We start from the raw sequence: 56,033 nt of genomic DNA on the forward strand, positions 1-56,033 counted from the left end.
GGAATACACTGACGAATACCGCGATGGGGCCAGAGAAGGCGATCGCATTGTAGGGGCGGATACCCACCAGACGGGCAATTTCAAACTGACGCAGCATGAAGCCGATCAGACCAAAAGCACCATGGAGGGCAACAAAGCTCCAGAGTCCACCGAGTTGGCACCAACGGGCAAAGTTCCAGTTGGCTTCGGGGCCCCAGAGGAAAAGGAGGGAGTGACCGAGGCTGTCAGCAGGGCTGGATACAGCAACAGTCAGGAAGTTACACCCTTCGAGATAAGAGGATGCTAATCCGTGGGTGTACCAAGAAGTAACGAAGGTGGTACCAGTCAACCAGCCACCGAGGGCCATGAAGGCGCAAGGGAACAGGAGGATACCGGACCAACCGACGAAGACAAATCGATCTCGCTTCAACCAGTCATCGAGGACATCAAACCAGCCTCGTTCCTGGGGCGCGCGTCCGACTGCAATAGTCATAAGGACGAAGTCTCCAAAATAGTAAGCAACAAAAAATTACATATAATTTCGGGTGTTTACTTGATGAAACACCTTACTTTCGTCTAGGTTCTAGGCAAAAAATGATAGTGAATCTAGACAAATGTGAGAAAAGTTTACCTTTCTTAATAACCTATTTTAGGGGATAAAGGCTGATTTTGCCAAATATTTTTGCCGCCCTCACTCCCCTAAGACCCTTGAAATTGCCTTGATCTCGCCCCTAAATGACACCGCTGTTCACGGCGTTGGAGCGGGGCTTTGGGGCGGCATAGATTCTTCAATATCCAAGAAGTAATGAGTCTTGCCAAAAAAATAAAAAGATGCCCCCTTTTCAAAGGACATCTACAACAACTTAACTTTCCAGGATGGTCGTTATTTTTGTTACTTAGCCGGAGCGAGACGAATATTTTTGGCCAATCCCAAGGCTTGTAGGAAACGAATTGTCATCCAAGTCATATCAATTTCCCACCAGTTGAGGCCATGGCGCGCGGAATATTGATAGGCATGGTGATTGTTGTGCCAACCTTCGCCGTAGGTGACAAGGGCAACCCACCAGCAGTTTTTCGAGTGGTCGTTGGACTCATGGCTTTTATAGCCAAATTTATGGGTGGCACTATTCACAAACCAGGTACAATGGAAAACCACGGCAAGGCGGAGAAACACGCCCCAAATCACGAAAGACCAGCCGTTACCGACCCAGGCTTCTCCCCAGGCATAAAGGGCTAAACCTAAGGCCACCTGGATGAGAACCATGTATTTTTGGCAAAAATTGTAGAAAGGATCGTCTTTAATGTCTTTGATGTAGCGATCAATGTCGCCACGGGCGGGAATTTCAAACAGCATCCAGCCGATGTGACTCCACCAGAAGCCTTTGTTCGAGTCATGGGGATCGGGTGTGTTGTCAGAATGTTTGTGGTGGATGCGGTGTAGCCCAATCCAGTCAATCGGCCCCCCCTGACAGGCGAGGGTGCCACAGAAAATCAAGAAATACTCAAGCCACTTTGGTACTTCAAAGCTACGGTGGGACACGAGGCGATGGAACCCTAGGGTAATTCCAATGCCACCGGTAATCCAGTGAAACAATAAAAAGACGCCCACGGCTTGCCAACTAAAGTTACCGGGTAAAAAGGCAAGGAGGGCGACTAGATGGATCAAGCTGAAATAGATAATCGTTGTCCAATCTAGGGGGAGTTTTTGGGAAGTGGCAACAGTCATGAAATATCCTTTCTGGAAATTGTACTGTGGGACATGGTATGCGGAGGCTCCGTATTTTTTCCACTGTCCTACATGATAAACACAAGCACGGCTCAGCAAAGGGAAGATAAGAACACTTTAGAAAGACGGTGCCTATCGTCGGAGAAGTCTTTCAAAGCGAAGCACAAAAATCTTGAAAATTCGGAACTTTGGGCTGAAATAGCGCTTGGGTGTTTTCTAAACTTTACTTTTAGATGTAACCGGGTATTTTCTTCGTTAAATCAGATTTAAATTTAACATTTATTTACGAATTTAATCAAGATTTGCTGAATTTTAGCGCGGAATTATCGGAGCGTCCATTCCCTAGGTTAGAAGTTTGGGGGCTTGGTATGATTGGCTCGCTCTTAAATTTTTCGCTGTTCGTTTTTTTATGAATTCTGCTGAGATTGTTCGCCGGGCGATCGCCACCCTGACCCCCACCTTCCAAACCATTGACCAACAAACCCAAACCAATCTCCGCAGAGTTTTGGGAGCCTTTCAAAAATATCGGGTGGGCGTCCACCATTTCAGCAGTGTCAGCGGCTATGGCCACGGGGATCTGGGGCGGGATACCCTCGATCAGGTTTACGCGGAGGTGATGGGCGCAGAAGCGGCTCTGGTGCGGGTGCAGTTGGTTTCAGGCACCCATGCGATCGCCGCTGCCTTGTACGGTGTCTTGCGTCCGGGCGATGAAATGCTCGCCGTGGCAGGGGCTCCCTATGACACCCTTGAGGAAGTGATTGGTTTGCGGGAAGAAGGTCAAGGTTCCCTGGCAGAATTTGGCATTGGTTATCGGCAGTTAGAACTCACTCTCACGGGAGAAATCGATTGGGAAACCCTCAAAACGGCAGTAAAGCCAAAAACACGGCTGGTATTGATTCAACGTTCCTGTGGTTATTCCTGGCGCAAAAGTCTTTCTACGGCCGAGATTCAGTGCATTGTTGAAATTGTCAAAGCCCAAAATCCGGACACCGTTTGCTTTGTGGACAATTGCTATGGAGAGTTTATCGAAACCCAGGAACCCACCGCTGTGGGTGCGGATCTCATGGCGGGATCACTCATCAAAAATCCGGGGGGCACCATTGTCACGGGCGGCGGTTATTTAGCGGGTAAAGCAGATCTGGTTGAAAAAGCGGCCTGTCGGCTTACGGCACCGGGCATTGGGAGTCACGGGGGGGCAACCTATGATCAAAATCGGCTGTTATATCAGGGATTATTTCTTGCACCCCAGATGGTAGCTGAAGCTGTGAAATGCACTCATTTGGTGGCCACGGTGTTTGCTGATCTGGGCTATGAGGTGCAGCCCAATCCCCTAGAAAAACGCCAGGATGTAATTCAGGCGATTCGGTTGGGTTCTCCGGAGAAATTGTTGGCCTTTTGTCGGGCTTGGCAAAAATTTTCACCCATCGGTTCTTACCTCGATCCGGTGCCAGCACCAATGCCCGGTTATGCCAGTGATTTAGTGATGGCTGGGGGGACATTTATTGATGGCAGTACCTCGGAGTTATCGGCGGATGGGCCACTGCGGGAGCCCTATGTTGTCTTTTGTCAGGGGGGCACCCATTACACCCATGCGGCGATCGCCCTCGAAGCGGTACTAGATGCCTTCAGGGATCTCTAGGGGGTACGGTTGGCGACGGACTGCACCAGACCAATGGCGATGAAATTGGTGAGGAGAGAGGATCGACCATAGCTCAGCCAGGGGAGGGGAATCCCGGTAATGGGCGCAATGCCAATGGTCATACCGACATTAATCAAGACCTGGAACAACACCATCGACAGCACCCCGACAGCGATCAGGGAACCGAAATTATCCTCGGTTTTGCAGGCAATGCGGATCAGGCGTAGGCACAACAGCCAAAATAAAAACATCACGGCGATCGCCCCCATAAAGCCTAATTCTTCGCCAACCACCGAAAAAATAAAGTCCGTGTGTTGTTCCGGGACGTAGTTAAGCTGGGTTTGGGAGCCATGGTAAAGACCCGTGCCCCATAGTTGACCAGAGCCAATGGCAATGCGCGATTGGATGAGGTGATAGCCGCCCCCAAGGGCATCCTGCTCTGGATTGAGGAAAAGGGTGAGACGGTCTTTTTGGTAGGGTTGGAGCATATTCCAGAGGATGCCAGCCCCGACCCCGGCGATCGCATTGCCCGCCATTGCCCCAACGGTGCCGAGCCAGCGCCAAGGGAGGGTTAACCAAGCCGTCAGCCCCATTAAGCCAAACCAAATCAGCCAGACGGGAAAAGCAACCCCAAACAAAATAGCTGACACAATGGGCGAGATAATCAGGAGAATCCAGCCAAAATTGGCATTGGCCCAGTAGAGCATCCCCAGGGTGATCGCCCCGAAAACCAGCGAGGTGCCAAGATCCTGGAGCAAAATTAGACTGCCGGGGATCGCCGCAATCATAAACACCTTTAGTAACATGGGCAACCGTGCCGCCGTATCTTGGTGGAGGGTCGCCGCCAGGGAGAGAATTAAACTCACCTTGGCAAATTCCGAGGGTTGCACATGGAAGCCCGCCACATTAATCCAGCTCTGGGCACCGTTGGCACTCACCCCAATGAACAACACCGCAATTAGAGACAAAATACTCAGGCCATAGACTAACCAATGGCCGACAATCATCGTTTGGTAGCGAGAACGGGCGATCGCCAAACAAACCCCTAGACCCACACCACCAGTGACCCAATGTTGCCACCAGTCCGTCGAACCAATATTGAGCTGGGCACTGCGGATCGCCAGACCAGCCAAGATCGTGAGGCCAACGGTGACCGTCATGAGCCACCAATCGATCCCCCACCAGAGGGCTAAAGCATTCACCAGAGGTTCCGCAATATAAGTCTTGAACGGATGACGACGTTGGGAGCGACGAAACATAGAATCATGTCCGAAAAAATCACTCCTATCTTGCCATAGACAGATGGCAGTCAACAGTAATTTGCTAGTTGCGCTTGTTGGCCATCCCAATCGCCTCGGAAATGTGATTGAGATTGTGGGTCTCTAATTTTTCCAACAGACCCCGGAGGATATTGGGGATAATCCAAGGGCCTTTGTAAATCCAGCCCGTATAAAGCTGCAACAAACTCGCGCCAGCCGTAATTTTTTCCCAGGCATGGTCAGCGGTAAAAATCCCCCCAACACCGATAATCGGCAAGCTGCCTTGGGTTTGTCCGTAGATAAAACGAATTACTTCGGTGGAACGTTGACGCACGGGCGCGCCACTGATCCCCCCCGCTTCCTCGGTGACGGGATTGCCAGTTTTTTCGAGGATTTGGGTCTTGAGGCCGTCCCGTCTGGTGGTGGTGTTGGTGGCAATAATCCCAGCAAGTTGATAGTCCTGGGCAATTTTTACGATATTGGCGATCGCCTCCCAGTCGAGATCCGGAGAAATTTTGATAAAAATCGGCTGTTGTTTGTGATTGGCTTGCTGAAGTGCTTCAAGGATCGGTTGAATTTGTTCTCCTCCCTGTAAAGAACGCAAGCCTGGGGTATTGGGAGAACTCACATTCACCACAAAGTAATCGGCCACCGCTTGCAATGCCTCAAAGCTCCCCAGATAATCCTGGGCCGCGGCCTCAAGGGGCGTCACCTTTGACTTACAGAGGTTAATGCCGATGGGAATGGTGCGGGGTTCGATTTGCCAACTTTCCCCTAGGGTTTTCGCCATCACGGCGGCCCCTAGATTATTGGCCCCCAAACGATTAAGGGCCGCTTGGTCAGCAGGTAAACGAAACAGCCTTGGTAGAGGATTTCCCGGTTGGGCATGGAGCGTCACTGCACCCATTTCCGCAAACCCGAAACCAAAGCGCGACCACATCCCTGCCGCCATTGCATCTTTATCACAGCCCGCCGAAAGTCCCACCGGATTCGGAAAATCGAGGCCCCAGAGGGTCTGACTTAAGCGCGGATCTTGGACGCAAAATTCCGCGACCATCTGCTCCTTTGCCAGGCGACTCCAAAGCAAATCCGGCGATCGCTCCAACCAATGGAGGGCGTTAATGAGTTGACGGTGTCCCTGTTCTGGATTGTCCTTAAATGCCGCCAGGACGAGGGGATAACCGGGTTTTGCAAAGTTCAGGAATGCCATGGGCTTGGGAAGAAAAGAAATGTTGGCTTGAGGAATCGCTTGTCGGGGAACGAGGCCCCAGGAAAATCCTTGAGATGTTGATTAATTAATTTTCTATCGATGATGGTCATGGGGAGGTTGCCGCCGCTGGAACTGCCGGGTCGCCCGGAGCGATCGCCAACGATATATTAGCCAGAGAGAGAGGAAATAGACCGCCACCGCCAAACCCACACCAACCACCGTACAGCCGATAAATAGGGTGCTGATAAAATTCATCCCCGCCAGACTCAAATCAGACCAGGATTCTAGCTGGGCTTCATCAAAGGTGATCGGCTGTTGGAGCAGCACTTCTCCCACCTGAAAGTTGAAGTAAAAAATGGGCACATAGGTCAAGGGATTACTCACCCAGGTACCCGCCGCTGCCGTCAGTTTATTGCCATTAAAAACCGTGGCCAAGAGGAGACCGATGATCGTCTGGAGACCGAAAAGCGGAAAACTCCCGGCAAATGCCCCGCAAGCCCAACCCCTGGCGATCGCCTCTGGTGTGCCTTCTTGCCGTAACACTTTGAGGTACCAATACCGGATCCAACGACGCCAACGGGACAATACATACTTGAACTGTTTGTGAGGCAGCGGTTTCACAGTAACCATACGGATCTCAGCTAAAAAAAATGGGGAATCACTCCCCGAATTGGATGGGTTGAAGTGGAGAAAGAACTTAGGCGCTCTTACCAAATTGGCGATCGTAGACCATTTCTTCCTTATCTGATTCTAGCTTGACGTCAGAACGGGGGTAAGCAACGCAGAGCAGTGCATAGCCTTCGTCTTGTAGCTCAGGAGAAAGCCCGATCCCCTCTTCACGACTGACACTGCCTTCGGTAATCAGTGCCGCACAGGTCGTACAAACCCCAGCACCACAGGAGGTGGGGAGATCAATGTTGTTGGCATGGGCAACATCGAGGATTGTTTGATCTTCTGGAACGTCGATGGTGTAGGTGTTGCCGCGATGTTTAATCTCTACTTTATAGGAGGTGGTCATAGGGGGGATTTTAACAATTATTTTAAGGTTTCTTTCGCTACATATTTTAAAGGATCGCCGCGCTTATTAAGAAATGTCGCTAAATCTAAACCTTAATTGCGTGGTCGCTGAGGCCGCAAAGTTCGGGTGTTAATTTGAAGGGCGAAATTCCCATTGGAAAATCCTTTTAAAACGCTTTAATTCGTCCATTTCAAGATTAATTCCTATGTATAACGGCAATACTAAAAAAGACTATATCCAAGCTGGCCTTGTAGCTGGTTTAGGGGCTGGGGTGGCCACTTCCTTTGCGGTGGGCCAGGGGCAACATCCGGCGATCGCCTTGGGGATTACCCTGATGGCGGCGGTGTTTGCGATGGTTTGTCACCGTTATGATCTGATTTAGATTGAAATCGCAGTTTAGTGTTTAAAAATCCGCAATGAAGGCGATCGCCATGACCGCAGCGGGGCGCCCCGATGTTCTTCAGCTTATTGAGGTGCCGCAGCCGCAGATCACAACCCCCCAGCAAGTCCTTGTGAAACTCCAGGCGGCGGGGGTGAATCCCATTGATACAAAAGTCCGTAGTCGAGGCACGTTTTATGATGATCCCCTCCCGGCAATTCTCGGTTGTGACGGGGCCGGGATAATTGAAGCGGTGGGCCGTGATGTCGAAAATTGTGCCGTGGGTGATGCCGTCTATTTCTGCGACGGCGGGTTGGGGAAAGCAGCCACCGGAAATTACGCCGAATATGCGGTAGTCGATGCCCGATTCATTGCGAAAAAACCAGAAAATTTATCCTTTGCGGCGGCAGCAGCAGCACCCCTCGTCTTGATCACGGCCTGGGAAGCTTTAGGCGATCGCGCCCGGTTGCAGTCTGGCCAAACAGTACTGATCCATGCCGGGGCGGGTGGTGTGGGCCATGTGGCAATTCAACTGGCAAAACTGTGGGGCGCAACGGTCTTCACCACAGTGAGTACCCCCGACAAAGCGCGGTTGGCCCGGCAATATGGCGCCGATGAAGCAATTTTGTACCGCGACGTGGATGTGGCCGAAACGATACACAAGTTAACCGATGGGGCTGGGGTTGATGTGGCCTTTGATACTGTTGGCGGTCAAGTCTTTTGGGAGACAGTGCCAGCGGTGAAAACCTACGGCGATTTGGTGACAATTCTCGAACCAGATTTTCAGCTTGGCAATCTCAAACAGGCCCGGCTAAAAAATTTACGGATTAGCCTAGAACTGATGCTAACGCCCATGCTTACCGGGGATGTGGCCGGACAAATGCACCAGGCCGATATTCTGCGGCAATGTACCCAATGGTTTGAGGCCGGGGAACTCAATATTCACCTAGGCCAAGCGTTTCCTCTGGCTGAAGCAGCAAAAGCCCACCAAATCATCGAACAGGGTTCCAGCACAGGAAAAATTGCCCTTACCATTTAGGCAAACTGTTGGGCATGGAATTGGGCATAGCGACCCTGGTGGGCGAGTAATTCCTCGTGGGTGCCGGATTCAACAATTTCTCCTTGATCTAAAACGATAATGCGATCGCTACTGCGGACAGTGGCGAGACGGTGGGCAATTACAAACACGGTGCGGTCTTGCATAATCCGTTCTAGGGCTTCCTGCACCAGGGCTTCCGACTCCGCATCGAGGGCAGAGGTGGCCTCATCCAAAATTAAAATGCGGGGATTGAGTAAAACAGCCCTGGCGATCGCCACCCGTTGCCGTTGACCACCAGAGAGATTAACACCCCGTTCCCCCACATAGGTGTGGTAACCCTGGGAGAATTCCGAGATAAATTGGTGGGCATTGGCAATTTTTGCCGCCGCCTCTACCTGTTCCAAGCTAAATTCCGTTTGACCGAAAGCAATATTTTGGGCGATCGTTCCGGAAAAAAGTACCGTTTCCTGGGGAACAATGCCGATTTGCTGGCGCAAACTTTTGAGGGTGACGGTGCTGGTATCAATGCCATCAATAAAAATTTTTCCGGCCACCGGATTATAAAAACGAGGTAATAAATTGACCAACGTCGTTTTGCCCGCCCCCGACGATCCCACTAAGGCGATCATTTCTCCCGGTTGCACTGTCAAATTGATATTTTTTAAGACGGGTTTATCTGCTTCGTAGGCAAAGGAAACATTCTGATAGTCTACTTTTCCCGTCACAGCGGGCAATGTCTGGGCATCGGCTGCTTCTAAAACCGTTGGCTGCACGGCCATCAGTTCAAATACCCGATCAACGGAGGCTTCCCCTTCCTTAAACTCGTTGAAATTGCTGGTGGTAATTTGGATCGGGTCAATCAGCAAGGCCACTGCGGCCACATAGCTGACGAACTCTGCCGCCGTTAAATTTTCCTGGGCAATTTGCCAGCCCCCCAAGAAAAACAGAAAAATTACCGCCATCGCTTCCAGGAAACCCACCACCACAAATTGCAGGGCTTTAATCTGGGCAGTGCGGAACTTAGCGCGACGGTTTTGTTCGGCTTCCTCGGTGAACCGTTGCAATTCATAATCTTCAGCGGCAAAGGCTTGCACGAGACGAATCCCATTAAAAACTTCAGTTAATAGAGAAGAAAGGTTAGAGGTGCGGGTTTGACTGCGGCGGGAAAAATCCAGAAGTTTTTCCCCAAAGGAACCAATCAAAATCGCCATCAATGGCCCAATGATCAAAGCCGCCAGGGTGAGTTGCCAGTTGACATAGAACATATAGCCCAGCACCACGATTAGCTGCAAAATGCTGGGCACAAATTGATGGAAAATTTTGTTAATTACTTCCCCAACTCGGTCTACATCTTCCGTGAGACGGTAGGAGAGATCGCCAGTTTTTGCTCCCTCAAAGTAATTCAAACTGAGACGATGGAGGTGGCCATAGACCTGGGTGCGGAGTTGGAGGGCAATTTTTAGGGCGGCCTTGGCCATTAGGGTATCTTGGCCGTATTGCACCGCCCCCCGGATGAGAAAGATGATCGCTGCCTGGCCTGCTAAGTTGACGATGCCCTGGATATTCCCTGCACCAATGTCGTTGGCCATGTCACCCGCCAGGATCGCCAAAATCGGCCAAAAGACGGTGAAGCCGACGGTACAAATGAGGGCTTGGCCAATGGTGAGCCGCTCGGCCTTGAGATAGGGCAATAACTGGAAATAGCTAGAACGGGGACGGCGTTTCAAGGGAATAGGTCTTTAAAAGGGTGAGCAGACCCATGGTAAGCGAATTCGGCGGCAATTCTTTAAGGAAAAATACATCCTGGGGACTATCGGTGCGATGATGATAGGCTATACCTTTATCTATTTTTTCCGGCTTCGATGAGTGTAGATTGGATTACGAGAGCAGATCGTCTCAGTGCTTTACCGCCCTATGTGTTTGCCCGGTTAGATGAACTGAAAGCACGGGCACGGGAACAGGGTATTGATTTAATTGATTTGGGGATGGGTAATCCAGATGGGTTCGCCCCACAAGAAGCCATTGATGCGGCGATCGCCGCCTTTGAGACGGCCCAATTTCACGGGTATCCGCCCTTTGAGGGGACTGCTAGCTTTCGTAAGGCGATCGCCACTTGGTACAAACGCCGCTATGCCGTTGAACTAAATCCCGATAGTGAAGCTCTGCCTCTGTTGGGATCGAAAGAAGGTCTTGCTCACCTGGCCCTCGCCTACGTGAATCCGGGAGATACGGTATTGGTGCCGAGTCCCGCTTACCCGGCTCATTTTCGCGGCCCATTAATTGCCGGGGCCAAGATCCACGAAATTATCCTCAAGCCGGAACAGGATTGGGTGATTGATCTCAGCAGCATCCCGGAAGAAGTGGCGAAAAAAGCCAAAATTCTCTACTTCAACTACCCCAGCAACCCCACTACTGCCACAGCCCCCCGGTCTTTCTTTGAGGAAGTGGTGGCGTGGGCGCACAAGTATCAGATAATGCTCGTCCATGACCTGTGCTACGCCGAGCTTTCCTTTGACGGTTACAAGCCCACCAGTTTGCTCGAAATTTCTGGAGGGAACGAGATCGGCGTCGAATTCCATACTCTCTCCAAAACCTACAATATGGCGGGTTGGCGCGTCGGGTTTGTGGTGGGCAACGCAGACATCATCCAAGGTCTACGCACCCTAAAAACCAACTTGGACTACGGCATTTTCTCCGCGATTCAAAAGGCCGCTGAAGCAGCATTGGGACTACCAGACAGTTATATCCAAGGGGTGCAGGAACGCTATCGGGAACGGCGTGATGCGCTGATCGAAGCCCTGGGGGAAATTGGCTGGAATATTAAACCTTCCAAAGCGACGATGTATCTCTGGGTTCCCTGTCCGCCGAGTATGAATTCCACGGACTTTGCGCTCTATGTGTTGCGAACTACCGGAGTCGTTGTGACCCCAGGCAGTGCCTTTGGGGCTGGTGGGGAAGGCTATGTGCGGATGAGTTTAATCGCCCCGGTTGATCGACTCCGTTATGCGATCAGTCTCTGGGAAAAAGCGGGCATCCACTTCGATATGCCTGCACCAGCAAATAATTAAATTCACAATATTTTTGAGATTTATCCTCGGTTTTTTGAAAAAGTCGGGGATTTTTTGTGAATTTTGCAACTATAGAATGCCCAGTTACTTTTCTAATAAAAATAAATGAATTTTCATAGCTAATTGCAGTTTGATTTATATATCAAATTGTACTATACAATGTATTTCATTGATTGATTGTGGCCAACTCTGAAGGGCTATAATTTATTGAAAACATGAAAAACAAAAAGTAAGCTATTTATTTAAATCATTGGATTTTAGTTCAATTTAAAATTATCCCAAAGATTTATAATGGTCTGCATGAATTAAGTTCCTATAATTTAGTCTATTATAAAAAGTAATCAAAAATGTGTGAATTTTTCAAAAATCCCACCAGTTACATACTATTGGTCAATATTATTACATTAATTTGGGGGGTGCAATCATGGAGAAAAAGTCTTCGAGAAAAATGGACAAACAATCTTCGAGATACTGGAGCAGAGTTGATCGGTGCAGCGGAAAAAGTTTATGCAGAAGCATTAATCAGTGGTGTAGTATCAAGACCAGAAATAATATCAACGTTTATTGTTAAAGAACAGAAGTTTCTTTTTTTATTCGCAGACAATAAAAAGGAAAAAGATTCTTTTAAGCATAAAATTGAAGCGCTTAGAGAAGCGGCAGAATCAGCTAATGCAAACAATTATAGGACAAAGCTTGATGAGTTTTCAGAAGCTGTTAATGCAAAAATTCTTAAAGAATGGAAACAATTAAATTGCATCATTTAATAAGGCGAGGATAATTGTGTTGGACTTGATGGTCAACGAAAATCCTCTTGATAGTCAAGTAAACATATGGCTACCAGCGAGTGGATTAAAATTGTAAAATCAGTAACTTGTTAGAATTATGATTCTCGACATAGATTTACCACCTGAACTAGAGCAATATCTCTTGCAAGAAGCTGAGCAGCAAGGTCTATCGATTGAAGCAATGACCCTAAAGGTTCTGGCAAGCTCACTTCAAGTTAGACAAAAACAGGCCAATGTTATTGATATACTCCAGTCCTGGATTGATGATGAGAATATTGAAGAACAACAAGATGCAGGTGAGTATTTGGTTCAAGTGTTGGATGAAGATCGACTTTCTGACCGCAAGTTATTCCCCCTTAAGATGAAAGGTGTCACATGGTGAGGCGAATAATTTTATTGACTGTTCAAAATTTAATCGAATAAAAGGCGATCGCCCTTTTCCCTCGATCGCCTTTCCACAAAAAGCCAGCCATAGCGAAAACCGGAGGCAATGGGAGATAATCAGTAAAGAAATGTAAAAACCTCTCAGCAAAGGACAAACGCAACCATGCGCGTAATTTTAATGACGGGAAAAGGAGGCGTCGGCAAAACCTCTGTCGCAGCAGCTACAGGACTCCGCTGTGCCGAGTTAGGCTATCGTACCCTAGTGCTCAGTACCGATCCCGCCCACTCCCTCGCCGATAGTTTTGATGTAGAGCTTGGCCACGACCCCATCGAAGTGAAGCCAAACCTCTGGGGCGCAGAACTCGATGCCCTGCGGGAGCTGGAAGGCAACTGGGGCGCAGTGAAACGCTACATTACCGAAGTCCTCCAAGCGCGCGGTCTCGATGGTGTCCAGGCAGAGGAACTCGCCATTCTGCCGGGCATGGATGAAATTTTTGGCCTGGTGCGCATGAAACGCCACTACGACGAAGGTACCTATGATGTCCTGATTATCGACTCGGCCCCTACAGGCACAGCTTTACGTTTATTGAGTCTGCCGGAAGTGGGCGGCTGGTATATGCGTCGCTTCTATAAACCCCTCCAGGGGATGTCCGTGGCGTTGCGACCCCTCGTTGAACCCATTTGGAAACCCCTCACGGGTTTTTCTCTCCCGAATAAAGAGGTAATGGATGCGCCCTATGAATTTTATGAGCAGATCGAAGCCCTCGAAAAAGTGCTGACGGATAACACCGTTACTTCCGTGCGCCTCGTGACGAATCCAGAGCGAATGGTGATTAAAGAATCTCTCCGCGCCCATGCTTACCTGAGTTTGTACAACGTTTCGACAGATATGGTGGTGGCCAACCGGATTATCCCCGACAGTGTGAATGATCCGTTTTTTGCCAACTGGAAAGACAATCAACAGACCTATAAGCAAGAAATTCACGACAATTTCCACCCTCTGCCCGTAAAGGAAGTGCCCCTTTATCAGGAAGAATTGTGTGGTTTGGCGGCCCTCGAACGACTCAAGGAAACCCTCTATGGCGAGGAAGATCCGACCCAGGTCTATTACAAAGAAGATACGGTGCGGATGATCCAAGGGGATGGCGGTTACAGCCTCGAACTTTACCTTCCCGGCATTCCCAAGGAGCAAATCCAGCTCAATAAAACGGGCGATGAACTGAATATCCGCATCGGCAACCACCGCCGGAATTTAGTCTTACCCCAAGCCCTCGCAGCGTTAAAACCCTCTGGGGCAAAGATAGAGGAAGATTTCCTGAAGATTAAGTTTGCGTCCTAGATTGCCCAGGATTTTTTAAATAAAAATCACTCAACTCTCTGTTCTGTCTCTGGAATGGAGAGTTTTTTATTGGGCCGAAAAATGTTTAGACTGCCCGACAATCGAACGAACCCGGTAGATGGGCCGCCCCTGGGATTCGTGGTAGGTGCGGATCAACAGTTCCCCCAAGAGGCCAAAACCAAAGAGTTGCACCCCGGCTAATAAAAGGATCGCTACCAGGAGCAACAAAGGGCGATCGCCAATCGCTTGGCCCAAAAAGAGCTTGAGGAACGATAAATAGCCCCCCAAAATAAAGCCGACGAGCATAAAAATAATGCCGAGGTAGCCAAAAACGTGCATCGGGCGGGTGAGGAATTTTTTCATAAACCACACCGTCAGCAAATCCAGCAGCACCCGAAACGTCCGGTCTAGGCCGTATTTACTGCTGCCAAACTGGCGGGCATGGTGCCGCACGGGAATTTCAGAAATAGTCGCCCCTTCAATAAACGCTAGGGCGGGGATGAAGCGGTGCAATTCCCCATAGAGATTCAGATCTGCCAAAATTTCCGTCCGGTAAGCCTTGAGGGAACAGCCATAATCATGGAGATTGACCCCCGTTACCCGACGGATCAGGGCATTGGCAATTTTTGAAGGGAGAAGCCGCGTCCACTGGTTATCCTGTCGTTCCTTGCGCCAACCGCTGACGAGATCATAACCTTCGTTCATTTTTTGGAGCAGGTTGGGGATATCCGCCGGATCATTTTGTAAATCTGCATCTAGGGAAATAATGATCTCCCCTTGGGCGTGTTGGAATCCCGCTGCCATTGCTGGAGTTTGGCCGTAGTTACGCCGCAAAATAATTGCCCGTAGATCTTCCCGTTCGGTGGCTAATTTTTTTAAGAGTGCCGTGGAGCCATCCTTCGAGCCATCGTCCACACAGATAATTTCGTAGGCATAGTTGTGGGCTTGCATCACCGAGGCGATCGCCTGGATCAGGTGCGGCAGACTTTCCACTTCGTTGTAGATGGGCACCACAATCGATAGGGTTTGGGTAGTGGCAGGCGCTTCGGTGATCGGGGCTGGGCTAGACATCAATGGTGGTTAAATTTGACAGGCTAAGGACGGTGGGGCGTAACTTTCCATGACACGACCAAAGCCACAGAGGGTCTGGTGGTAGGCGCGACTAATCATGTCCCACGGCTCCCAGAGGCGATCGATGCCAATGCCATTGCGGCCCATCTCGATGCCGGAGCTATGGATATAATAGCCTTCTCCGAGGTACAGGGCGACGTGATCAATGCGTTGCTCTTTGGCAAAGAAAATCAAATCGCCGAGTTCCAGTTCTTCTTGGGAGATAGGCTCCACGAAATCCCCCTGTTGATAGGAGTTGCGCGGTAACCAAATCCCCTCGGAAGCATAGGCCGCCTGGATAAACCCAGAACAATCATAATTCGGCGCAGTAGTGCCCCCCCATAGATAGGTATTACTCACTCGCTTTGCGGCGTGGGCAAAGATCAAAATATTTTCCATGCGCGCTTCGATTTCTGGTCGGTCAACCGGGACAAATTCGTAGGGTTCTTCGGCGACTTCGAGGTGTTGTAAATCTGCTTTTTTGAGCCAGGTACAATAGCCATCTTCGACGGTCATCACCCGCACAGCCTGGTCTGTTTCTTTATTGAGCATTTGCACCCGACGACCAGCGGCAGCTTGGGTACCGAGGGACTGACATTCGACGTCGTCATATAGATCGAGGGTTTGCAGGCAAAAGTATTCACCACTGGGAGAAGGGGACAGTTGCATAGATTTCAAAGGGGTTAGGGGGGATGGATGCGGGAGGAGAGAAATCAACGGTGCAGCCGTCTTTGCCGCCTATTCTATCCTGACCTCGGCCTGGTGCAGCGATAATTGGAGGCGATCGCCATAGGTGAGATCCAGAATCAGGGGAGCAAGGACTTCGAGGGTGGCAGGGGCTTGGAAATGGCCCAGTTTCGTTTCAGGGTGCGGGTAATAAATTAGGCCATCATACCGCTGCTGGCGGTGCTCAATGTAACAGGGACTAAAAGAAAAGGTCTCTGGGGGAAAATCCGGGTGCCATTGCAGATTTGTGAACGTATAACGGGGTTGAATCAGAGTAAAGGTTTTGGGCGCAATGGAAATATTGAGAGTACCCGGAAAATAACCGGATAAATCTAGGCCCAGGTTACGAAAATGAGGTGTTTGCAGGGCAATGGTACCCGCTTCGTAGGGACTGTTTTTCGCTTGCCCCGAAGCCACTTGATGACCCCGTGTAAGCAAGCCCGTCACCGTTTGCCAGGTCATGGTTTTAATCCCGCTGGTGGGAAAATTGGTAAGCCCCCACAAACGCTAGGGCGATCGCCACCCCCGCCAAAATAGGAATCGCGTGCCAGGGAAATTCCGAAAGGGGTAAATAGGCCGCCGCCCGCAGTCCGGTGGTGGTGTAGGTCAGCGGGATGCAATAGACAATCGCCCGGAACAGACGGGGTAAAGTTTCCGGGTCGAAAAAGGTCGCCCCCAAAAAGGACATCGGCACGATCAAGAAATTATTAAAAATCCCCACACTTTCCAGGGATTTGACCCGTAGACCGACAATCACCCCTAACCCCGCAAACACAGCGCAGTTCAACAGCAGCAACAGAATGAACAGAGGATTGATAAAGCTAAAAACTTTGCCCGTAAAAAGGATTGCCACAATCAGCACCGACCCTGCCGTCATCAGTCCCCGCAGGATGCCAGCCATCATTTTCCCTAGGTGTAAGGCGAGGGGATGGACGGGCAACAAAAGCAGTTCTTCAAAGGTTTTGCTGTAGAGGCGATCACCACAGATCGAGAAGGTTGTCCCCCCGAAACTAATGGTCATCGAAGACAGGGCAACCATCCCCGGCAAGATAAATTCTAGGTAGGTATCCCCGGCGGGGGGAGTAATCGCTTGATCTAGGGCGCTACCGAGTCCCAGACCAAAGGCCAAAATGTAGATGAGTGGCGAAACCAAACCCGTTGCTGCCACCTGTTTGAGGCGCACCCGCAACTTTAACCAGTCCCCCCAAAAAACACCGAGGGTATCACCCCAAAGATGGGCTAGTTCAGAGCGTTGACGAGGCGGTGGGGTCGTGGTGGTGCGGACTTGATCGGAGACGGCTTCTAGGTTAGTCACGGTGCTTTTTAGGACAACTTTACATCGCTTCACATTATCGAATTTTAGGCGAACTTGCTAGGGTTCATCATTTAGGTAGCTAATGATTCGGGGCTAGATTCGTAAACCAAATCAAACTGCCATGGGCCTTGAAGGATTTGGCATAAACGAGGTACTATTGTAAGCTGTGTCGATTTATAGAAACTTATATGCCTAAATTAAAGACTCGCCGTGCAGCTGCGAAACGATTTAAGCTGACTGGCAGCGGCAAGAAAATCGCCCGTCGCAAAGCGTTTAAGAATCACCTTTTGAACCATAAGAGTTCAGAACAGAAGCGTCGTCGTCTGTCTGGGATGGCCCTCGTGGACAAGAGCGATGAGAAAAATGTTCGTCTAATGCTTCCCTACGCCTAGAGACAACGAACGGTAGAAACTGTCTGGTTTCTGAAAAATCGAGAGTTTTATTACTTAAATTATATATAGGTAAAGTTTATGCCAAGAGTAAAGCGCGGTAACGTCGCCCGTAAGCGTCGTAAAAAAATCCTTAAGTTAGCGAAAGGTTTCCGGGGTTCCCACTCCAAGCTCTTCCGCACTGCAAACCAGCAGGTCATGAAGGCACTCCGGAATGCCTACCGCGATCGCCGCAAGAAAAAGCGTGATTTTCGTCGTCTGTGGATCGTGCGGGTTAATGCCGCAGCTCGGTTGAATGGTCTGAGCTACAGCAAGCTTACCCACCAACTCAAAAAAGCGAACATTGAGATCAACCGGAAGATGCTGGCTGAACTGGCTGTTGTTGACCCCCAAGCTTTTGCCCAGGTGGTTGAAGTGGCAAAAAGTGCCTAGACAGTAACACCATTTCGTCGGTTGTGGCATTATTAAAAGTGAAGAATTGAATTAGCCCCCAGAGTAGCCATTCTGGGGTTTTTTTGTTAGGGGGAACTCATGGCGCGCGGTGGAGTATTTGGATATGGGTTGGCGATCGCCGCTAGCTTCTTTTTCGGGGCAACATCTTTAACCCAAGCCACCCCCCTCGAAACCATCCAAGCACGGGGGATTCTCCGGGTCGCGGTCAAGGAAAATGTGCGGCCCTTGGGATTTCGGGATGAAGCGGGAAATTTACAGGGCTTGGAAATCGATATTGCGCACCAACTGGCGGCGGAATTATTAGGCGATCGCCAAGCGGTAGAATTGATTCCCCTCACCAACCAGGAACGCCTCGATGCGGTGCTGACCGGGGAAGTGGATCTCGTCATTGCCCAACTCGGTCTTAATGCTTCCCGTCAACGGCTCGTGAATTTTAGTCCCTACTATTACCTCGATGGGATTGGCTTCGTGACACGGGATCGTGAGATCCAATCCCTAAATCAAATCAGTGATCAACGGGTCGTTGTCCTCGAAGGTTCCGAGGCGATCGCCGCCGTGCGCGCCTATTTCCCTGGAGTCACTCTCGTTGGTGTTAACTCCTACCAAGAGGCGTTAAATTACCTCGAAAATAACGAAACCGCCCTCTTTGCAGGGGATCATTCCGTCCTCACGGGCTGGGTACAGGAATACCCAGAATATCAACTCCTCCCCGCTTGGCTCACGGGAAATCCTTTGGCGATCGCCTTTCCCAAGGGAAGACAACACCAAAGCCTGAACCAAGCCCTCCAGGAAACAGTAACCGATTGGCAAAATAGCAATTGGTTAACGGAACGTATCAATCATTGGGGCCTGCCCTAAAGACCTGATACACTAGCAAAGCCGAACCCCATAACGACTGCGGAGTCAGTGGTCTGGGTCATCATAAACATCTTTTAAAGCATTTTATCTATCAAGACATTTGCCGTTATGGATCAAGAGTTTCTGCCAATCTTTTACCTGTCTATCCTCGTTGCTCTGCTAGGGGGATTAGCCTTTTTTCTATTCCGTCAAGTTATTAAGACCCGCCGCGTTGAAAATACCTTTTCTAAGCTACAAACCAAACTCAAGCAAGGCTCTGGCACTGCCAAAGAATATTACGAACTCGGTAGCCTCTACCTCGACAAAAAACTCTACGTACAGGCGGCCCAACTGCTCCAAAAAGCACTGAAGGTAGAAGACGAGTTGGAACCAGAAAATCAGGCATTAGTATATAACGCCCTCGGCTATGCCTATTTCGCCCAGGAACAATATGACCTCGCCATTCGCCAGTACAAAGCAGCCCTAAAGGAAGTCCCGGATTACGTCACAGCTTTAAACAATCTGGCCAATGTGTACGAAAAAAAGCAAATGACAGCGAAAGCCCTGGAAACCTATGAACTTGCCCTAAAAGCAGAACCAGAGAATAAAACAGCGAAAAAACGGGCCGAATCACTCCGCAAACGGTTTGTTTCTCCTTAGACCCCCCTCTGACTGGCGGCATCTCCCCCAGGGGCCACCCCTCTAGCTCCCCTCTAGGGGAGAATACGCCTTCCGGCCTTCGGCCACTTTCCCCAGGGAAGGATGTGCTGGGGTCTTTTTTGGCGGCTGAATTATGAATTATTTTACGCGAGCCCGGAAGCGGATATAACCATAGGCCGCACTTTGTACAGTCGCTAAATTGACTCTGATAATGCCACTAAGCTCTGCTTGCTGTTCTGGAGTTAAATCGTTATCAACACCTGTGCAACCTGTGGCTTCAGTGTATGCTGAAAAAAAACGACCGCGATCGCCATCAGCAGCACTTGTCAGATAGACATCCGAACCTAAATTCAGCTTAATACCAAGGTCCTCTGTGGAAGTTGCACCATTATCAACAGGCGTAAAACCATCATAACTATCTGGAAGGTACGTTAGATACCTTGACAAAGGGTCACAGATTTTGACTTCTGCAGCGGTACTTATTCCTTTATTCAAAAAGTAAATAGTGTATTCCACTATATCGCCTGGGGCAGCTTCTGTACTAATTTCACCAACAACAAAATTAGCTGGCCACATTTCATGATTAGTTCCATCAGAGGGAATAATAGTCGAGAAATTGGTGATATTTCCATTGACAGCCGTGATTTGTGTAATCCGTTTTAACAATAACAATTGCGGCAAAATATTACGAATCCCAAAATCTCTACCTTGAATATTATTACTACTATTAAAAAGATCCGTCTCTAAAGGACTAGTCGCCCCCCAACCTGATGGTAGAGAAGCAGCAGGGGCGGGATTTCCCACAACGGCAACACCGGTACTTAAACGAATTCTGACATTTGTATTAAATGGGACATCATTAAAGGTATAAGTGCCATCTGGTTGAACTGGAGCACTCGCAAGAACATTACCATTACTATCCACCAAAATTGCCTTTAAAAGGCCATCAGCATTTGTTCCTACTTCAGAACCTGTTTGAATATTTGTAAAAGTGTTATTGGCAGAGTTGTCAACATCATTCCAAACTGTACCACTTAAAAATTCATCATCAAAGATCGTGTAAATAGAGCTTGTAATCGGCGCTGCACCACAAGTAGTCGTGGAGAGATTGAAAAACTTGGTAGGATCTGCATTGATCACAAATTCAATTGTTTCATTTCCCTCTGACTCCTGGTCTTGAATAATTTCAATTGGAATATTGATTAAGCTTCCTGTTGCTGCTGTGCCATCATAGTTTCCGGCAGGGATATTAAGAGTAACGGTATTACCAGTAGAGATAAAACCCCCTTGAAACTGAAAATCCAAACCTAGTGTTGCGGTACTGGATGGCTGGACTGTGATGGTAATGTCCAAACCAGAAGAACCGACCAGACCAACTACCCGAATTTGAGGAGGATTGGTTGTGGGAACTCCTTCGGACTCCGGTGCATTGCCCGTCTGTGCTGCAATTTCAATGACGGGCAAACCCGCAAACTGAGTATTATCAATAAAATTACCGATTGTAAGATTGCCACCAGCCGTGGAAATTGCCTCAAAACCGACCGGAATAGTGCCACTTACCCCTGTATATCGCAGGCTACCAGAATACCGTACCCATCCGCCTCCAGGGAGTGTTAATGGGTTTGTTGTAATGTTTGCGACATTGCTTGGTGAGAGGGTTGTGATAGAACGAGGATCCCCATCACTGGCTGTGCCAAATTGAACAGCTCTTTGGTTGTTGACAACAAAGCTTGCCACATCTGCAGTGCTTGCACTACTTCTACCACGGTGATTAACAGAAAATGTAATTGTTTCCCCATTAATTAAACAAAGATTCTGAAAAAGTTTGGAGTTTGCTTCTGCATTAAGTTCTGCAAAAACATTGCCATTCGGTGGAACTACGCCATTGAAGTTTCTGGTCCATAACTCAATTAAGTTTGCCCCCGTCGGAGAAACACTAAGATTGGGGTTGACATAACCAGAACAATTACCACTTCCATTAATTCGAGGATGAGTAGTACTCCATCCAGGAACACTAGTCTGATCAACTTGAATAAAGCAATTAGTGAAGCTACTAATTGTTGTTATGCCTGGAGATGTTGGCTTGGCAGGATAGGGCGTTAAATTTTGTTCGAAGCTAGGATTCAAAAATGACCGCTGGATAAATTGAGCTTGTGCGGTTTGAGGGAGAATACTAATAGAGGCGATCGCCCCAATAGTTATTGATAAAGTTTTTGAAATTGTTTTTCTTTTCGTGCTTTTCATTCTTTATCAGCTAGCTTTATTAATGACAGAAGAAATTTTTGAGAATTGAAAAAGTCTTGAACAGTCTAGTTGACATTATTAATTTCTCATTGAGAATTTGGATTTATAAAACGATCAAGATCAATGCGTTGTCCTAGATCACGGCTCCGTTGGCGACCACTAATTTGGAACAAATCATCCAGACGATTCAAATCTTCACTGAGGAGGAAATAAAGCGCTGATTCTAAACGGCGAATTTCTCTAGCACTGAGGAAGTTCGAGGTGGGTTCGAGGGCGGGAAACTCAGGAGTGTTTTCATCTAAACGGCGATCGCCAAGGATCAGCGGTTCGGTATTGGCATTACCAAAGAAGAAACTATCATCAGTATCGAGGCGGCGGGCCTGGATCTCACCCCCAAAGACCGCATCATAAATTTCGGGGGCGAGGGCCTGGAGTTCACTCTCGCTCAACTCATCTAAACGGCGATCGCCTAAGATCAGCGGTTCGGTGGTGCTATTCGTGATCAACTCATTGGCTGCTGATTCATCCAAACGGCGATCGCCCAGAATTTGCGCCTCTGGTTGGGGTCTGGGCTGGGGTTCGCTGCGGGTAAGGAGCCGTTCTGTCGGGATCTCTGCAATGGGGTCAGATTCTGGCATCAAGCTCGTGACAAATTCGGTGATCGGATTCATCGGCGTAACGTCGGCAAGGAGGAGGGTATCGGGATCAGCAAGTGGCACAAAACCGAGGATCCAGTAGGGCAGATAGGTAAAGTTGGGGTTGAGGTCAGCATCGGTGCGGTTATAGGTTTGGACTTGGAGATTTGTATCATCGGGGGTAAAGGTGGCCTGGGATAAGTTCAATGAAAAACTTTGGGGCCGTTCCTGGCGAGAATTGCGATTCACTGTACTGGTGGTGTTTTGGGGGAGATCAGGCGGTAAAGTCGCTAATTGGGGTAATTCTGTGTTGATTAAGTTACCCACAATGGGATTGCCACCGAGCTGGGTAGAAATGGCCTGGAAGGTAGCAGCAGTACCACTCAGGGTAAAGGTAATCGGCTGTTCTGGAACTTTGTTTGGGGAACTGTTGCCTAGGGATCGGAGCGTCAGGCGATCGCCACTGATCCCCCGACTGAGGAGATATTGGCGGGCGGTTTGCAGACGACGGGCTTCGAGATTATCGGGGGTCAGTTCAGCCAGGGGCGGGAGGATGCCTTGGATATCCAATTTTAGGTCTGAATATTGACCCAAAACAGTGACCAAACTATCGAGCACCATTTGTCCTTCCAGGGAAACACTGGTTTTCCCCCGCTCAAAATCAATGGCCTGGGACACATCTAAGCGCAGGGGTGTTTTTAAAGCCGCTTGTAAATTAGCATCAGGCTTGGGGGCTTCGACCATTAATTTGCGGGTTTCTGGCACAGCAGCAACGGGTTGCTGGCGACCAAAATCAAACAAACTGTCCAGCTTGAGAGTAACCCCCGCATACAAACCCCCATCCGAGCGACTGCCAGAGAAATCCCGATCATTGTTCACCCGACCAGAACTGTAGCCCACCGCAAAGCGGAGATTTGGTGTCGCATAGTAGCCCACCTCCGCGAGCCAACCCATTTCGCTATAGCCTGCTGAATGTTGATTAATCCAACGAATCCCGCCAGTCAGATCAAACTGTCGGTTGAGGAGATAAGTAGCCCGGAGTTGGGCGAGGGTCGCAGAAGTCGTTGTTTCAAAGTCTTCGGCGAGCTTGATGGAGGAATGGCGATAACCGAGCTTGCCGTAAAATTCCCAACGGTAGTTAGGCGCATAGATCGTCTCGGCGGCAAATAAATGTTCCGTGACGTCGTTCCCCCTGCCCGTGAGGAGGGTTTCGGGGATAGTGTTCGGATTTTTGCGATATTCATAGCGGAGGAGGGCGTTAAATTTATCCTCGTAGGGATTGCGGTAGGCGAGACCAACACGCAGTTCTGTGGTGGGAGGTAAACCACGGGTGGCTTGGCCTGCGGCGAAACGTCGGTCAAAATTAGCGAGGGCTGTCAGAGACGGCGATAGTTTGCCCCGGACAGAAGCTGTGATGTTACTGGTGCTGCTGCCGTTGGTATTGCGGAATTCGTAGCCCGCTTCGGCTTGGAAATTTTCACCATCGCCCCCACCTCGATAGCGGCCCCGGATACTCAGACTATCGCCCCCACGTAGGCCGGTCGAACGGGATGCTCCTTGACCCACTGCGCCATCACTACCCACAAAAAGATTACCCACAACTTTCTCGTAGGCAAAATCGAGGTCAAAATTTTTGAAGACGGCCCAGTTATGTTTAATGCCAAAGGTCGCTGCATCCTGCATCCCTGTACTAAAGCGTTCCATGTCATAACGGGCGCTGAGGATGGTGTTATGCCAGGGTTTGTATTCGCCAGTAAGGCCAATGCTGGTGGTGCTTTGGCCAGCGAGGGTACCGCTGTGGTACCAGTTTTGGTTCAGGTTTAGGTTGACGCCCTGGGCGATCTTCCAGTCCAGGCCAATTTGACTGCGATCGCTAAATACGGCATCAGATTCCGCCGAGAGGGTGGTTTGGTTGAGGAGGCGCAGTTTAAGGCGATCGCTGAGGGGCGTTGTGAAATTGGTACGCAGTTGGGTAGAGCTACCGTCGTTTTCAGGGTTGAGATAATCAAGGCGATCGCGGAATAACAAATCCACATTCAAATTCGCTTTGCCGAAACGCTGGGCGAGGCCGGCGGTGATGGTGGTGAGTTCGTTGTCCACCAGTCCAGTGGGAATCCCCTCTTGGCCGGCGTTGATCAGATCGCCGAGGGTAACGATGGGGCGAATATTCACCCCCTGATTTTTTTCGTGGTCGTAGTTAAAACGCAGTTGGGTGCTGGGGGAGAGCTGGGCATTTAGGTCAACGCCATAGCGAGTCTGGCCGGGGACAAAACTAATGGTGGAACGGTTGGCAAAACCGGTGTCGGCATGGCGATAGTAGGCCCGCCCGGTAAAACCATCGGCAAATTTAGCATCCAATTCAAAGCGGTAAGCGGAACCAGAAACATTCCCTAATTCGGCGGAACTATTTTGGCTCTGGGCGTATTCACCAATAAATTTGTAGTTTTCACCGAGGTGAATTTGAGCATCAACCCCATAAACTTCGAGATCTCGCTCTCCTTGGTCTTCACGGAAGTAGGTCGCCCCGATCCAACTGGCTTGCCCTGGGTCGCGGTTGAAATGGTAGCGTAGTCGTCCGGCATATACTTTATTGTCTTCACCGCTTTCATTTTGGTAGGTGACAACAATCCGCCGCACAAGAATTTCGCCGTTGTCGCCTATTTCTGTGCGTAGTACAGGATCGTTAAAGACAATGCTGCCCCGGTCGTAGTCAATTTCGTAATCTTGGCCCCGGAATAGGCGATCGCGCCAAATAATCGTACCGGGTCGTTCGAGTTCCTCTAGCTCAAAGTAAACTTCTTCACTGCCGGGGACTACGAGGCGTTGGGTGAGGAAATAAAAACCGCTCGTGCCATCGGGGAGGAGGGTATCCCGCTGGAAGGCTTCTCCGCCCTGGCTATAGAGGGCAGAAATTTGCAGATCGCCAAAATTGTAGTTGAGTTTCGCGCCGTTGAGTTGGCGACTGAGGGCAGTGAACTCCTGGGAAGCGGTGGCAAATTCTGCACTTGTGCCGTAGTCCCCCCACATGATGTAGTCGGGGTCAGTCACGCCTTCAATATCCGGAGTGCGTTCGAGGCGGAGGTAGAGACTGTCCTGGGAGGGGGTCAGGTTGCGGACGGTGGAATTGTCGCCATAGGTCAGATAAGGTTTTTCGATGGTTTGGTCGGCGCGAAAGAGGCGGTTGGTACAGGTTTCGCAAGCTTCATTCAAAGGGCGATCGCCATTGAAAGCTGCTGTGAAGAGCCAATCCCCAATCGTACCTGTGGCAAAGGCCGCGCCATCCACATCAATGACGGTATCGCCGTCAGCATCAGGGTTGAGGAAATCGCGATAACTACTGAAATAGTCCGTATTGTCTGCCCCGACCCGGAGGTTGATTACCCCCGTCAACAGGCTAGGACGGAGGGCGGTTTCAAATTGGACTTGGGTATAGGCTTCTAGTTCAAAGAGGCGGGCGCGAATTTGGACGGGGCCACTGTCAAGGGAGGATTGGAGGGTGGCAGTAAATTCCCCATCCTTGGCATCCACCTGGAAACCCGGTGCTTCAGGCCCGGCATCTTCTCCAAGAAATTCGCCGGCGGTGGCTTCGAGGGTAATCCGACCGCCCCCACTGGCCCGGTTGCCATTTTTATCGAGCAATATCCCTTGGATTGTCACAGGCGATCGCCCATCGGCGGGCACCCGCGTTTCAACAGTCGAGAGCCGTAAATTTGCCACATCCCCCGGCGCTTGGACTTGGATTTCATTGCTAACCGTGGTGCCATTGAGGGTCGCCGTCGCCTTGAGGGTATTCTCCCCAGGGCTAAAAATCACCCCGTACCAGGTTTGACGCACCATCCCCGTACTACCATTGGTTTCCAGTTGGCCAATTTGATTCGAGTCAATTTCGACACTATTAACGCTGAGGGTGGTAGTGCTGCCCGCGGGCACTTCGATCACGACGGCACTGGCATTTTTCTCTAAAATTGTCCCCGACCCAGGGCTAATAAATTGCACCGTGGGTTGGGCGATCGCCGTTGGCATTGGAGTAGACTCAATAACCGGCGTCAGGGTCTCCCGACTGTCTAGCGATTCAGTCGCCATGGGTACAGTCGGGGATGATTGGGCCAGTAGGATTTCTCCCTGGATCTCACTTGCTGCAGACGGTTTATTGAGGATCGCTTGAAACTCAGTTTCCTGGGGGCCTGTTGGCGTCTGGGTGGTTACAATACCGTTAATTTCAGCCGTTGTCACCGTTGGCGTTTGGGCCATTACTTCAGTAAACCAACCACTGAGGGCCAAAATTAATGTTGTTAGGGGAACGGAGAAGCGTTTTTTCATTCGTCTTCTCCAGGGATTAAAGGCGTTACGGCAAAGTTCATCCGAGCCATGCCACCGGGTTCAAGGCGCACTGTGCGACTATAGGTGCGGTCTTCGGCAATGAATTTTTCGTTAGGGGCGGGGGCATAACCGGGGACACTGGTCAGATCCAAGACCCCTGCATGCCAACCGGGGAGAACATTGGCAACGGAAAACAGGCCATTTTCATCGGTGACAATGCGGTTGCCATTTTCCATAAAGACGACGGCGTTGGGGATGCCGGGTTCACCGTACTGTTGTTCCCCATCGAAATTTTTGTCTTCAAAGACTCGCCCAATGATTGTGCCGAGGTCGGAAATTAAGCCGTTGCGAATCCCCACGTTGTAAACAGCGGGGCCATCCCGGACGGTGAAATTGTTGTCTTGGCGATCGCCGGTGACAAAGGCCACATTGCGCCCATCACCCCGCAGGGCATCGGGGGTAACTTCTACGGCATAGACAATGCGGGCCAGGGGGTTATTTTCGGGAGGGGTTCCACCGGGTAAGGGCTCTTGAAATGTAAAGGTAATATCTCGACCATTTACCTGGGTTTCCAGAATCGCCGGATTTTCGCCAATGATCCCTTGCACGGAATCTTCAATTAACTGGAAGCCGAGGGGAAGGCGATCGCGTACTTCAACATTTTCTAAACTGCTTGTGCTGAGATTATTGATACTCAGGCGATAAACAGCAATGCCTCCAGGTGTAACGGTGGCGCGGTCGGCGGTTTTTTGGATGGCGATCGCTTCGTTCTGACAAAGAGTTGCAAAGAATGTAGTGAACACAACTAGGGCATTTCTTTCGGCACGGGGAATGGTGATCTCCTGATTCATCATCGAAGGATTATCCAGACTCAGGGGAAGACCATCGAGGGCGTTGGCTACATAGGTAAAAGAATTTGGCGCAACTGCTGTAATCCGAATTTGGATCCGGCGCTCATCCAGGAACGAGCCAAGCGGTGGCCGAATCAGCAAAATATATGTAGCATCAACAGCAATCTGGTCATTGCGTAGTAAGAAATTAAACTGGCCCCGCAAGTCTGGGTTTCCTAGAGCCTCGGTTTCGCCTAAGTCAAAAGGATTTTTATTCTCAGGGTTAACATTCACGATGCCTGGGGGGAAAGGCGGAATGCCATTAGGGGAAGGCTCAAGGACGAGTAAAGGGCCAAGCTCTGTTTGTAAAGGGCCAGTTGCTTCGTATAACGCGATCAAAAAGCCACGGTAGTCGGCGAGGGGTTCCCCGGCACAACCGACCACTCGACCCAAGGGATCTGTAAGCAGTCGCGAATTGTCAAAATCAAGGACGATTTGATTGGTGTTGACGCTAAAAGTCGTATCACCCGTCTGATAGCTGGCTCCGGCCCGGTTAAAGAGGGTAACGGTGTCTGTCGTCTCTGGGGACTGGGCCAAAACCAAAGGCATACCTAAATTCAAGCCAACGCTAACTAGGGCGATCGCCGCTGGCGATCGCTTGAGGATTAGTCGTGAATGGTCAAGAAAATTAGGCATTAAAAAAACTCTGGCCGACGAAGGCCTCCAAAAAAGTAAAGACCAGTGAATGTTTGACGTTTATTGAACGCGGACTTGGTACTGGCCATTCACGCTAGCCCTTGCAGGGACAGCATTTTGGAAGGTCCAACGCACATGGGTATAGCGTTCCGCTGGGGCCGGGCGCGTTTCCACACGACCATCGGGCAAGGTGACGCGAATCGTCGGGTTGGCACTGTAGGTTTTGCCGCCATCGATGCTGTAAGTGATTGTTGCGCCACCCACAGAGGCTGCTGACCCCATCACATAGACAGTATTGGCGGGCAGATCATCGGTAAGGACGAGACCGGAAATGGGTTGTTCGGTGCGATTGTTGCCGCTGACGGTGTAGCGAATGGTGTCGCCGGGTTTGACCCTGGGGGCGGGCCGCATAAAACCACCCTCTAGGCTACGCCAGGCAACTTTTTGTTCACCACGCCAATTTTTTTCGATTACCCGCAGATGGCCAGCTAGCTCAACATCAAGGTTCTGCTGGGTTTGGGCGAGGACAGGCTGGGGAGAAATTTGGGGCATCGTCTGGGGAACAACGCCAATGCCTAAGGAAATACCAGCCAAGATTGTAAAAAGAGACTTTTTCATGATCCAGGAAAGCTTGTTGTAAATGAAGGATTGAATGGATTCGCCGTCAAAATTTGGGCAACTGTCACGACGAACCTTGTCATCACAAAGAGTTCTGTGAAGCCTAACCAGCAGACTTCACAGAGAGTAATTAGACAGTTAGTTGATTTTCCGCTGGAAGCTGAAAATTCCCGATTGTCCAGGTGTGATATTTACACCAATACTATTGGTATAAGACGTTACATCGCTTGCCTGGGTAGTACCTGTTTGCTCACCTGCAGGAATATAGGTGACAGTCCCAAAGGTGTTGTTTACACTGCCGACGACGTGGCTTGTGAAAAGATTAGTCGCCGCATTGCCAGGTGCACCCGGTGCAGAAGGCCCCTGGGCCCAGTTATTGCCATTGGGTGATGCTCCTGCTGTGTTTTCAGTGTTTGTTGTACCATCTTCAAGGATGACAACTTGCTCTGCATCGAGGACAACGCTGCTAGAACCTGCCGGGAGCACAGAAACATTCGCATAGGTGATGCGATATTCAATAATATTTCCTGGCTGTGGAGCACTACTGAAATTACTAATGGTAAATCCTTCAATTTCAGTAGTGCCATCTGACTGTAAAAGCCGTTGTTCTTTCACGAGACGCAGATAACCAGTGTAAACACGGTTAATTGTGCGGTTAAAGGCTGTATCAGCGTCAACATCACTTTGATCAGGACGGGAGTCGTTATCAGTATCTACAAAGGCATAGATAGGAACATCAAATCCAAGCCCTGTATCCGTCGACAAAGGAGTATCAGTAGGCAAATCTACAGTAACGGTGTAGTTGATACTTTGCCCAGGTGCCAGAGTTGGGATTTGAATTGCTGTCCCAGAGGTAAAGACAAAGTTATCGACAGCTAAATCAGTGTAGGTGTAAACGGCTGTATTTCCGTTGTAAGAAATCGTTACTGTTGTCCCAAAAGGTACAATCGTCGTCCCACCACCATTGCCAGGATTGCCTGGGCCGGAAAGGGCAGTTGCGGCAATCGTATCAAAGAAATTATCTGAACCTGTATCCGTAGCGGTTGGCTCAAACGTATCAGGGACTAATAAAACATTGTTCAGTGGTGATGCCCCTGGATTACGAATAGTATTGGTGAAGGTGATTGGGGCCGGATTAATATTACTTCCTGGTGCAGTACCCGCAGCAATAACAACTGATTTATTTGTAAAATCATCGCTGTTATCATTCGGACCCACTGCTGCCGGAGCACCGTTGGGGCCATTCAGAATCGTTCCGGGAGGTGCCAGGGTAACAACGTTATCTTCACCACCAGGGCCAACACCAGTATTATCGTTGCCACTGTCAACCCCATTGCCACCACCGACACCATCGGTAATGTCTTCACGTTCTGGTGTGTCGGGATCATCGTTGGCGTTGGGAGTGCCATCTGCATTGAAGTTCGATGGATCTTGGTCACCGGATTCATCATAAACTTCGTTCGCATTGTTGGTAGGATTACCATCTCCATCGGCGGTAGTACCGAAGACCTGAGCAATGTTGGCAATATTAGTGACTACACCGTTAGTAACGCCATCGGTAATAACAGTAAAGGAGAAGCCAGTGACATTGGAGCCCGTCGCTAAAACGTTGTTTGCAACAGTCGCTGCATTATCTAAATTTTCATCTACATCGTAGACAAAACCAACGCGGGTAACGCCATCAAGTGTTGCATTCCCACCATCCAAGTTGGTGACGTCAGTTTCCCATTCCGCATCGTTCGCATTTACTGTCGCCGGGTCATCATCTGTATAGACAACAATCCAGCCTGCTGGTGCAGTGGGTGCAGCGTTTAAGCTTGTGCCAGCGGGAATGGCATCAGAAACAAGAATGACTTGGCGATCTGTTCCATCGATATTGATACCAGAGGTGGGCTCCAGAGCAGCGGCGGTAAATCCAGTGGCACCTGCAGGAGGATTCGCTTCTACATCTAATGTTAGATTGTAGGTAATGAGATCATCATCTAACTCAGGAGTTGAATTAGTGTTGATGGGCTCTACGTGAGTTTTACCGAGGGTCGCAAAAGCCTGGGGTTTAGCACCTACAGTTGTTTCCTGGAAGCGACTAGCCTCTCGCTCACCATTTACTGGTACGCCTCCAGCATCCCCAGTGACATTATCATCATCTCTAGTGCGTACATCATCAAGATTAGAAGCACCATCTGCATCGTCTGGTTGATTTTGTGTGTTAATAGTGTTGTCATTTAGTCCAGTGTTACCAAATAGCACACGAATATCTGCACCAGATGCGGCTAGATCGTTGACTGTGACAGGAATTCTAACGATGATGCTATCGCCAGCTTTTAAAGCCGAACCAGTACCTGATTCTCCAGAACCAGTTAGCCCATCTTCAAGTCCAGAAATTTCCCCAAAACCTTCACTACCAGTGAATCCACCCACAGTAGGGACAGTTACGGGTGTTCCTAGAGTGGTAGTGACTCCATCAATGATGGTACCAATGACCTGTACATCATCAGCTGCCTCAATCGAGCCAGGGCCAGTGATGGTAATGTTATCTCTGCCCGGCAGGAAAAGAGTGGTGGTGTCATTACCAGTATTGGTGACGATAAAGTCGAAATAAACAAGGTCGCCAGGGAGTGTCTCCCCACCGTTATCATCAATGACACCACCATCGGAGATGCTAATACCCGCAATTTCAGCAACCGTCACCTCTACAGTATTGGAGGTGGTATTGATAGGAGTATTAGTAGGATCGTTGGGATCCTGATATGTGGCTGTAGCCGTGTTGCGAATCGTTGTTCCTGCGGCGGTAGCAGCGATCGCCTGGGGGATGAGCTGGAATTGACCGGCGGCCATGAGGCCCGCAATCACCAAGGGGCTAGCGAGCTTACGGATCGTGTTTTTTCTAGGGGTTTTGCACTTTGGCGATCGCCAAACTTGATTGTTCACTTAAAAATTCCTCAAATAAAAATTCGCTAACAGTCAAGAGCAGACAAGAAGCCCTACTCTCTTGCGAGCGCCATAGATGAAAATTAACTTGTTGGTTTTGTGTAAATAAGCAACGATTTCATATTGCCTGTCAGCTTGCTTCCTCAGGTTACCCGTCAGTTAGGTCGAGCACAGCTGCTCTTTTTAAAGATTTAAACAAGCTTTCTCTCAACTTTATGAAGGGAATATTAATACCGTTTGCAGAAAAGATAAAGTGTAAATATTTTTTTCGAGGGCTTGACTGAAGATGTCAAATAATGAAATTCCAACCTCTTTTGCGTAAATTCCTTTAGGTTTGTCAGACATTTTTACTATGAAAAATTTAAACAATTGGTTTTTTTTAGAAACATTCAGCATATTCAATTATTTTTCTTTGTCAATTGAACATACTCAGCAAAAAAAAGAAGATTTGATGAATTTCTTGTATTTTTTTGGTGTCAAAAAGCAATTAGGGCAGCATCGCAATCTTTTACTGTGCTGTGGCAAAAGCCGTGCGGATCACGTCAATGTGATTTTGAATCTCGCCGGACAAAGGTGTAGAAGTTGCTGCATTTGACCAAGCTGCAGCCGAAAAGAATGCTTGCATTGCGGGGCTTGCGAGACGAATATCCGGATCAAAAAACTGAAGTTCGCCTTGGTCGTATTGCGTCCCCTTACGGATTTTTAGACCCTGGGGGTGATTGGCGCTGCTGAGGATAATTTCACCCCACAACACTTCAACGATTTGGCGCTTGTCTTGGGTTGTGACGCGAACACAGATCGGTGTCTCTCCACTGGGCTGAATGACGAGTTCTGAATCGGTGGGGATAGCACTGGCAGCGGCGGGCGAAAGCACCATTTGATAGGCAAAGATTTTGAGACGTTGGGTCGGCGATCGCCCCTCAGGGTTTGGGCGAATGCGGAGACCTTCAGCACAGCCCCGTTGCTGACCTTTTTGCCAACTCAGGGTGATGGTGCCCCCTTCAACCACACAGGGAAACCGATATTGGGTCTGTTGGGGGGCGGGGCCAGTTTGTAAAAGCAGTCCGTCATAGGTTTGGCGATCGCCCACCAGGACAAGACGCGCAAAGGAGTGGTTATTGCCCGGCACGATCAAACTTTGGCTGTGGTTTTCGAGGCGATCGCCCACTTGGGCCGCCTGTTGACGGTGACTACCCTGCTGCATCATGAGGCGATCGCCCGTGAGGGAGACAATTTGACTCGCATCCGGCGGCGCGGCGATCGCCCCAGGCATTAATCCCAAATACAACAGCGAAAAAAATTGGCTAATTGTCCCAAGCTTAAACATTTCCGATTCCCGACGCTCCTAGACATCAACGTAGATCTCTTCCTGGGAAAAAGCATGAAATCATCGCCCAGCACGATTTCAGCCTAACCAAATCATAGTGGGCGTTACCATTTACCGATGCACATTGCCGTGATCTTGCCGCTGAATCTATATTCTCTGAAAAATTTTGCTGATCAATTTTGAGTAATCACCGTCACACTTAATCGAACAGGTGATCTGTCACGAGGCTTTACAGCAACGGATCTATGTTTAACTCAGGCAGCTAAATAGGCGATCGCCCCAGGCATCAAATGACCACCCGTAATCTGCTGAATTTCGAGTAGAGCTGGCATGAGGGGGCGACTAAAATAATATCCCTGAACCTCATCACAACAAAACTGCCTGAGCATTGCCAATTCTTCTGGATGTTCGATGCCCTCAGCAACCACCTTGAACCCCAGATCATGGGACATATTAATGAGATTTTTGGTGATCGCCGAATTCACTTTATTACAATGTAAATTTTTAATGAAGCAGCGGTCTAACTTCAGGGTATCCCAGCCAAACAACCTGGTGTAATTAAAAGAAGCATAGCCTGTACCGAAGTCATCAATGGCAATCTTGACGCCTAATTTTTGCAGTGATGCTAAAACGGCGCAGATATTTTGAAAATCCTCAATCAAAACTGACTCCGTGATCTCTAGCTCTAGATGTTGGGGCGCAACTTGATGGGAAACCAGGAGATCCTGGAGCCGCTCAAAGAAGTGAGGAGCCGTGACCTGATGTACCGAAATATTAACGGCCATCCGAAAGGTTTGCTGGGACTGTTGATGCCATTTTTTTAACTGTTTTATGGCCCGCTGCAAGACCCAGTCCCCAAGCTCGTGGATCAGACCCGCTTCTTCGGCAATGGGGATAAATACCGTGGGAGAAATCGAACCGAACTGGGGGTGATCCCACCGGAGTAGAGCTTCAAATCCCGTCACCATCGTCGTTTGAGGATTGACTTGGGGCTGGTAAACGACGGTCAACTGATGGCGGGCGATCGCCTGGGCCAGGGCTAATTCTAAAAAACGTCGTTCTTGGGGGAATACAGTTGCCATAGTCAGTTTTTATCCGTCACACCTTTTTGAATCAAGCGTAGGACAACCATATATGTCGTCCAGCAAGGAGAGGTTCGCTGGTGTTGAGCTTTGCACCTGAACTGAAATCTATCACGATCAAGCCAAGACAACTTCATCAAATGTTTAAGATGCTGTGAATTCTAAGAATTCATAAAGTTCATAAAGACAATATAAAAGGCAAAACCAAGATAAAAAAGTAATCGTCGCTACGAAGTCTCCCCAGACCTCCCCTTTGTCCGGAGTTGTTTACCTGTACAAAAATTTCAGCCTAGGCCATGAGTTGCCACTCCAAGAGAACTGCCGGGGGAATCTCGATGGTCGTCTGTTCCTTGAGGGGCAGGCTAAGTTGGACTTTTTGATCGGTGGGCAACTGGGGCAAAATCTCTTTTAAATCAAATTGACCCACATTGGGCGCAGGGGCTTCGGGGGCAAATTGATCCGGGGCGGTGAGGATCGCTTGATTGGGAGCAGATAAGCTCAAAGAACCCGGATGGATAAAAGTCGCCTGACCAGGGTAAGCCACAAGGCGTAGGTCAACAGTATCAACACGACCATCTTTAACCCGTTTAAACAGCACCACCTGCCAAGTTTGACCGTGATTGTCTTGGATGGATTGGCGAGACTGATACAGGATTTGTCCAGGGGCTTCTTCCTGTTGGCGGATACTGGCGAGACTGGGTTCTGCCCAAACGCCGCTACTCACCAAGAGAAACAAACTTAGGCTGAGAAGAATCAATCCTTTTTTAAGAAAAAACATTGGCTGAATCTGGGGTGAGGGGTTTATTCGGGGTTAGTCTGGGCCGCTTCTAGGCTAGGAAGAATGACGGAATACAGTCCCCGTAGGTCGCCAGCTTTGAAGTCGTAGGCGAGATCATCTAAATATTTAGCTTTGATGAAATTGGGGCGATTGTCCTTCGGGCCGTGGCAGGCGAGACAACTGCTTTCGACATTAATGCGGCGGTAGTAGTGGAGGCGATCGCCTTGGATTTGGCTATAGCTCAGGAGTTCGGGGTGTTGCGTAAATTTGGCGATCGCCATGGTTTCCTGGAGATTTTGCGGGGCATGGTCTGGATTGCGATATTTTTTAGCCACCTGCTTAACTTGCCAACCATTGTCTTGACTCAGTTGCCTCGCTTTCATCCCCACTGGTTTACAAACTTCCTGCATGGTTTGCGGCGTGATGTCTGCAGTCGGGTCAATGGTTTTGGCCAACTCAGACCGCATTTGGTCAAGATCTTCGATGGCTTGCACCGCACGGGCCAAATCGGGGGGATTGGGGGCTGCTTGCACAGGGACAATGGGCCAAATCAAGGTGGCGATCGCCAAGGCACTAATGAGAATGCCGGTCAGAAAATGTGAAGACTTTTGAGCACTGCTCATTTGCACATTGAATGGTTTGTTTTTAAGAATAAAACGCAAAGTTTTCATTGTATTTTTCCCATTTTTTATTCAATAGTTTAGTCAATTTCTCAGGAAAAATTCGCTTTCTAGGATTAATAATTAAATCTTCTTAAAATTCAAGAAAAGCCTCTACTTAAATGGTAGAGGCTAAGAGCATTTAGAGTATATTTTTCGTTCAGGATTCAGAGCAAACCAAGATTATTCAAAGCAATCATCATGCCACTGCAATCCCAAATTCAAAGTTCCAGTTAGCCATTAATTGCCGGGGCTTGGAGGGCGACAGGCGCTTGATCTCCGGCTGCTAAATCGAGGGGGAAATTATGAACATTGCGTTCGTGCATGGCCTCAATCCCCAGATTTGCTCGATTGAGAATATCCGCCCAAGTATTGATCACCCGTCCTTGGGAATCTAACAGAGATTGGTTGAAATTAAACCCGTTCAAGTTAAAGGCAAAACAAGCCACTGCTAAAGAGGCAAACCAGATACCAATCACTGGCCAAGCAGCAAGGAAAAAGTGGAGGGCGCGACTGTTATTAAAAGAAGCATATTGGAAGATCAAACGTCCGAAATAACCATGGGCCGCCACAATATTGTAAGTTTCTTCCTCTTGGCCAAAGCGATAGCCACTATTCTGGGACTCCGTTTCTGTGGTCTCCCGAATCAAAGAAGAAGTCACGAGGGAACCGTGCATTGCAGAAAACAATGCACCACCAAAGACACCTGCAACCCCCAGCATATGGAAAGGATGCATCAACACATTATGCTCAGCTTGCAACACAAACATAAAGTTAAAGGTGCCAGAGATGCCCAACGGTAATCCATCCGAAAAAGATCCTTGGCCAATTGAATAAACCAAGAGTACCGCCGTCGCCGCCGCCACCGGAGCAGAATAGGCAACTGCAATCCACGGACGCATCCCCAAGCGGTAGGAGAGTTCCCATTCCCGCCCCATATAGGCAAAGATGCCAAGCAGAAAGTGGAACACAATTAGTTGGTAGGGGCCACCGTTGTAAAGCCACTCAGCCAGATTCGCCGCATCCCAAATGGGGTAAAAGTGCAGACCGATCGCATTAGAACTCGGCACAACGGCAGCGGTAATAATATTGTTGCCGTACAGCAAAGAGCCAGAAACCGGTTCGCGAATCCCGTCAATATCAACCGGGGGCGCGGCGACAAATGCCAGGACAAAACAAATCGTTGCGGTCAACAGCGTGGGAATCATTAAAACCCCAAACCAGCCCACATAAAAACGATTTTCTGTGCTGGTGACCCATTGGCAAAAGCGCTCCCAAAGATTGGTAGAGCCTTGCTGTTGTAGAAGTGTAGTCATAATTGCATGTACCAGTTTAAAGTACTGGGGACTAAGCAAATCGCTCAATCGATTTATTGCTTAATCACTTTTTGATTATATAGTACCTTTCCTAAAAAAGACAAGGCTTGCGGAAACTAAAGCTGCAAATAATCTTTTCTGTCCGTTTTTTGAGAGGCGATCGCCCCATTACACTAAAGTCATTGCCACCACGCAGCACCATGTCAACCCTGTTCACCAGCATTGCCAATCGCCTCCAAAACGTTTTTAACCTAGAAGTTATCGGTGACCAAATTGCCCAGGGCCTAATCAACCTCGTCGTTGCCCTCATTACCTTCGCGGTGTTCTACTGCCTTTGGAAGATTGTTGATGTGCCCCTCTATGCGTCCTTCAAAAAATCAAAACTCGATAAAACCTCCGCCAGCTTCTTAAGAACCCTCGTTCGCTACGCCATTTTGACCTTTGGCGCGATCCAAGCCCTCAACGCAGTTGGGATTAACATGGCCGCAATCGTCACCAGTTTGGGACTTGTGGGATTAACGGTCGGTTTTGCTGCCCGGGATGCCCTTTCTAACTTGATTTCTGGACTGCTCATTTTTTGGGATCGGCCCTTTGTGATTGATGACCTCGTGGAAATTAATGGTCTCTATGGTCGCGTCGAAACAATCACCCTAAGGAGCACGCGCATTGTGACCGTTGATGGCCGGATGTTAGCGGTGCCTAATTCTGTCGTGATCAATTCAACGGTGATCTCCTACACCAATTTTCCGCAGTTACGCCTCGATATTGATGTCACCGTCGCCGTCCATGAAAATCTAGAGCGGGTACGACAGATCCTCTTGTCTTTGGTCGATGATCGCAGCATCTTTACCGACACACCACCCGCTAAAGTGGTGGTGACGGCTCTCAATGACTATAATGTGGTACTCCAGCTTCAGGTTTGGTTACGCAATGAGCGCACCCATATTCCCGAACGCTTTGCCCTCCGAGAAAAAGTTTTTACCGCTTTAACCGCAGCAGGGATTGATATGCCCTTTGAAACAATTCAGCTCACTCCCCTGGCCGTGCAATTGCAATCAGAAATCTAGACAAGACGCCTGAAGCTGCGAGAAAAAATCGATTGGTTTGTCCTGGTGGGGATGTTGAAACTTTAGGTAATAAGCATTAAGAGAATAACCACAATCCCCTGGCAAAGGACTGTGATTGGCATCTTCGTAAATAGCCGGTAAGCCCCCTGGAAGATAAAGGCGATCGCCGACCAGGGGAAAGCCCATCGCTGCCATGTGAATCCGAATTTGATGGGGACGTCCAGTGAAAATTTGCACCTCAACCCGTGAAACTTTTGCTAGACGTTCTAGAACTCGCATTTCACTATGGGCGGATAAACCATCTGCTGTGGCGGCAAAGATTTTCCCCAGACTAGGATGACAGATTTTGCCGATGGGCGTGGTGATGGTGATTTGATCAGGATAATCGCCTGCTGGAATGACGGCCCGATAAATTTTTGTGATTTGATGTTCTCTCAATTGGCGTGTTAGGGATTGTCGCCCCAAAGGCGATCGCCCCAGGATCATCAACCCAGAAGTCCCCCGTCCCAAGCGATGAATCGGCACTGGTGTTTCGTCAGGAAATTGCCTTTTGAGTTGCGCTAACAACGTATTTTCTAAAAAATTTCCCGCGGGCAGCACCGGTAAACCCGCTGGTTTATCGATGATCCAAAAATGGGGGTCTTGGTGCAAAATTTGGAAATTTAACGGCACATCTGGCTCTTCCCAAGGGGGGCGATGATACTCTAGCCGTTGATTCTTTGCTAAACGTTGTGTGGCAGTGGCCGGTTTGCCGTCTACAAAAATTTGTTGATTTTCAATTCGTTTCGCCCATTCTTGTCGCGTTGAATGGCGATAAAATTCTGCATAAAAATCCAAGACCGCTAGGCCCGCTTGGGAGGGCTTCACGCGATCCCGGTAGACCCAGCCTTGATTGAGCATTTTACAAATTTACGAATACTGATAAATATTTTTGCGGGGATTAAAACTTTCGACTTCCCGTAATTTTTCGTACAAAGCCCGCTCTTCTTCGGTAATTTCTGGTGGTAAAACGAGCTGCACTTCTACCAGTTGATCACCACGAGAGCCGGAACTACGGGGATACCCTTTATTCGCCAACCGCAATCGCTGACCCGGTTTAACCCCCTTGGGCACGGTCATTTTTACTAGGCCGTCAATGGTCGGAATTTCGATGGAACCACCCAAAATAGCTTCGCTGGGACTGAGGGGCACTTGACAGTAAATATCAGCGCCTTGCACCTCAAAGAAAGGATGGGGAGCCACAGTAATTTTGAGATATAAATTGCCGCCATTGATGCCCTGATTGCGCAACCGAATGCGCTGGCCATCGACCATGTGGGGCGGCATATCGACTTCAAGCGATCGCCCATCTTCGAGGCGAATCCGTTCTCGTCCCCCCCGATAGGCTTTCTCTAGGGGCAGAGTGAGACGTGCTTCCACATCCCGTTTAGCAGGGGATTTTGGGGTAGCCACTTTGGTTGTTTTTGTGGTGCCGGGGCGAAAATCTTCGTAGCTATTGCTCCGGACCCGGGCGGTGGTCTGCTGTCGGTCTTTCGGCCCAAAGGGATTAACACTGCCAATATTGGCGAACTGGCTAAAATCGTTGCGCTGGGGTCGATTGGTGCGGTTAAAACCAGGGCGACTGTATTTTCCCCCCATGGCCCGGGTGAACTGGTCATACTGCGATCGCCGCCCATCATCGGACAGCACTTCGTAGGCCTCGTTGAGATCCTTAAACTTTTCTTCTGCTACCTTATCCCCTGGGTTGACATCCGGATGATAGCGCCGCGCTAACCGTCGAAAGGAGCGCTTAATCTCATCACTAGAGGCATTACGAGGAACGCCTAAAATTTCATAATAGTTACGCAAATTGTTCATATTTAGGCGACAGAGTGAGGAATTCTCTCCTTAGATAATGGCGCACTGTTCCCAGATGTGATGTTTATTATGCCGGAATTACGAAGTAAAACAACTGTCTAGAACCATTCATCGTCCTCGTCCCAATCATTTTCGTAGGGGATATTGCGCCCTTGGCCTTGGCTGTAATACTTGCGGGAGACGTTCCGTTGTTCGTAGGGATCGCGACTGGTAGGCCGGGGTGGTCGAGAAGCGGGCGGTTCCACGGGACGACGGGGGGCAGTACCATTCCCATAGCGGTCATCTAGCGGGCGATCGCCCCCATAATTTTGGCGCGGTTGGGCAGCTCCATAATCATAATTGCGGGTCGGTTGCGGTCTTTGGGGTGGCCGGGGGGCATAGTCATAGTTGCGTTGGGGTGGTGGCGCATCATAGCCCCGCTGGGGTGGGTAGCCAGCCCCTGGTCGGTAGTTAGAACGGGAATCATAGTACAGATCATCCTCATCGTCACCGATCAAGGTTTTCTTAATCGTGTCAAAGAAAGAATCATCTTCCCCTTGGTCATACTGGAGACGCACCTCGCGGTTAAGCTCATACAACGCATCCTGTAAATCCGCCTGGGCGCGATCCAAACGGCGATCGTCATTTTGTTTGAGACTCTCTAAAATTTCCTGGGACAAACTCTCAATGCGGCGACGATAGTAGCTCGCAAACTGACTACCAAAGTCAAGGGTCACTTCTTTCAGTCTGCGTTGGGCTTGATCCGTTAAGGCTTTGGCCCGGTTCCGTTTTTCAACCTTCTCCCGTCGCTCTCGATCCTCTTGGGCAAATTGCTCTGCATCCCGCATCATCCGGTTCACTTCACTGTCCGTTAACGTCGAAGAACCCTGGATCGTAATACTCTGTTCCCGTCCGGTGGTTTTATCCCGGGCTGACACCTGCAAAATACCATTGGCATCAATGTCAAAGGATACCTGTACCTGGGGAATCCCACGGGGCGCTGGCGGAATTCCCGTTAACTTAAAACGACCGAGGGATTTATTCCCCTGGGCCATTTCCCGTTCCCCCTGGACGACATGAATCTCGACGACGGTTTGGTTATTTTCTCCCGTCGAAAAAATATCTGAACGCCGCACCGGAATGGTCGTATTCCGGGGAATCAACTTTTTCGTCACACCACCAATGGTTTCTAGCCCTAAGGACAGAGGCGTTACATCAAGGAGCAAAATGTCTTTGACTTCTCCACCGAGGATCCCCGCTTGGATCGCTGCCCCCACTGCCACTACTTCATCGGGGTTGACGTTTTGATTGGGTTCGCGGTCAATGAAACTCCGCACGAGACCCTGCACGAGGGGAATACGGGTAGAACCCCCCACAAGAACTACTTCTCGAATTTGCACAGGGCTAATGCCTGCATCCTGGAGGGCACGTTTAATGGGGCGACGCAAACGACTAATCAATTCTCCGCAAAGGCTCTCAAAGGTGGCACGGTCGAGTTGGGTTTCGAGGTGCTTCGGGCCTTCCTCGGTGGCGGTAATAAAGGGAAGATTGATTTCAGTGACGGTGACCCCAGACAGTTCGATTTTGGCTTTCTCAGCAGCTTCCGTGAGTCGTTGGAGGGATTGGCGGTCTTTGCGCAGATCAATATTTTCCGCTTCGAGGAATTTTTCAGCGAGCCAATCAACAATTTTTTTATCGAAATCATTCCCACCAAGTTGGGTATCGCCACTGGTGGCTTTCACTTCAAAAACGCCATCGCCCACTTCTAGGACGGAGACATCGAAGGTCCCGCCCCCCAGGTCAAAGACGAGGATGGAGGAACTGCCTTGTTGTTCCAAGCCATAGGCAAGGGCGGCGGCGGTGGGTTCGTTGATAATTCGCAGGACTTCGAGACCGGCAATACGTCCGGCATCACGGGTTGCCTGGCGTTGGGCATCGTTGAAGTAGGCGGGTACGGTGATTACAGCGCCTGTGACGGGTTCACCGAGGTAACGTTCGGCTTCGTCGGCAAGGCGGCGAATAATTTTGGCAGAAATTTCTTCGGGGGCGAATTCTTGGCGGAGACGGGGACAGCGAATTTTGACGGTATCGGTTTCGGTGCGGCGGATGGTATAGGGGACTTGTTTGGATTCGGGGGTGAGTTCGCTGTAGCGGCGACCCATGAAACGTTTGACGCCGTAGTAAGTGTTTTGGGGGTTGAGTACGGCTTGACGGCGCGCCATTTGGCCGACGAGGAGTTCGCCATCTTTGTTAAAGCCAACGACGGAGGGGGTGGTTCTGGCTCCTTCGGAATTTGCAATGACAAGGGGTTTGCCGCCTTCCATCACTGCAACGACGGAATTTGTGGTTCCTAGATCGATGCCGACTACTCTACCCATGCGTTTTTTGATTCTCCTTGGTGTGGCCCGACAATCTATATATATTAGGTTGCGCCACGATTGTTAACAATATTTGCCCTTTATTTTATCGGAGCGATTGGGGAATTTCAGAGCTGACCTTGGAGGCTTTCGAGAATTTTGAGGGCTTGGGTTTGGTTTGTGGCTTGGTTTTGCTGCTCGAAAAGGGAGACAGCTTCGGTCATATCGGCGATCGCCTGTTCGAGATTATCGAGTTTGTAGTGGGTAATGGCGCGGTTGTAGTAGGCTTCGGCGAATTCAGGATTGCCAGTAATGCTAGCGGTGTAGTCCTGGAGGGCGGCGGTGTGATTTTCAAAACGGTTGTGGGCCAGGGCGCGATTGTAGTAGGCCTTGAAATAGTTGGGCCGGAGGGTCAGGGCTGCATTGTAGTCGGCGATCGCCTTGGCATGGTAACCGTTGGCGAGTTCGGTTTGGTTGGCGTTGCGGGCCTGAAGCGCGAGATCGTCGTAGGCGTTGCCCCGGTTAATGAAAAAATCTGGATTGTTATTTTTGAGGATAATCGCTTGGTCACAATCGGCGATCGCCTGTTCATAGTTGTCGAGCAAATAGGCGGCGTAACAGCGGTTCCCGTAGGCGTCGGCAAATTCGGGTTTGAGCTGGATCGCCTGGCTATAGTCATCGTAGGCCGCCTGGTATTCCCCCAGGACATGGTAGCTGTAGCCGCGATTGTAGTAGGCGTCGGGGTCAGATTCGTCGAGGTTAATGGCCGCTGAAAATTCGGCGATCGCCCCCTCAAAATTCCCTTGGGTGAGGGCATCAACCCCTGCGTTATACCGTTGGATCGCGTTGGCGGCGTTATTGCTTGTTTCAGGGGCGGTCTGGGACAGTCCGGGGGTGCCGGAGCCGAGGAGGAGGACTGTTCCCAAAAGGATCCAAGGGGTGCTGCTGTTCATGGGAATTTTCGTTCGGGGCTGCGCATAGTTACCTAGTTCCATCTTAGAGGGCTATGACAGCGTTAAGTTCCCGTCCTTAAGACTTTGCATTAGTTTGATGATTGGTGGCGATCGCCTAACTTACCGCATTCCCACACATTTGCCATGGCGAATAAGCAAAATTACAATTCGATGTCTTCGTAAATGTCGGCCAGGGCCAGATCGCAGTCGATGGAAACAAGGTGAATCATTTCATCAATGGCCGTGTATTCCGTGAGGCTCCATTGTTTCGGGCCTTGGCGATGGTAATGCTCCACAAATAACTGCTCCGGTTCGATGAGCAGATAGTCTTGAAACTCTGGGATAGAGCGATAGTAATGGAACTTTTCGCTGCGGTCATAGTTTTTTGTCGCAGGGGAAAGCACTTCGGCAATGAGGCAGGCATTTAAAACGGTATCTTTTCGCCCCTCCTGCAACACCAAGGGCTTGCCAGTGACCATCACATCGGGATAGGTATAAATTTGCTGGGAAGGAATCCAGAGTCGCTGATCTGCATGGAAGATTTCATAGGCTTGTTTTTTGAGGGCAATTTTTAAAGTAATCGCCGTATTGAACGCGAGTTTATGGTGTGTTGGTGTCCCACCAGCCATGGGTTTAATCACTCCTTGGATATATTCGTGGCGATCGCTTGCCTGTTCCTCTTGGGCTAAATAGGCTTCGGGGGAAATGGGTTTTGCCAATGTTTGTGGGGTCATGGTTTTTTTACCTGGGGCTTTACCGCTTGCCTTGCCTTCAAGCTAACATAAGTTTTTCGCGCAGATTGCCTTAGCGATTAGGATTTGGTGTTGCTTTGGTCGTCGGGTGATTCCTTTGATTTGAAGACGGTCATGATGCCTTTGTCATAGTTGGAGGCGATCGCCAAAAAAGCGCCCCCCAAAATGTAGAAAGGTAAGGGCACAAAAAATCCTTTGATCAGCTGAAAAATTTGCACTGCGATAAACAGGACGACAACACTCGTTAACCAAACTTGCATTTGTTTTTCTCCTCAAATCCCGACAGTCTAGGTAATTTTTAGCGCATCCAGGTTGGCGATCGCCAGATATCTTGCTCAAGTGGCCCGTAAATCGCGACGTTGCAAATGTCCCCTCGGAGTATTCAAACTGCCGGGTAAAGTGCCGTGATCAACCACAGTCAGGCGATCCATGTTGTAGGTGGTGTAGCGCAAGTTTGTGCCGCCCCTGGGAATATCAATCATCGTAAGGCTCCGGTAGGGGGAAAGATTGCCTTGAACTAGAGAACGCGGCCCATCTCCTAAAGCACCAGTATGGAGCAGTTCCAATTGCCCCCGGTGAGCGGGATAGTAAGCGTGTTGGTGACCGCTGATGTAGGTGTGGACGTTGTATTTTTCGAGCAGAGCCTGGAGGCGATCGCCATCATAGAGATAATTTCCTGGTTCTGAGCGGCTGCCCGAAGCGACGGGATAAAGGGATAAATGGCCTAGGGCGAACCGTAAACGACTCCGTTGGGCTTGGTCACTGGCAAGACTGGCTTCGATCCAAGCCAACTGTGCTGGACTAATGCGGGCGGTGGAAGCATCCCACACAGAATAAAAAATATCGTTTTGAGTAAAGCTGTAATAGAAAGGGAAATGACGACGGTCAACAAAGTCTAGGGTCGGAGTATGGGCAGGGTTGCGCCAATATTGACTGGCCGCCTGACGATCTGCGGCAAAGGCATATTCTCCATCACGAAGGGAGCCGGAAGCATCGTGGTTCCCTAGGGTGAAGGCGAAGGGAATGTTTGCTTGGCGCAGGGGTTGGGCAATGTATCGTTCAAAGACTTGCCACATGGCGGTGAGCTGGGCTGGGGTGAGGCTACTTTTTTGGCCTGCGACCATATCGCCCGCACAGAGCACTAGATCCGGTTGCCAATCAGGAATCAAGGCGATCGCCCGTTTCACTTGGGACAGATAATCCGTGGAACCATAGGCGCTGTTCAGGTCGCTAATCACCACCAGGCGCGTCTCCCCTGGGGCTGGGGTATTGAGAGCAGTTGGTACAGGATTAGCGATCGCCTGAGATTTTGCAATAATCCCACGCGAAATAAGTAAACTCCCTAGGGCCAAGCCCCCATAGGTTAAAAACTGTCGTCGATTCCCGTGCATTGGTTTTAGCCCCGCAAAATTTTCACGTCATCGAGGTTGGCGATCGCCACATCCGCTGTTTCTAGGTGCGCTTGGGTAGCATCTCCCCAACAAATTCCCACGGTGCCCGCGGCCCCTGCCGCCTTGGCCATTTGAATATCCCCTGGGGCATCGCCAATCATTAGGGTTTGACGTGGCTCAGTGCCTAAGGTTGCACAGGCTTGCAAAAATAAGGCTGGGTCGGGCTTGAGGCCAAACTCTGCACCCATTTTTAGCTGAATATAGTCTTGCAACTGGTAGGTTTCCACAAAAATTTCCACATTGGCGGTGCTGTCCATGGAGAGAATGCCCAGCTTCAGCCCGGCATCATGGCAAAATTTCAGCACCTCTAGGCTGCCGGTAAACAGCGGTGAGGTGTCGCTGCGATCGCCAAGGATTTCTTCTGCTTCGGCAAAGGCTTTTTTGGCAATGTCAAGGGCTTCAAACCAACTGCGCCCCGTTTCGGCAATGTAGGCAGCGGCGGCGATCGCATTTTCTGGGTGACTGCCCACCGCCATTAAGCCCGTCGGGTCAAGCACTCCATCCACCATCCCGAAGGCCATCAGGAGCGGTTCTCCCACCCCAGGAATTTGGGCATCGATTAACCGGGCGCGTTTTTGGGCCAGTTCCCGCAGGTAGTTTTGGGAGTCGGCGAGGGTGCCATCTTTATCAAAAATGATTCCCGTAATGTTTTCAAAAAGGCGATCGCCCACTTGCACTGTAATCATCGTAAATGCCGCTAATCCGTTGCCAAGGTCAATAACATTTTAGGTGCCGACGGTGAGCCGATATTTTAAACTGAGCAGACTCAGCCAGAGGGAAGGGTATTTTTCCGATAGCCAAGCTTCCGAGTTTTCGAGCCACTGGGGTAACCAACCCATCAACAGCAGACTCAACACCGCATCAAAACTAAAGGCAAAATAAGCACCGACCCAGCGGATAAAGTCTTTTGCCCCAGCCATTTGCCAAATCCACACCAGCAATGCCGGATTTTGGCGGGCCGCAACCAGGGCCAGCTTATTGAACATCAGCCAACTGGTGCGGTCTTTAATAAAGGTCTCGGCCACCTCTGGGGGGGAATCCGCTAAAAGCCCAAAGAAGGTATTCAACATGGCATTGATCCGTTGGGGCGGTAACTTCATCCCCGTCGGCACCATCATCCCCTTAGAAAAGAGCCAAGTCACCGCAATATTACTTTGGTAGGCGCGGATCTTGCTCAAATTCTGCTGGTCGAGGAGATCTTTTTGGAGGGCAATATCCAGCAGTTTTGTCAGACGGTCTAAATTGCGTACCAGGGAACCAAACCCCGTAAAGACCAGCGGAGACTGGAGGGAAGCCGCATCCCCAATGGCGAGGAGTCGATCAAAGGCCACTTGGCGATCGCCTGCGCCCACATTGAAATAACCCGGAATATAACCAAACGTCGCCTTCTCAAAGGTGAGTTGGGCCATGTCACAGCGGCGGTACTCCGGCAAAATGCTAAAAAAATCTTCGTACATTTCCAACAAAGACCCCGGATTCTCCGGGTTTACCTCGTGGTAATGGAACAGATAAATCGTCATCTCGTCCCCTTGACCCGGAAACAACTCCCAAATTAACTGTCTGCCCCGGGAAATATCCCCATGGGAATTTAAAACATCCCCATATTCGCTATCCCACACCGCCGGGTCAAACCCCTTTACCACGGCCCCTACCGTCGGACAAACGCTATCAAAAGGACGTCCCTGGTTCAACTGCGCCGCAATGGGAGAAGCCGTCCCCATCGCATCCATCAGCAGCCGCGCCTGAACAATTTTTTCGTCTCCGGTCGCCAATGATTTTGTGAAAATCTGCGCCCGTTCTCGGCCAATATCTGCCCGCACAAATTCCGTCTGATCCCAAATTTCGCCCCCAGCAGCCCGTAGTTTTTCACCACATTTTTCGAGCAACAGTTCCGAAGCTACGGCAATATTCAGCACCGTCGGTGTGTAGAGAATATTCGCCTTGAGGTGGGATGGATTATTCCCATCGAAAAACTTGTTAAACCCATTTTTATATTCACGGGCAACTAAGGTTTCAATTTCTGTTTCATCAAACAAGCCCAGATTAATCAGGCTTTGGAGTTCACTGCGGGAAATATTCCACTCCCGGTTCATCCGGCCAAAGGGCAACCGCTCAATTAACAGCACTTTGTAACCCAGTCGTGCCATAACAGCAGCATGGATCACCCCTAAAGCGCCACCAATGTAAACCAAATCATATTGGGCGAACTGGGGATCGGCGGGCTGATTTTTTTCAAAAATAACGGGTTGGGGCGCTTGGGGATTTTTCACCGTTTCCCGCCAGCGTTTTTCCCACCAATAGGCCCGCTGCAAGTCAAACTCCCCCTGGGGAAATTTCTGGAAATATTCGACTGTTTTCGGATAATCTGCGGCCAAAGCATCAAAAATGGATTGGCCTGGTTGAATTTCAGGGGGGGCTGGGTACTGATTGGGGAAAGCCTGTTCTAAATCTGATTTGAGTTGGCGACAAAGACTCTGGGGCTGGGGAAATCCTGACGCCCAGGCAAATACTTTTAAGTAGGTGGTACGCTGCACATTCCAGGTGAAAATCGAGAGTTCGGCCCCATTGGCGACTAGGCGAATGCCAGTGGGGGTCTGCTGCTTCTCTCCGTGTCGGGGTTGCCAACTGGTCTGTAGCCAATGGCAAACTTTGTCAGTGTCGGGGGTAGGGACTTCGAGATAAAGCAGTTCTTCCATGGAAATTACAGATGGGTGAGGGGTGATGTCACTCTGGATTATCATACCCGCTTTGATTTGCCCAAGGGAAAGGCCTTAGGATCGAGAAAACAGCGTTGGGTTCGTAATTTTTCTTATAAAAACTTAACCTTGTTAAAATAGAATTGATCATTTATTCAACACAGGAGGGTTCATGGCTAATATCACCTACGTTCCGGCAAATAAGGACGTGATTGCGGCAGATGGTGCAAATTTACGGGAAAAAGCCCTGCAAAATGGCGTGGATTTGTACACTTTCGGCGGAAAATTGATGAATTGCGGTGGTGTTGGCCAATGCGGAACCTGCATTGTCGAGATTCTGGAGGGGATGGAAAACCTGTCGCCCAAGACTGATTTTGAGAAGCGGCGTCTCAAGCGTAAGCCCCCCAGCTATCGCCTTGCTTGCCAAACCTTGGCCCATGGGGATGTTGTTGTAAAAACCAAACCCTAAGGGCAGCCTCTTTGGTTTTTTGTTTAGGAAGATATTCTTTGGGAATCCCCGTGGCGATCGCCCCTGGTAAGGAGCTAGAGGTGATATTCTTGATATCATTGTGATCTAGCTCGATGAAGAGGCGATTATTCAATGCAAGTTAACGATCTCGGTTTCATTGCAACGATTCTTTTTGTACTCGTACCCACCGTTTTTTTGTTGATCCTTTATATCCAGACCAACAAAACGGCTTCCTAAGAAAAACCATTTTAAAAAAACACGATAAAAAACAATGGGGGACAGATCCTTGGCGATCGCCCCCTTTTTTATGGCTGTGAATTGATTTTCTTTTTAGCTGGCATCAGTCCGAGCTAAGAGCACAGGACAAGGCGCATTGACCCGCACATAGTCCGATAGAGACGTGCCCAGTAAGCGATCCAGGTCAGGCATACTCTTAGCAATGGAAGGACGGCGGTCTGGGGAACCTAGGATTAACAAGTCAATGTTTTGGTCTTTGGCGACATTACAGATCGTGGCCCCAGGACGACCCCCAACGACTAACGTTTTGTACGCAATGCCCATTTGTTTAGCCCGTTGAATCGCTGGGGCGAGGGCCGGATTCGCGTCCATTTCTGCTTGGGAAAGGGAAAGATTCCCTGGTAAATCAGGGTTAACCCGCAGGAGCAGCAGTTCGCAGCCACCATAATCCCGCAGCATTTGCAGGGCTAGATCCAAACCATACATTGCTGCATCGGATTTATCGATGGCGACCATGACTTTTTTGACTGTGCGCACATAGATGTCATCCTTAACCAGGAGCATCGGGCGATTGGTGAGCTGGAAGACGTATTGACTCACAGAATTAGCGAGGATCGACTGTAGCCGTTTGAGTCCCCGGGAGCCCATTAAAATTAGGTCGGCATCAATCTCATCGGCGACTTTGCAGACCACGTCTTTAGGGTCCCCTTGGCGCAGGATGGTGTTAACGTTGCCAGGATCGAGCTTGAGGTCTTGGATCGCTTGGGCGAGGAGCTTACCACCGGTTTCGTAGCCTTTTTGTTCGATGTCGGGAGTCAGCTCTTCCTTCACAACATGGAGAATATTAATGCTAGTGTCTTTGAAGGCAGGGAGCTTGAGCAAGTTTTTCAACATATCCTGGACTTGCCCAGTGCCAGAATCAGCGAAGAGAATTTTTCTAATCATGGGACGACTGTTAACGGGGTTTTTCAAATGGGCTTTTATCCCTAGGATCCAGCATACTCCCTTCTGAGGGCGGGAAATTTTAAGGCTTATTACATAATGGAAGTTGATTTTTTTACGGAATTTTCACCACGATGGATTTGATGCGATCGCTGCCCATTGGGTTATATCTGGAGCAGCCCCAAACCTGGCTCCACCGACTAGACCCCCGGGTAAAACTCGCTTGGTTGATGAGTTTTTTGATTGGGCCGATTTTGGCGAACAACCTGTGGCGCTTGGGTTTGGTGGGGTTATTAATCGCGATCACCCTAACGGCATTAATTCCCTTGCGGGTCTGGAAACAACAGATGGGGTTGCTGTTGATTTTTTGTTTGGTGTTGTTTGGGGTTACGTTAATCACCCCCGATGGCTTGGTGCTTGATCATCAGCCCCGTTTACCGGCAGAGGATCTAGATATTCAGCAAAACTATGAATATGTGGTGTGGCAGTTTAAATTTATCTCCGTCACGCGCCTCAAACTCGATCTGGGCATTAAGCTCAGTACACAAATTTTTACGTTGCTCTACAGCACCAATCTCTATCTGTTGACCACGGCAGCGGAAGAAATTACCACGGGTTTAGAGTTTCTCCTGGGGCCGCTACGCCGACTCAAGGTTCCGGTGACAGAAATTTTGCTTACCCTGACCCTCTCGCTCCGGTTTATTCCCCTTGTGTTGGAGGAAATTCAGAATTTAACGCGTTCAGTCCGCACAAGGGCGATCGCCTGGAAGACCCTAGGGTTCAAACAGAGTGCTCAACTGTGGCTGATGGTCTCCGAAAAACTCCTCGAAAATCTCCTGATGCGAGCTGAACAAATGGCAACGGCGATGGATATCCGGGGCTTCACTAGTCCAAATCAGCACCTTGTCCGTTGGCATCAACTGCGCTTCCACCGTTGGGATTGGCTGATCCTTGTGTTGCTGCTGCCCTTTTGGTCATTGCGCTTCCTCTGGGGCTAGTTAGTAGCGAATCCGTGGGTCGATCAACGCATTCACAATATCAATCACCAGACTGACCACCACCACAATCGCCCCGAAAAACACCATAATCCCCTGGACCGTTGGATAATCCCGCAGGGAAATTGCCTCATAAAGACGATTCCCCAAACCTGGCCAGGAAAATGTCACTTCCGTTAAAACCGCTCCTCCCAACAAAGCCGCGAAGGTTAAACCCAAGACCGTGATTACCGGAATGAGCGCATTTTTCAGGGCATGGTTCCAGAGAATTTTTCGTTCAGGAATACCCCTGGCCCGTGCCGCTTCGACATAGTCCGACTGTAACGTTTGGCGCAGATTAACCCGCACAATGCGCTCAAAAATACCACTCAAGAGGATTCCCAACGTACAGCAGGGCAACACCAAATAGTACAAAGCCGTTCTGAGCTGCAAAAAACTTCCCGTGAGCAGACTATCGAGGGTATAGAGGCCCGACAAGGTGGGCGGTGAGGGCACATCCAACGGAAAGCGTGTCCCCAGGGGAAACCACCCCAACTGCACCGAAAAAATGAGTTGCACCACCATTCCCATCCAGAACAAAGGCAGTGCGTAGGTGATAATCCCAAATAATCGCCCGCCTACATCCAACCAAGTGCCTTGGCGGGAGGCTGCAATCATCCCCACGCCAGCCCCCACCACCACCGCAACAATCATGCCAAACAAGGTTAATTCTACGGTTGCGGGAAAATGCTGCTGAATCACCTCCCACACCGGTAAGCCGCGACTGGTGAGGGATGTCCCTAAGTCAAATTGCAATAGGCTGCCGAGGTAACGGACATACTGTAACCAGAGGGGCAGATCTAAGCCTAGTTGTTCCCGGAGTAGGGCCTTGGTCGCTTCAGGGGCACGGTTGCCGAGGATTGCATCAGCAGGATCGCCTGGGGTGGCCCGGAGAAGCAGAAAAACGACAGTGATAATGGTTAACAGCATCAAGGGAGCCAGGAGCAGACGCACCAAGATGTAGTATTGGAGAGCTTTACTGCGGGAAGCCATGGGCAATGGGTGGGGAGAGATAGAACTGGAAAAATTATAGGAAACTGCGGTCGTTCCTCAAGAAAATTATTCTGGGCTAGTGAGGGGAATTAACGTTATGGCAGGCGGTAGGGTTGGGGAACTGGGTTACAATACAGTCTCGAAATTTTCTGAAATTTCGGCACAAATTTTTCTCTTTCATCATTGCGATCAGACCTATGGGCAACAGCTTCGGACATTTATTTCGGATTACAACCTACGGTGAATCCCATGGGGGTGGCGTTGGCGTCGTGATTGATGGTTGTCCGCCCCTCGTGGAAATTTCTGAAGCGGAAATCCAGGCGGAATTAGACCGCCGTCGTCCGGGCCAAAGTCGCATTACAACCCCTCGGAACGAAGCCGACCGCTGTGAGATTATGTCTGGGGTCTTTGAGGGAAAAACAACGGGAACTCCGATTTCAATTTTGGTGCGCAATAAAGATCAACGCTCCAAGGATTATTCGGAAATGAAGGAAAAATATCGTCCTTCCCACGCGGATTTTACCTACGATGCGAAGTATGGGATTCGCAACTATGAAGGGGGTGGTCGCTCTTCGGCGAGGGAAACTATCGGTCGGGTGGCAGCGGGGGCGATCGCCAAAAAAATCCTCCAGCAGGTGGCCGGGGTAGAAATTATCGGCTATGTCAAGCGGATCAAAGACTGTGAAGCCGTTGATATTGACCCGAATCAAGTCACCCTTGCGCAAGTAGAAAGCAATATTGTTCGTTGTCCCGATGCGGCGGCGGCGGAAAAAATGATTGCCCTGATCGATGAGATTCGCAAGCAAAAGGATTCCATCGGGGGGGTGGTTGAATGTGTGGCTCGCAATGTCCCTGTCGGCCTGGGGATGCCTGTATTTGATAAGCTCGAGGCAGATTTAGCCAAAGGGGCCATGTCGCTCCCAGCCAGCAAAGGCTTTGAAATTGGTTCTGGCTTTGCGGGGACTTTGCTCACGGGCCAAGAACACAACGATGAATTTACCGTGGATGACCAGGGCCAGATCCGCACTAAAACCAACCGTTCTGGGGGTATCCAAGGGGGCATTTCCAACGGCGAAAACATTGTCCTGCGGGTCGCCTTTAAACCCACTGCAACCATTGGGAAAGAACAACAGACAGCGACGCGAGCCGGTGAAGAAGCAACCCTCGCCGCCAAAGGCCGCCATGATCCCTGCGTGTTACCCCGTGCCGTACCGATGGTGGAAGCGATGGTCGCCCTCGTGCTGTGTGATCATTTCTTGCGGCACCAAGGGCAGTGTCGCACACTCAGCTAACGAAACCACAAGAGCCAAATGGGCAGTGTTCCCAACAAAAGTAGGGTGCCAGTGGCCAGGGAACTAACGGCTAACTGGCGATCGAGGGCATAGGTTTCGCTGACGATCAGGGTGGCAAAGGCGGGCGGCATCGCGATCTGCAACACCAGCACCAGGCAAATGACGTTAGGCAGGTTAAAAAAGGGCAAGATCAAGCCGAACAGGAACGGGGCGATCGCCATTTTGATCAAAAGACTACTGCGCACTGGCGGTATTTCTTGGCCCGGTTCCAATTCCCCCAGGCGCATCCCGATCAAGATGATCGCCAAACTAATGACTACCCAGGAAGCGATTTCTAAACTCCATTCCAAAGGTTCCGGAAAAACGAGCGGCTTACAAGCCAAACCCAACACCAAACTCCAGAGGGAGGGGTTGATGCCTACCTGGGTACCCATATTTTTCAGGCGCGTCCCCCAAGTTTGATTTTCCCCCTGGCCGTAGTAGGTGGCCACCATCACCCCGACCCCATAGCCCCACAACAGACTGCCCAGTAAGTCGTAGAACAAAGCCCAGGCAAAGGTTTCTGGCCCGGCGATCGCCAAACTGATCGGATAGCCCAGATAGCCTGTATTGCCAATGCTCGAAACCAACAGGAAACTGCCCTGGGAGGGGAGCGATAAATCGGGGGTACGGTAACGCAACCAGAGCCAAGCCACCCCAAAACAGAGTCCCATTGCCAACCAAGCAACGACCGGCGCAAACCAGAGAGTGCCTGTCAAATCCACCTGGCGCACAAAGCCAAACACACTCAAGGGAATGCCAAACCAAAACAGACCTTTGCCCAGATTGTGCCCCAGGGATGCAGGGAGATATTTCCCCAGGAGCCAACCGCCCCCAATGCCTAGCCCCAACTTGCCGTAGATGAGCGCCAATTGCAGCAGCAATTCTGCCATAGAGTCCCTAACCTTTGATCCTTGTTTGAGCCTAACACCAGATGATGATTGTGCCGGAGAACTTTCCTATTCTTCAAAAAGCAACATAAGATAGAACCACAAAATATTTAGGGAGTGCAGCGGTAGGAATTGAGCGTGTCCGAAGAATTTGATGACCTCTCTGTCCTGGATGACATTGATATTCCTGAGGTCGTGCGGGATGAAGATCCAGAACAAAGCGAAAAAACCACAGGATCTAACCCCAAGCAACGCCTCTTGTTGGGGTTGGGGGGAATCCTCATTGTCGGGTTTGGGGCGATCGCCTCGCGCCAGTTTTTCCAGGCCACCCCAGATCCCGCTGCCCCAGAGGATCTTGCCAGCGATGTTTCTCCGTCCGAATCAGGCAGCAATGATACCGAAACCAGCGAACAAATTCTCGGTCATTTTCCCTACCCCGAAGCCGAGGTCAGTGAACTGGTCGCCGTGAGTGCCGATGGTCGCTTGAAATTACGCCCCGCCGCCGCCGAAAAGTTTCTCCAAATGCAGGCCGATGCGAGACAAGCCGGGATCAACTTAGCCTTACTCTCCGCCTTCCGCACCATCGAAGAGCAACAATATTTATTTTTTGATATTAAAGAACAGCGCGCCCAGGACACCACCAAACGGGCTGAGGTGAGTGCGCCTCCCCGCTACAGTGAACACCATACGGGCTATGCCATTGATCTAGGGGATGGAAATTTGCCAGCGACCCACCTCCAGGAAAATTTTGAAAATACAGCGGCGTTTCAGTGGCTCCAAAATAATGCCGCCCGTTATAGTTTTGAGTTGTCTTTCCCGCGAGATAATCCCCAGGGCATCGCCTACGAGCCTTGGCATTGGCGCTTTGTGGGGGATCAAGATAGTCTGGAAACGTTTTACAAATCCCGCAATTTGAATCCGTAGCCCTTTTCTTGGGAAACGATTGGGAGAGAAAAAGGTGATGTGCGCATATTCTCAGAGGAACATTAGATCATGGTAGAAACCCTCGATCAACAGCGTTGGTGGGTACAACGGTGGCTAGAATTACTGGATTCTTACCGCTTTAAAAAACGCCTCGAACGGGCGCGTATCTATGCGAAAGCGGGCAATGTGTTGCAAATTGATTTCGTCGAAGCCCAGGCGATCGCCCTCGTGCAGGGGAGCGAACCAGAACCCTACCGCGTTTCTTTAAAACTAGACCCCTTTAGTGACGAAGCTTGGGGCTATGTGGTGGAAAGTTTAGCCCAAAAGGCACTCTTTTCGGCCCAACTGCTAGCCGGGGAAATGCCGGCGGCCATTGAGCAGGTCTTCACGGCAAATGGTTTAAATTTGTTTCCCTTTACCCTGGCGGATATTCACTCCCGCTGTACTTGCCCCGATAAAGCCAACCCCTGTAAGCACATTGGCGCGGTTTATTATCAACTCGGCGATCGCTTTAACGAAGATCCCTTTGTGATTTTTCAACTGCGGGGCCGCACCAAGCAACAAATCCTTGATGCACTCCGGGACTACCGACGGCAACATTTCGCCACGGCAACTGCGACCAATTTACCCAGCCATGACCAAGCAGAAATTGAAATATCCCAACCGCAACAGAACCCGGAAACCATTGATATTAAACAGTTCTGGCAATATGATCATCCCCTCGATCCAGATTTGGTTGTGATTACGCCGCCCACTGATGGCACCACGAGCCTCGATCTTTTGGGGGCGATCGCCCTTAATCCAGAGGATGCCCAAGCTTTCCAAAGTTACCTCAATTATGTCTATGGCATGGCTAGTCAAAAGGGGTTAATGCAGGCTTTACAGGGGTTGAATGCGAGCGAATCAGCCTAAATCCAGAAAAATTCGCTAAAATCAAAAGCCGATTGCCTTGAAATACAGCAAAAAGGTCACAATCGATCTGTTTTTTTTAGTGGTTTTGCCTGGAGTGTATTGAAATTATGTGGATTATTCCCTTTGTGATTGGTTGTGGTGTTGGTGCGGGGGCGTTTTACCTCGTCAAAAAAGACGATCTGAATCGGCTGGGCACTTTAGAAACGGAACTGAGTCAACTGCGACGAGATCTACAAACCAGCGAAACCAACCACGAGCAACGGTTGCGGGAGGCGATCGCCACCTTACAGCAAGAGTATCAAGGCAAAATTGCCACCCTGGAAACGCAACTTGCCGCCGCAAAAAATCCGGCCCCGGCAGAAACAGCAAGCCTGAAGGATCACACCGTCCCGGATACCCTAGAACCGCCGATCCTGGCCGCCACCATCCAACCCCGTACCG

51 protein-coding genes and 1 pseudogene are annotated in these 56,033 nt (G+C 49.9%); 19 read left to right on the top strand and 33 right to left on the bottom strand.

The features are described from left to right. Both AACT35_RS02860 and AACT35_RS02865 read right to left on the bottom strand, forming a co-directional pair. A pseudogene (locus tag AACT35_RS02860) lies at nucleotides 1-472 on the bottom strand (photosystem II D2 protein (photosystem q(a) protein)); the annotation flags it as partial. Nucleotides 473-871: 399 nt separating this feature from the next. Then, the gene (locus AACT35_RS02865) at nucleotides 872-1,705 is read right to left on the bottom strand and encodes an acyl-CoA desaturase (protein WP_041443588.1); all 834 of its coding nucleotides are present in this window, start codon (nucleotides 1,703-1,705) and stop codon (nucleotides 872-874) included. A gap of 409 nt (nucleotides 1,706-2,114) precedes the next feature. Between AACT35_RS02865 and AACT35_RS02870 the strand changes: the two genes are divergently transcribed. Then, nucleotides 2,115-3,344, top strand: a complete 1,230-nt coding sequence (locus AACT35_RS02870; protein WP_099239156.1) for a methionine gamma-lyase family protein — start codon at nucleotides 2,115-2,117, stop codon at nucleotides 3,342-3,344. Here AACT35_RS02870 and rodA read toward each other — a convergent pair. From rodA to AACT35_RS02890, 4 genes are all read right to left on the bottom strand, one after another. After that, a complete protein-coding gene (rodA, locus tag AACT35_RS02875; RefSeq protein WP_173867236.1) occupies nucleotides 3,341-4,603 on the bottom strand; it encodes a rod shape-determining protein RodA in 1,263 nt (420 codons plus the stop codon). The genes AACT35_RS02870 and rodA overlap by 4 nt on opposite strands. A gap of 64 nt (nucleotides 4,604-4,667) precedes the next feature. Then, nucleotides 4,668-5,813 (bottom strand): quinone-dependent dihydroorotate dehydrogenase, encoded by a 1,146-nt coding sequence (locus AACT35_RS02880; protein ID WP_099239095.1) that lies wholly within the window; start codon nucleotides 5,811-5,813, stop codon nucleotides 4,668-4,670. 93 nt (nucleotides 5,814-5,906) lie between these two features. Beyond that, nucleotides 5,907-6,443, bottom strand: coding sequence for a DUF2062 domain-containing protein (locus AACT35_RS02885; protein WP_012307793.1), 537 nt, complete (start codon nucleotides 6,441-6,443; stop codon nucleotides 5,907-5,909). Nucleotides 6,444-6,510: 67 nt separating this feature from the next. Then, nucleotides 6,511-6,831, bottom strand: a complete 321-nt coding sequence (locus AACT35_RS02890) for a 2Fe-2S iron-sulfur cluster-binding protein (protein ID WP_012307792.1) — start codon at nucleotides 6,829-6,831, stop codon at nucleotides 6,511-6,513. A gap of 205 nt (nucleotides 6,832-7,036) precedes the next feature. Here AACT35_RS02890 and AACT35_RS02895 point away from each other — a divergent pair, with 205 nt between their 5' ends. Next, entirely contained in the window at nucleotides 7,037-7,213 is a 177-nt protein-coding gene (locus tag AACT35_RS02895) for a hypothetical protein (RefSeq protein ID WP_012307791.1), read from the top strand. Nucleotides 7,214-7,262: 49 nt separating this feature from the next. Beyond that, the gene (locus tag AACT35_RS02900) at nucleotides 7,263-8,249 is read left to right on the top strand and encodes a zinc-dependent alcohol dehydrogenase family protein (RefSeq protein ID WP_339374585.1); all 987 of its coding nucleotides are present in this window, start codon (nucleotides 7,263-7,265) and stop codon (nucleotides 8,247-8,249) included. Here AACT35_RS02900 and AACT35_RS02905 read toward each other — a convergent pair. After that, nucleotides 8,246-9,976 (bottom strand): ABC transporter ATP-binding protein, encoded by a 1,731-nt coding sequence (locus AACT35_RS02905; protein ID WP_065711109.1) that lies wholly within the window; start codon nucleotides 9,974-9,976, stop codon nucleotides 8,246-8,248. The genes AACT35_RS02900 and AACT35_RS02905 overlap by 4 nt on opposite strands. Before the next feature lie 135 nt (nucleotides 9,977-10,111). Here AACT35_RS02905 and AACT35_RS02910 point away from each other — a divergent pair, with 135 nt between their 5' ends. From AACT35_RS02910 to AACT35_RS02925, 4 genes are all read left to right on the top strand, one after another. Next, the gene (locus AACT35_RS02910) at nucleotides 10,112-11,317 is read left to right on the top strand and encodes an aspartate aminotransferase (protein WP_099239098.1); all 1,206 of its coding nucleotides are present in this window, start codon (nucleotides 10,112-10,114) and stop codon (nucleotides 11,315-11,317) included. Nucleotides 11,318-11,703: 386 nt separating this feature from the next. After that, complete coding sequence (locus AACT35_RS02915) at nucleotides 11,704-12,081, top strand: hypothetical protein (protein ID WP_143596777.1); 378 nt, start codon at nucleotides 11,704-11,706, stop codon at nucleotides 12,079-12,081. Nucleotides 12,082-12,199: 118 nt separating this feature from the next. Beyond that, entirely contained in the window at nucleotides 12,200-12,484 is a 285-nt protein-coding gene (locus AACT35_RS02920; RefSeq protein WP_099239102.1) for a hypothetical protein, read from the top strand. Between the two features lie 165 nt (nucleotides 12,485-12,649). Continuing rightward, nucleotides 12,650-13,825: a TRC40/GET3/ArsA family transport-energizing ATPase gene (locus tag AACT35_RS02925; protein ID WP_099239104.1), complete on the top strand. Its 1,176-nt coding sequence runs from the start codon at nucleotides 12,650-12,652 to the stop codon at nucleotides 13,823-13,825. A gap of 66 nt (nucleotides 13,826-13,891) precedes the next feature. On the opposite strand, the gene AACT35_RS02930 is transcribed toward AACT35_RS02925, so the two are convergent. The 4 genes from AACT35_RS02930 to AACT35_RS02945 all read right to left on the bottom strand — a co-directional run bounded on the left by AACT35_RS02930 (nucleotide 13,892) and on the right by AACT35_RS02945 (nucleotide 16,976). Next, on the bottom strand, nucleotides 13,892-14,896 hold the full coding sequence (locus AACT35_RS02930; RefSeq protein ID WP_099239106.1) for a glycosyltransferase family 2 protein: 1,005 nt from the start codon (nucleotides 14,894-14,896) through the stop codon (nucleotides 13,892-13,894). A gap of 9 nt (nucleotides 14,897-14,905) precedes the next feature. Next, nucleotides 14,906-15,604, bottom strand: coding sequence for a C40 family peptidase (locus tag AACT35_RS02935; protein ID WP_099239108.1), 699 nt, complete (start codon nucleotides 15,602-15,604; stop codon nucleotides 14,906-14,908). Between the two features lie 69 nt (nucleotides 15,605-15,673). Then, on the bottom strand, nucleotides 15,674-16,123 hold the full coding sequence (locus AACT35_RS02940) for a hypothetical protein (RefSeq protein ID WP_099239160.1): 450 nt from the start codon (nucleotides 16,121-16,123) through the stop codon (nucleotides 15,674-15,676). A 4-nt stretch (nucleotides 16,124-16,127) separates the two neighbouring features. Then, nucleotides 16,128-16,976, bottom strand: coding sequence for an ABC transporter permease (locus tag AACT35_RS02945; RefSeq protein WP_030006594.1), 849 nt, complete (start codon nucleotides 16,974-16,976; stop codon nucleotides 16,128-16,130). Between the two features lie 188 nt (nucleotides 16,977-17,164). Here AACT35_RS02945 and rpmI point away from each other — a divergent pair, with 188 nt between their 5' ends. From rpmI to AACT35_RS02965, 4 genes are all read left to right on the top strand, one after another. Next, complete coding sequence (gene rpmI, locus AACT35_RS02950) at nucleotides 17,165-17,368, top strand: 50S ribosomal protein L35 (RefSeq protein ID WP_065711104.1); 204 nt, start codon at nucleotides 17,165-17,167, stop codon at nucleotides 17,366-17,368. Nucleotides 17,369-17,446: 78 nt separating this feature from the next. Further along, nucleotides 17,447-17,797 carry a 50S ribosomal protein L20 gene (rplT, locus tag AACT35_RS02955; protein WP_012307780.1) on the top strand — a complete coding sequence of 117 codons (351 nt, stop codon included), beginning with the start codon at nucleotides 17,447-17,449 and terminating at the stop codon, nucleotides 17,795-17,797. Nucleotides 17,798-17,896: 99 nt separating this feature from the next. Continuing rightward, on the top strand, nucleotides 17,897-18,676 hold the full coding sequence (locus tag AACT35_RS02960; protein WP_099239110.1) for a transporter substrate-binding domain-containing protein: 780 nt from the start codon (nucleotides 17,897-17,899) through the stop codon (nucleotides 18,674-18,676). Nucleotides 18,677-18,784: 108 nt separating this feature from the next. Further along, on the top strand, nucleotides 18,785-19,315 hold the full coding sequence (locus AACT35_RS02965) for a tetratricopeptide repeat protein (protein WP_012307776.1): 531 nt from the start codon (nucleotides 18,785-18,787) through the stop codon (nucleotides 19,313-19,315). 138 nt (nucleotides 19,316-19,453) lie between these two features. Here the strand turns inward: AACT35_RS02965 and AACT35_RS02970 are convergent, their stop codons facing one another. The 10 genes from AACT35_RS02970 to psbA form a co-directional block, all read right to left on the bottom strand. After that, entirely contained in the window at nucleotides 19,454-21,559 is a 2,106-nt protein-coding gene (locus AACT35_RS02970; RefSeq protein ID WP_099239112.1) for a DUF11 domain-containing protein, read from the bottom strand. An 86-nt stretch (nucleotides 21,560-21,645) separates the two neighbouring features. After that, nucleotides 21,646-26,514 carry a hypothetical protein gene (locus AACT35_RS02975; protein ID WP_099239114.1) on the bottom strand — a complete coding sequence of 1,623 codons (4,869 nt, stop codon included), beginning with the start codon at nucleotides 26,512-26,514 and terminating at the stop codon, nucleotides 21,646-21,648. Further along, a complete protein-coding gene (locus AACT35_RS02980; protein ID WP_099239116.1) occupies nucleotides 26,511-28,040 on the bottom strand; it encodes a DUF11 domain-containing protein in 1,530 nt (509 codons plus the stop codon). The genes AACT35_RS02975 and AACT35_RS02980 overlap by 4 nt, the downstream gene beginning before the upstream one ends. A gap of 60 nt (nucleotides 28,041-28,100) precedes the next feature. Beyond that, complete coding sequence (locus AACT35_RS02985) at nucleotides 28,101-28,658, bottom strand: DUF11 domain-containing protein (protein WP_099239118.1); 558 nt, start codon at nucleotides 28,656-28,658, stop codon at nucleotides 28,101-28,103. Between the two features lie 138 nt (nucleotides 28,659-28,796). Next, entirely contained in the window at nucleotides 28,797-31,508 is a 2,712-nt protein-coding gene (locus tag AACT35_RS02990; RefSeq protein ID WP_445267897.1) for a beta strand repeat-containing protein, read from the bottom strand. 586 nt (nucleotides 31,509-32,094) lie between these two features. Continuing rightward, nucleotides 32,095-32,913: a hypothetical protein gene (locus AACT35_RS02995; protein WP_099239124.1), complete on the bottom strand. Its 819-nt coding sequence runs from the start codon at nucleotides 32,911-32,913 to the stop codon at nucleotides 32,095-32,097. A gap of 254 nt (nucleotides 32,914-33,167) precedes the next feature. Next, nucleotides 33,168-33,995: a putative bifunctional diguanylate cyclase/phosphodiesterase gene (locus AACT35_RS03000; RefSeq protein ID WP_099239126.1), complete on the bottom strand. Its 828-nt coding sequence runs from the start codon at nucleotides 33,993-33,995 to the stop codon at nucleotides 33,168-33,170. Between the two features lie 289 nt (nucleotides 33,996-34,284). Next, complete coding sequence (locus AACT35_RS03005) at nucleotides 34,285-34,773, bottom strand: DUF3122 domain-containing protein (RefSeq protein WP_099239128.1); 489 nt, start codon at nucleotides 34,771-34,773, stop codon at nucleotides 34,285-34,287. A gap of 23 nt (nucleotides 34,774-34,796) precedes the next feature. Continuing rightward, on the bottom strand, nucleotides 34,797-35,396 hold the full coding sequence (locus tag AACT35_RS03010; RefSeq protein ID WP_254048002.1) for a Tll0287-like domain-containing protein: 600 nt from the start codon (nucleotides 35,394-35,396) through the stop codon (nucleotides 34,797-34,799). Nucleotides 35,397-35,665: 269 nt separating this feature from the next. Continuing rightward, nucleotides 35,666-36,748 carry a photosystem II q(b) protein gene (psbA, locus tag AACT35_RS03015; protein WP_099239132.1) on the bottom strand — a complete coding sequence of 361 codons (1,083 nt, stop codon included), beginning with the start codon at nucleotides 36,746-36,748 and terminating at the stop codon, nucleotides 35,666-35,668. A gap of 200 nt (nucleotides 36,749-36,948) precedes the next feature. On the opposite strand from psbA, the gene AACT35_RS03020 reads away from it, so the two are divergent. Beyond that, nucleotides 36,949-37,815, top strand: coding sequence for a mechanosensitive ion channel family protein (locus tag AACT35_RS03020; RefSeq protein WP_099239134.1), 867 nt, complete (start codon nucleotides 36,949-36,951; stop codon nucleotides 37,813-37,815). Here AACT35_RS03020 and AACT35_RS03025 read toward each other — a convergent pair. The 9 genes from AACT35_RS03025 to AACT35_RS03065 form a co-directional block, all read right to left on the bottom strand. Continuing rightward, a complete protein-coding gene (locus AACT35_RS03025) occupies nucleotides 37,804-38,715 on the bottom strand; it encodes an RluA family pseudouridine synthase (protein WP_099239136.1) in 912 nt (303 codons plus the stop codon). The two genes, AACT35_RS03020 and AACT35_RS03025, sit on opposite strands and share 12 nt — an antisense overlap. A gap of 9 nt (nucleotides 38,716-38,724) precedes the next feature. Next, the gene (locus AACT35_RS03030) at nucleotides 38,725-39,672 is read right to left on the bottom strand and encodes a DnaJ C-terminal domain-containing protein (RefSeq protein ID WP_030006610.1); all 948 of its coding nucleotides are present in this window, start codon (nucleotides 39,670-39,672) and stop codon (nucleotides 38,725-38,727) included. A gap of 98 nt (nucleotides 39,673-39,770) precedes the next feature. Next, nucleotides 39,771-42,029, bottom strand: a complete 2,259-nt coding sequence (dnaK, locus tag AACT35_RS03035) for a molecular chaperone DnaK (RefSeq protein WP_012307760.1) — start codon at nucleotides 42,027-42,029, stop codon at nucleotides 39,771-39,773. 107 nt (nucleotides 42,030-42,136) lie between these two features. Beyond that, the gene (locus tag AACT35_RS03040) at nucleotides 42,137-42,961 is read right to left on the bottom strand and encodes a tetratricopeptide repeat protein (protein WP_254048003.1); all 825 of its coding nucleotides are present in this window, start codon (nucleotides 42,959-42,961) and stop codon (nucleotides 42,137-42,139) included. Nucleotides 42,962-43,122: 161 nt separating this feature from the next. After that, the gene (locus tag AACT35_RS03045; protein WP_099239140.1) at nucleotides 43,123-43,695 is read right to left on the bottom strand and encodes a Uma2 family endonuclease; all 573 of its coding nucleotides are present in this window, start codon (nucleotides 43,693-43,695) and stop codon (nucleotides 43,123-43,125) included. A gap of 77 nt (nucleotides 43,696-43,772) precedes the next feature. Further along, entirely contained in the window at nucleotides 43,773-43,973 is a 201-nt protein-coding gene (locus AACT35_RS03050) for a hypothetical protein (protein ID WP_012307757.1), read from the bottom strand. Nucleotides 43,974-44,048: 75 nt separating this feature from the next. After that, nucleotides 44,049-45,104, bottom strand: coding sequence for a metallophosphoesterase family protein (locus AACT35_RS03055; protein ID WP_099239142.1), 1,056 nt, complete (start codon nucleotides 45,102-45,104; stop codon nucleotides 44,049-44,051). Between the two features lie 5 nt (nucleotides 45,105-45,109). Beyond that, nucleotides 45,110-45,850, bottom strand: coding sequence for an HAD family hydrolase (locus AACT35_RS03060; protein WP_099239144.1), 741 nt, complete (start codon nucleotides 45,848-45,850; stop codon nucleotides 45,110-45,112). A 39-nt stretch (nucleotides 45,851-45,889) separates the two neighbouring features. Next, nucleotides 45,890-47,860 (bottom strand): flavin-dependent dehydrogenase, encoded by a 1,971-nt coding sequence (locus AACT35_RS03065; protein ID WP_099239146.1) that lies wholly within the window; start codon nucleotides 47,858-47,860, stop codon nucleotides 45,890-45,892. 172 nt (nucleotides 47,861-48,032) lie between these two features. Between AACT35_RS03065 and AACT35_RS03070 the strand changes: the two genes are divergently transcribed. Next, on the top strand, nucleotides 48,033-48,329 hold the full coding sequence (locus AACT35_RS03070) for a 2Fe-2S iron-sulfur cluster-binding protein (protein WP_012307752.1): 297 nt from the start codon (nucleotides 48,033-48,035) through the stop codon (nucleotides 48,327-48,329). 132 nt (nucleotides 48,330-48,461) lie between these two features. Beyond that, nucleotides 48,462-48,566: a photosystem II reaction center protein PsbM gene (psbM, locus tag AACT35_RS03075; protein ID WP_012307751.1), complete on the top strand. Its 105-nt coding sequence runs from the start codon at nucleotides 48,462-48,464 to the stop codon at nucleotides 48,564-48,566. Nucleotides 48,567-48,659: 93 nt separating this feature from the next. Here the strand turns inward: psbM and AACT35_RS03080 are convergent, their stop codons facing one another. Beyond that, on the bottom strand, nucleotides 48,660-49,511 hold the full coding sequence (locus AACT35_RS03080; RefSeq protein ID WP_012307750.1) for a universal stress protein: 852 nt from the start codon (nucleotides 49,509-49,511) through the stop codon (nucleotides 48,660-48,662). A gap of 131 nt (nucleotides 49,512-49,642) precedes the next feature. Between AACT35_RS03080 and AACT35_RS03085 the strand changes: the two genes are divergently transcribed. Beyond that, nucleotides 49,643-50,506, top strand: a complete 864-nt coding sequence (locus AACT35_RS03085) for an energy-coupling factor transporter transmembrane component T family protein (RefSeq protein WP_041443581.1) — start codon at nucleotides 49,643-49,645, stop codon at nucleotides 50,504-50,506. Here the strand turns inward: AACT35_RS03085 and AACT35_RS03090 are convergent, their stop codons facing one another. Further along, nucleotides 50,507-51,535 carry an ABC transporter permease gene (locus AACT35_RS03090; RefSeq protein ID WP_099239148.1) on the bottom strand — a complete coding sequence of 343 codons (1,029 nt, stop codon included), beginning with the start codon at nucleotides 51,533-51,535 and terminating at the stop codon, nucleotides 50,507-50,509. Nucleotides 51,536-51,732: 197 nt separating this feature from the next. Between AACT35_RS03090 and aroC the strand changes: the two genes are divergently transcribed. Next, on the top strand, nucleotides 51,733-52,827 hold the full coding sequence (aroC, locus tag AACT35_RS03095) for a chorismate synthase (RefSeq protein ID WP_099239150.1): 1,095 nt from the start codon (nucleotides 51,733-51,735) through the stop codon (nucleotides 52,825-52,827). Here aroC and AACT35_RS03100 read toward each other — a convergent pair. Further along, nucleotides 52,824-53,759 (bottom strand): AEC family transporter, encoded by a 936-nt coding sequence (locus AACT35_RS03100; RefSeq protein ID WP_099239152.1) that lies wholly within the window; start codon nucleotides 53,757-53,759, stop codon nucleotides 52,824-52,826. The genes aroC and AACT35_RS03100 overlap by 4 nt on opposite strands. A gap of 135 nt (nucleotides 53,760-53,894) precedes the next feature. Between AACT35_RS03100 and AACT35_RS03105 the strand changes: the two genes are divergently transcribed. From AACT35_RS03105 to AACT35_RS03115, 3 genes are all read left to right on the top strand, one after another. Next, nucleotides 53,895-54,680: a M15 family metallopeptidase gene (locus AACT35_RS03105; RefSeq protein WP_173867237.1), complete on the top strand. Its 786-nt coding sequence runs from the start codon at nucleotides 53,895-53,897 to the stop codon at nucleotides 54,678-54,680. A gap of 69 nt (nucleotides 54,681-54,749) precedes the next feature. Further along, on the top strand, nucleotides 54,750-55,592 hold the full coding sequence (locus tag AACT35_RS03110; protein ID WP_099239154.1) for an SWIM zinc finger family protein: 843 nt from the start codon (nucleotides 54,750-54,752) through the stop codon (nucleotides 55,590-55,592). A gap of 107 nt (nucleotides 55,593-55,699) precedes the next feature. Further along, nucleotides 55,700-56,033: hypothetical protein (locus AACT35_RS03115; RefSeq protein ID WP_143596778.1), on the top strand; the 334-nt coding region annotated here is incomplete at its 3' end.

Source organism: Synechococcus sp. BDU 130192, assembly GCF_963876085.1.
Classification (GTDB): domain Bacteria; phylum Cyanobacteriota; class Cyanobacteriia; order Cyanobacteriales; family MRBY01; genus MRBY01.

Bases quoted from the DNA above. Each gene is read 5' to 3' on its own strand.
- AACT35_RS02865 (WP_041443588.1), bottom strand. From the start codon at position 1,705: ATGACTGTTGCCACTTCCCAAAAACTCCCCCTAGATTGGACAACGATT.
- AACT35_RS02870 (WP_099239156.1), top strand. From the start codon at position 2,115: ATGAATTCTGCTGAGATTGTTCGCCGGGCGATCGCCACCCTGACCCCC.
- rodA (WP_173867236.1), bottom strand. From the start codon at position 4,603: ATGTTTCGTCGCTCCCAACGTCGTCATCCGTTCAAGACTTATATTGCG.
- AACT35_RS02880 (WP_099239095.1), bottom strand. From the start codon at position 5,813: ATGGCATTCCTGAACTTTGCAAAACCCGGTTATCCCCTCGTCCTGGCG.
- AACT35_RS02885 (WP_012307793.1), bottom strand. From the start codon at position 6,443: ATGGTTACTGTGAAACCGCTGCCTCACAAACAGTTCAAGTATGTATTG.
- AACT35_RS02890 (WP_012307792.1), bottom strand. From the start codon at position 6,831: ATGACCACCTCCTATAAAGTAGAGATTAAACATCGCGGCAACACCTAC.
- AACT35_RS02895 (WP_012307791.1), top strand. From the start codon at position 7,037: ATGTATAACGGCAATACTAAAAAAGACTATATCCAAGCTGGCCTTGTA.
- AACT35_RS02900 (WP_339374585.1), top strand. From the start codon at position 7,263: ATGACCGCAGCGGGGCGCCCCGATGTTCTTCAGCTTATTGAGGTGCCG.
- AACT35_RS02910 (WP_099239098.1), top strand. From the start codon at position 10,112: ATGAGTGTAGATTGGATTACGAGAGCAGATCGTCTCAGTGCTTTACCG.
- AACT35_RS02920 (WP_099239102.1), top strand. From the start codon at position 12,200: ATGATTCTCGACATAGATTTACCACCTGAACTAGAGCAATATCTCTTG.
- AACT35_RS02925 (WP_099239104.1), top strand. From the start codon at position 12,650: ATGCGCGTAATTTTAATGACGGGAAAAGGAGGCGTCGGCAAAACCTCT.
- AACT35_RS02930 (WP_099239106.1), bottom strand. From the start codon at position 14,896: ATGTCTAGCCCAGCCCCGATCACCGAAGCGCCTGCCACTACCCAAACC.
- AACT35_RS02935 (WP_099239108.1), bottom strand. From the start codon at position 15,604: ATGCAACTGTCCCCTTCTCCCAGTGGTGAATACTTTTGCCTGCAAACC.
- AACT35_RS02940 (WP_099239160.1), bottom strand. From the start codon at position 16,123: ATGACCTGGCAAACGGTGACGGGCTTGCTTACACGGGGTCATCAAGTG.
- rpmI (WP_065711104.1), top strand. From the start codon at position 17,165: ATGCCTAAATTAAAGACTCGCCGTGCAGCTGCGAAACGATTTAAGCTG.
- rplT (WP_012307780.1), top strand. From the start codon at position 17,447: ATGCCAAGAGTAAAGCGCGGTAACGTCGCCCGTAAGCGTCGTAAAAAA.
- AACT35_RS02960 (WP_099239110.1), top strand. From the start codon at position 17,897: ATGGCGCGCGGTGGAGTATTTGGATATGGGTTGGCGATCGCCGCTAGC.
- AACT35_RS02965 (WP_012307776.1), top strand. From the start codon at position 18,785: ATGGATCAAGAGTTTCTGCCAATCTTTTACCTGTCTATCCTCGTTGCT.
- AACT35_RS02970 (WP_099239112.1), bottom strand. From the start codon at position 21,559: ATGAAAAGCACGAAAAGAAAAACAATTTCAAAAACTTTATCAATAACT.
- AACT35_RS02975 (WP_099239114.1), bottom strand. From the start codon at position 26,514: ATGAAAAAACGCTTCTCCGTTCCCCTAACAACATTAATTTTGGCCCTC.
- AACT35_RS02980 (WP_099239116.1), bottom strand. From the start codon at position 28,040: ATGCCTAATTTTCTTGACCATTCACGACTAATCCTCAAGCGATCGCCA.
- AACT35_RS02985 (WP_099239118.1), bottom strand. From the start codon at position 28,658: ATGAAAAAGTCTCTTTTTACAATCTTGGCTGGTATTTCCTTAGGCATT.
- AACT35_RS02995 (WP_099239124.1), bottom strand. From the start codon at position 32,913: ATGTTTAAGCTTGGGACAATTAGCCAATTTTTTTCGCTGTTGTATTTG.
- AACT35_RS03000 (WP_099239126.1), bottom strand. From the start codon at position 33,995: ATGGCAACTGTATTCCCCCAAGAACGACGTTTTTTAGAATTAGCCCTG.
- AACT35_RS03005 (WP_099239128.1), bottom strand. From the start codon at position 34,773: ATGTTTTTTCTTAAAAAAGGATTGATTCTTCTCAGCCTAAGTTTGTTT.
- AACT35_RS03010 (WP_254048002.1), bottom strand. From the start codon at position 35,396: ATGAGCAGTGCTCAAAAGTCTTCACATTTTCTGACCGGCATTCTCATT.
- psbA (WP_099239132.1), bottom strand. From the start codon at position 36,748: ATGACTACACTTCTACAACAGCAAGGCTCTACCAATCTTTGGGAGCGC.
- AACT35_RS03020 (WP_099239134.1), top strand. From the start codon at position 36,949: ATGTCAACCCTGTTCACCAGCATTGCCAATCGCCTCCAAAACGTTTTT.
- AACT35_RS03025 (WP_099239136.1), bottom strand. From the start codon at position 38,715: ATGCTCAATCAAGGCTGGGTCTACCGGGATCGCGTGAAGCCCTCCCAA.
- AACT35_RS03030 (WP_030006610.1), bottom strand. From the start codon at position 39,672: ATGAACAATTTGCGTAACTATTATGAAATTTTAGGCGTTCCTCGTAAT.
- dnaK (WP_012307760.1), bottom strand. From the start codon at position 42,029: ATGGGTAGAGTAGTCGGCATCGATCTAGGAACCACAAATTCCGTCGTT.
- AACT35_RS03040 (WP_254048003.1), bottom strand. From the start codon at position 42,961: ATGAACAGCAGCACCCCTTGGATCCTTTTGGGAACAGTCCTCCTCCTC.
- AACT35_RS03045 (WP_099239140.1), bottom strand. From the start codon at position 43,695: ATGACCCCACAAACATTGGCAAAACCCATTTCCCCCGAAGCCTATTTA.
- AACT35_RS03050 (WP_012307757.1), bottom strand. From the start codon at position 43,973: ATGCAAGTTTGGTTAACGAGTGTTGTCGTCCTGTTTATCGCAGTGCAA.
- AACT35_RS03055 (WP_099239142.1), bottom strand. From the start codon at position 45,104: ATGCACGGGAATCGACGACAGTTTTTAACCTATGGGGGCTTGGCCCTA.
- AACT35_RS03060 (WP_099239144.1), bottom strand. From the start codon at position 45,850: ATGATTACAGTGCAAGTGGGCGATCGCCTTTTTGAAAACATTACGGGA.
- AACT35_RS03065 (WP_099239146.1), bottom strand. From the start codon at position 47,860: ATGGAAGAACTGCTTTATCTCGAAGTCCCTACCCCCGACACTGACAAA.
- AACT35_RS03070 (WP_012307752.1), top strand. From the start codon at position 48,033: ATGGCTAATATCACCTACGTTCCGGCAAATAAGGACGTGATTGCGGCA.
- psbM (WP_012307751.1), top strand. From the start codon at position 48,462: ATGCAAGTTAACGATCTCGGTTTCATTGCAACGATTCTTTTTGTACTC.
- AACT35_RS03080 (WP_012307750.1), bottom strand. From the start codon at position 49,511: ATGATTAGAAAAATTCTCTTCGCTGATTCTGGCACTGGGCAAGTCCAG.
- AACT35_RS03085 (WP_041443581.1), top strand. From the start codon at position 49,643: ATGGATTTGATGCGATCGCTGCCCATTGGGTTATATCTGGAGCAGCCC.
- AACT35_RS03090 (WP_099239148.1), bottom strand. From the start codon at position 51,535: ATGGCTTCCCGCAGTAAAGCTCTCCAATACTACATCTTGGTGCGTCTG.
- aroC (WP_099239150.1), top strand. From the start codon at position 51,733: ATGGGCAACAGCTTCGGACATTTATTTCGGATTACAACCTACGGTGAA.
- AACT35_RS03100 (WP_099239152.1), bottom strand. From the start codon at position 53,759: ATGGCAGAATTGCTGCTGCAATTGGCGCTCATCTACGGCAAGTTGGGG.
- AACT35_RS03110 (WP_099239154.1), top strand. From the start codon at position 54,750: ATGGTAGAAACCCTCGATCAACAGCGTTGGTGGGTACAACGGTGGCTA.